Genomic DNA, 47,898 nt, shown 5'->3' with positions numbered 1-47,898 from the left:
TCCAGACGACCTGGATAGGATCATCGATGTACAAAAGTCCTTGCTCAGCGACGGCGGGCCGTATGATCTGGAATTCCGGGTCAAGCGGCCGGATGGCAGCCTGCGTTGGGTGCTGGCACGCGGCCGGACCCTGTTAGACGAGGTAGGCGGGCCCTGTGGTACTGCCGGGGTGTATCTTGATATAACCGCGCGCAAGGAAGGCGAACAGGCGCTCGCACGTCGCGATGCTCAGGCCGCTGCCAATGAGCGGCAGTTGCGGACAATCCTCAATACAATGCCGCAGATTGTCTGGTCGACCCAAGCGGACGGACGCCACGATTTTTATAACAGCCGCTGGTATGAGTTCACCGGTGTCTCTGAGATGGGCGGGTTGGGCCATGACTGGGTGCAGCTGTTCCACCCTGACGACCAGGAAAAAGCGAGGCAGATCTGGGCGCACAGCCTGCAGACCGGTTCGCCGTATGAGATCGAGATGCGCCTGCGGCGGCATGACGGCGTTTATCGCTGGATCCTGGCCCGGGCGCTGCCAATACGCGACGCCGAGGGCCAGATCGAACGCTGGTTTGGTACCTCGACAGACATTGATGATCTGAAGCTTGCCGAAGAGCAGCTCGACATGATCAATCGTGAGTTGTCGCACCGGATCCGCAACATCTTTGCCGTGGTGAACAGCTTGCTGATGCTGTCGTCGCGCGGCGATACCGCGCATCGGGCATTTGCCGATGCGGCGCGGGCGCGGATCGATGCGCTGTCCCGCGCACACGACTATATCCGCCCCGACGCCGCCGGCGCCAACGTCGATCCTTCACGGATCACGATGCACGGACTGCTCCACAGCCTGTTGTCGCCCTATGCGACGCCGCCGGGAGAAGGGGGCAGCGGCACCGACTGCATCGTTATTGCTGGCGACGACTTCCCGATCGGGGCCTCCGCAGCGACGTCACTGGCGCTGGTGGTGCATGAACTCGCGACCAATGCCATGAAACATGGGTGTCTTTCGTCCGATGGCGGCGTCTTGCGCATCACCACCCATGTCGAAGACAATGTGGCATCGATCGAATGGAGCGAGTGCGGCGGGCCTCCGGTGCGCGGCACACCGGTGCATCAGGGCTTTGGCACGACCTTGTCCGAGAGGGCGCTGAAGGTGCCGCTGGCCGCCAAGCTACAACGGACATGGCATGAAACCGGATTGATCGCCACGATCAGCGCGTCGGTCGATCGATTGGCACTATAGCAAAATTATGGGCGGCCTTCCGTTGGGAAGGCCGCCCTCTCACGCCCGCTCCCGGGGGCTGGGGACAGGCGGAGGTTCGATGCGGCCGGGTCAACCTCGGCCGAATTTTTTACGGACGATCGCGAACTGCATCGGCGGTCGCGTCGCCACGATCTTCGATGCGATCGGCCGTTGCCTCGGCCTGATTGCGGACCTGATCGGCCTCTGCTTCGACCGCATCGGCACGCGCATCAGTGGCGCCCGGCGCATTGTCGATGACGTCAGCCTGATTTTCGAGAGCATCAGCCTGATTTTCGCCAGCGTCACGCACGGAATCGGCGCGCATTTCGGCATTGTCCTCGACATTGTCAGCGGCCTGTTCATTCGGCGACTTGTTGCAGCCTGCCACCAGAAGCAGGAGGCTGGCGCCCAGCACCGAAGCTGTCACTGAAGTTCGCATTTGATATCCCTTCATTGCTCGTCCGCGTTCACCGCGGCAACGCCACGAAAACTGGCGGTGAACGATAAAGTTCCCATGAGGGCGGGGATTTGCGGAGGCCCGGATAGAAATGCTGGCACCGTATCAACGGTGGTGATCCCTACGGGAATCGAACCCGTGTTTTCGCCGTGAAAGGGCGACGTCCTAGACCGCTAGACGAAGGGACCGCAAGCCGGAAGCGGCTGGCTAGAGGTACCCGGCTGTCGCGTCAAGGCCTGTCTTCGCCGGGCACCTGAAGCGTGTTTGGTTAATGAATGAACATTTAACAAATGATTGCTTGAGAAACATCCAAAGTGGTTGCATTGGGGTCTTTGGATAGTTTCCCAGGAGTTCAACATGCCTTCGGTCGCAAGCAATTTGTTAATGTGCTTTTGCGCTGGCACCATGGGTGCGGTCTCCGTGCCCGTGGCCAAGAAAGCCATGAAATCAAAGCCGGCCATACATCGGGCCGTCTCCAAGCCTCGGCCGCAAGCGGCCGCCGCGGACGCCCCGTGCACGCCAGTCGTGCTGGCGACTGCGGCCATGCCGACGACGCCGGTCTCGATGCTCGAGACGATGCCGCTGCCTGATTTTACCGGATTCTCCAACGGCGGGGGCAGTGGCTTCCGCTCGATTGCAGCGGGCGGGCAGGGCAGCATCATGCCGTTCCGGGGCGGGCCGACCCCGGGGCCGGGCGCGCCGGCTGGTCCGGGAGATGGCGGCGGGGTGATCATCATTCCGCCGACGGAAGGCGTCGGCGACGTCGTGCCGGAACCGGGCACCTGGACCCTGATGATCGGCGGTTTCGGTGTTCTCGGCATGGCGATGCGTAACCGTCGCCAGTCTGGTCAGACCGACGTCAGCTGACGGTCAGCAGAAGGCAGCGTCCTCGATTTCCAGCTGCGCCTGCGGCTGGCTGCCCCAGTCATCGCGGGTGAGGCGGCCCGCCACGTGAAAGAACCGCTGGCCGGCGCCTGACAGGGCGGCGCCCAGCGGTGTTTCGGCCTGCCGAAAGGCGATGGCCTTGATCCGCGCGCCGTCGGCCCCGGCCAGGATTATCCGCAGATGGTTTTCCCCGACCACGCGCGTCTCCACGGCCCGCCACGGCCCCGACGCGAGGCGCGGCGCCGGCCAGCCCTGGCCATAGGGCCCCGCCACCTCCAGCGCCTCGTGCAGACGCAGATCGAGCGCGCGCGGGGCCAGCGCCGCGTCGCAGGACAGGCGGCGTACCGCCGTCGCCGCGCCGACATCGACGAGCAGCCGGGCGGCGAGAAAGCTTGAAAGCTCGGAGATGCGCTCGGCATCGAGCGTCACGCCTGCTGCCATGGCGTGGCCGCCGCCGGCCATCAGCAGGCCATGGTCGGCCGCCGCCAGAACGGCGGCGCCGAGATCGACGCCAGCCAGGCTGCGCCCCGAGCCCTTGGCAATGCCGTCCTCGCCGATGGCGATGACCAGCGCCGGACGGTGCAGCCGCTCCTTCAGCCTTGCCGCAACAATGCCGATCACGCCGGGGTGCCAGCCGGCCCCGGCGACCACGGTAATCGGCGAATCCTCCTGCTTGTGTGCCAGCGCCAGCGCCGCTTCGGTGACCTCCGCCTCGATCGCCTTGCGGTCGTCGTTCAGCCGGTTGAGCTCCTGGGCGATCTGCGCGGCCTCGGCCGGATCGTCGGTGGTAAGCAGCCGCACGCCGAGATCGGCCGCGCCGACACGGCCGCCGGCATTGACCCGCGGCCCGAGCGCAAAGCCGAGATCACGCGCCAGCGGCGGCCGTGTCACGCCGGCCACGTCCAGCAGCGCCGCCAAGCCGATATTGCGGCGCTGGCGCATCACCTTCAGCCCCTGCGCGACATAGGCGCGGTTAAGGCCGGTCAGCGGCGCCACATCGGCGACGGTGCCCAGCGCCACGAGGTCGAGCAGGCGGGTCAGCACCGGTTCGGGCCGCGACGCGAAATGGCCGGCGCTGCGCAAAGCCCGATTAAGGCTCACCGCCAGCAGGAACGCCAGTCCGACGGCAGCCAGATGGCCATGCGCGGCCGCCGGCCCGGTTTCGTCGAGGCGGTTGGGGTTGATCAGTGCCAGCGCCTCGGGGAGGGCCGTCGCCGCCTTGTGGTGGTCGACGACGATGACATCGAGACCGGCCTGGCGGGCGGCGGCGAGCGCGGCAAAGCCCTGCGTGCCGCAGTCGACGGTGATCACCAGCTCGGCGCCACGACCCTTCAGCGCCACCAGCGCCTCGGCCGAGGGCCCGTAGCCTTCCAGCAGCCGATCCGGGATATAATAGCCGGCGGGAACGCCCGCCCATTTCAGGTAGTTTATGAGAACTGCAGCGGACGTCGCGCCATCGACATCATAATCACCATAGACGACAATCCGCTCCTGCCGCGCGATTGCCTGCACGATCCGCGCTGTGGCGGCGTCCATGTCGGTGAAGCAGGAGGGGTCGGGCAGCCAGTCGCGGAGCGTTGGGGTCTTCAGCCGATCGAAATCTTCGGGCTGGGCGCCACGGGCGCGGAACAGCTGGTGCAGCAGGTCGTCGGGGCTATGGCCGTCCAGCCCGTCGCCGGGCATCAGGTCGCCGCGCCAGCGCCAGGACTGGCCGGAAAGAGAGTGATCGACGCCGAATACAGTCCCTGCGGACATGCCGCTCAGCGCCGGTCCCGCCGCTCGGTGGCCACGCGGCGGATAGTGCCGGAGGAGGCCCGCATCACCACGCTTTCGGTGGTGATGATGCCGCCACGCCGACGCTTGACGCCTTCGAGCAGCGAGCCGTCGGTGACGCCGGTAGCGGCGAAGATCACGTCGCCCTGCGCCAGATCCTCGAGCTTGTAGATCCGGTCGAGGTCGGTGATGCCCCAGCGATGGGCACGGCCGCGCTCGTCATCGTTGCGGAAGATCAGCCGGCCCTGCAACTGGCCACCGACGCAGCGCAGTGCCGCCGCCGCCAGCACGCCCTCGGGCGCGCCGCCGGAGCCCATGTAGATGTCGATGCCGGTATCGGGATCGGCGGTGGCGATGACGCCGGCGACATCGCCGTCCGGAATCAGCTGGATGCCGCAGCCGAGCGCCCGCAGTTCGGCGATCAGCGCCTGGTGGCGCGGCCGGTCCAGCACGCAGACGATCAGGTCGCCCGGCGCGCAGCCCTTGGCGGCGGCGACGGCGTTGACATTCTCGGTGGGCGTGCGGGCGAGGTCGATGGTGCCTTCCGGATAGTCCGGGCCGATAGCGATCTTGTCCATATAGACGTCGGGGGCGTTGAGCAGCCCGCCTTCCTCGGCGATGGCAAGCACGGCCAGCGCATTCGGCCCGGCCTTGGCGGTGATGGTGGTGCCTTCCAGCGGATCGAGCGCGATGTCGATCTTCGGACCGTTGCCGCGACCGACCTTCTCGCCAATGAACAGCATGGGCGCTTCGTCGCGCTCGCCTTCGCCGATCACCACGGTGCCTTCAAAATCCAACTCGTTCAGCGCATCGCGCATGGCCTCGACGGCGGCGGCATCGGCGGCCTTCTCGTCGCCGCGCCCGATGAGCCGCGAGGCAGCGATGGCGGCGGCCTCGGTCACCCGGACCATTTCGAGCACAAGGACCCGGTCGAGAACCGAGCTGCGGGCAGTTTTCAGATCAGGCATGGAAGGCTTCCAATCATTGAGCCCCAAGGCGTCTAGGCGCTTTGCGGGGTGGTGAAAAGGGTCAGAGATCGAGGATATGCATCATCACCGGGGCGCCGTTGACGGAGGGCGAGGCCGCCATCTGGGCGAGGCTGGCCAGCAACGCCGCCTCCTCGGTCAAATGGGTGACCATCACCACGATCGCCGAGGCATCGGCCTGTGAGGGCCGCTGGATCAGGCTTTCGATCGACACGCCATGGTCGCGCAGCGCCGCGGCCAGTTCGGCGAGCACGCCGGGCCGGTCGGCGACGGTCAGGCGCAGATAATAGCGCCCTTGGCGGCTGTCGCGGTCGGCCGGGGCCAGCGTTGCCCAGTCGGCGATCGGCATGCCGAAGGGCAGGGCGGTGTTGCCGCGGGCGATGTCGATGAGGTCGGCGACCACGGCACTGGCCGTCGGCCCCTCGCCGGCGCCACGCCCTTCGAGGAACAACCGCCCGACCGGATCGGCCTCGATCACCACGCCGTTGAGCGCGCCGGCGGTCGCGGCCAGCGGATGGCCGAGCGCTAGCAGCGCCGGGTGGACGCGCTGGAAAAGCTTGCCGTCGACCATCTCGGCCAGCCCGACCAGCTTGATCCGGAAGCCCAGCGCCGCGGCATGGTCGATATCGACCTTGTCGATGGCGCGGATGCCCTGGGTAGCGACCGCGTCGAAAGCCGGGGCGGTGCCGAAGGCCAGTGCCGCCAGGATCGCCAGCTTGTGGGCGGTGTCGATGCCGTCGATGTCGAAGCTCGGGTCGGCCTCGGCATAGCCGGCGGCCTGGGCGGCGGCGAGCACTGTGGCGAAATCCAGCCCCTCGGCCTCCATCCGCGTCAGGATGTAATTGCAGGTGCCGTTGAGCAGCCCATAGACCCGGCTGACCCGGTTTGCGGCGGCACCCTCGCTGAGCGCCTTGATTACCGGGATGCCGCCGGCCACGGCCGCCTCGTAACGCAGGGCCACGTCCCCGGTCTCGGCCAGTCCGGCCAGTTCCTTGCCATGATGGGCGATCATCGCCTTGTTGGCGGTGACCAGCGCCTTGCCACCGCCGAGCGTGCGCCGCGCCAGCGTCAGCGCCGGGCCGTCCGACCCGCCGATCAGCTCGACCACAACATCGACATCGTCCCGCCCGGCAAGCTCGGTGGCATCGTCCACCCAGTCGATCCCGGAGAGGTCTACACCGCGGTCACGGCCGCGGTCCCGCGCCGATACCGCCGTCACCACCAGCCCGCGCCCGGCCCGCCGGCCGATCAGATCGGCATTGTCGGCCAGCAGCCGAATGACGCCCGCGCCGACGGTCCCGAGCCCGGCAAGTCCGATACGAAGCGGTAAGGTCATGCGGTCAGCCCGTTCCCTTTGCGGGCGTGTTGACGCCCATCGATTGCAGATATTTTCGCACATTGCGCGCTGCCTGGCGCAGCCGCTGCTCGTTCTCGACCAGTGCGATGCGGACGAAGCCTTCGCCATCCTCGCCATAGCCGACGCCGGGCGCCACGGCGACGCCGGCATGGGTCAGCAGCTGCTTCGAGAATTCGAGGCTGCCGAGATGGGCCAGCGCCGGCGGCAGCGGTGCCCAGGCGAACATGCTGGCGCGCGGCGGCGGGATTTCCCAGCCGGCGCGGCCGAAGCTCTCCACCAGCACGTCGCGGCGGCGATGATAGAGCTTGCGGTTATTCTCGATGATGTCCTGCGGGCCGTTGAGCGCGGCCACCGCCGCCGCCTGGATCGGCGTGAAGGCGCCGTAATCCAGATAGGATTTCACCCGTGTCAGCGCCTGGATCAGAGTCTTGTTGCCGACCGCGAAGCCGATGCGCCAGCCGGCCATCGAATAGGTCTTGGACATCGAGGTGAACTCGATCGCCACGTCGCGGGCGCCGGGCACCTGAAGGATCGACGGGGTGGGGCAGCCATCGAAATATATTTCCGAATAGGCGAGGTCGGACAGCACATAGATGCCGTGCTGCTTGGCGAAGGCGACGACGCGCTCGTAGAAGGCGAGGTCGACGGTCTCGGCGGTCGGATTTGACGGATAGCCCATCACCAGCACCGAGGGCTTGGGCACGGTGAACCGCACCGCCCGCTCCAGCGCCTCGAAATAGCGCTCGTCCGGCGTCGTCGGCACGCTGCGAATGGTGGCGCCGGCGATGATGAAGCCGAAGGTGTGGATCGGATAGCTGGGGTTGGGCGCCAGCACGACGTCGCCGGGCGCGGTGATCGCCTGGGCGAGGTTGGCTAGCCCCTCCTTGGAGCCAAGCGTCACGACGACTTCCGACTCGGGATCGACCTCGACGCCGAAGCGGCGGGCATAATAGGCGGCCTGGGCCTTGCGCAGGCCGAGGATGCCGCGCGAGGCGGAATAGCCATGGGCATCGGGCTTGGCGGCAACCTCGGCCAACTTGGCGATGACATGCGGCGGTGGCGGCAGGTCCGGATTGCCCATGCCAAGATCGATGATGTCATCCCCGCGGGCACGGGCTGCCGCACGCATGCTGTTGACCTCAGCGATGACATAGGGCGGCAGGCGTTTGATGCGATAGAAATCTTCGGTCATGGTCAGGGGTCTCGGGGGGTGGGGGGCACCGTGGCTGATAACGACTGGCTGGCCGTGTTGCAAAGGAAAGGGCGGGCAAATCGCCCGGCAGGCCTCCAGAATTTTGCAGCCGGCCCGCCCGTCACGGCGGCGCCGGTAAAGTGCCGGTGGAAGGCGGGCGCGGCCCATCCTGCTCTTACCTTGCCCAAAAAACCTGCATAAGGTGGGGCAACAGGTGATCGGCCCGCCGTTTTCGGGGCCATGGGTTGAACACCCGCAAACTGTCACCCCGCAAGCTGTCACTGGGTCGAAGGAGGAAGAGCGCATGGCAAAGTCACCGGCCGAAGAGCACGGGACCGAAGAGCGTGGCCTCGATACCGAGGCGCTCGAACGCTTCCAGAAATGGACCGAGCTGACCGGGCGCGGCCAGCAGATGATGCTGGAATTCTGGACCCGCGAGGCCGATGTCCTGCCGATGCCCGATCCGCTCGGCCTGCTCGGCACCTGGCAGCGGGCGATGGGCGCCTGGATGAGCGACCCGGCCAAGCTGATGGACCTGCAGTCCCGCTACCTGACAGATGCCATGGCGATGTGGCAGAGCTTTCTCGTCCCCGGCAAGGCCGCCAGCCCGGTCGCCGAGACGCGTGACAAGCGCTTCGCCGGCGACGCCTGGCGCGAGACCCCGGCCTTCGATTTCCTGCGCCAGAGCTATTTGCTCGCCTCCACCTACATGCTCGAGGCCAGCAACCAGCTCGACGGGCTGGAGCCGCGCGAGCAGGCGCGGGCGAAGTTCCTCGTCAAGCAGTTCGTCGATGCGATGAGCCCGTCCAACTTCGCCCTCACCAACCCGGAGGTGATGACGGCGACCATCGCCACCGGCGGCGCCAATCTGATGAAGGGCCTCGAGCATCTGCTCGAAGACCTGAAGCAGGGCCGGATGAAGATGACCGATGAGAGCGCCTTCGAAGTCGGCCGCAACGTCGCGGCGACGCCGGGCCGGGTCGTCTTCGAGAACCGGCTGTTCCAGCTGATCCAGTACGCCCCGACCACCGACAAGGTCCATAGCGTGCCGCTGCTGGTGTTCCCGCCGTGGATCAACAAATTCTACATCCTCGATCTGACCCCCGAAAAGAGCTTCATCCGCTGGGCGGTCGAGCAGGGGCTGACGGTATTCGTTGCCTCATGGAAGAGTGCCGACGAGACGCTCGCCGATGTGACGCTCGACCATTATGTCGGCGAAGGCATGATGACCGCCATCGACGAGGTTCGCCGCATCTGCAAGGCGGATGCCGTCCACACCATCGGCTATTGCGTCGCCGGCACCACGCTCGCCGCCGCGCTGGCGGTGATGGAAGCCCGCGGCGAGGCCGGCAAGGTCGCCAGCGCCACCTTCTTCACCGCCCAGGTCGACATGAGCGAGTGCGGCGACCTCGGCGTTTTCATCGACGACGCGGTGCTGGAAACCCTGGCCCGGCTGACCGCCGAAAAGCCTTGGCTCGACGGCCGCAATATGGCGCTGACCTTCAACATGCTGCGCTCGAACGACCTGATCTGGAATTACGTCGTCAACAACTATCTGATGGGGAAAGACTATTTCCCCTTTGACCTGCTCTACTGGAATTCCGACGCCACCAACGTCCCGGCGCTCTGGCACCGCCAGTATCTGGAGGATATCTACCGCGACAATCTGCTGGTGAAGCCCGGCGGCATCACGTGCCTCGGCGTGCCGATCGACCTGTCGAAGGTATCGACCCCCTCCTACATCCAGGGCGGCAAGGAAGATCACATTGCCCCGGCGCCATCGGCCTACAAGCTGACCCGGCATTTCAAGGGCGACAAGCGCTACGTCCTCGCCGGCTCCGGCCATATCGCCGGCGTCGTCAACCCGCCGGCGGCGAAGAAGTACAATTACTGGACCAACGATTCGCTTCCGGAGACGTTCGAGGGCTTCGTCAGCGGCGCCACCGAGCACAAGGGCAGCTGGTGGCCGGACTGGATGGCCTGGCTGGCCGACCGTTCCGGCCCCAAGGTCGTCGCCCGCAAACCCGCCAAGGGCATCGAGCCGGCGCCCGGCCGCTATGTGAAGGAGCGGATTTAGCGGCCCTCGCTCAGCGGCGCGGCATGCCCGGCATCTGCGGCGGCGGCCGGCGGTCGCGGTCGCGGCGCGGCATTTGCGCCTGATAGGCCAGCAGGCAATGTTCGGAGCAATAAGGGAATCCAGTCTGCACCGGCTTGCCGCAGAAATGAAAATCCGGCTCGCCCGGGTGCCCGATCGGCCATTTGCAGATCCGCTCGTTCAGGTCGAGCAGCGTCGTCCGCGCCGCCTTGCCGGTGCGAACCGGGCGCTTGGCGGCGGCCTTGGCCGACGCGGCCGCAACAGGCGTCGGCGCGGCAGCGGGTGCGGGACCGGGGGCAGGGGCCGGGGCGGCCACGACGGGCTCGGCCTGGCTCGCGGGCTCCTCGCCGGCCTTTACCGGGGACGGCCGCGACTCGAGCCCGAGCCGATGCGCCTTGCCGATCACCGCATTGCGGGTGACGCCTTCGCCCAGCTTCTCGGCGATCTGGCTGGCGGTCATGCCGCTTTCCCAGCCCGACTTGAGGATGGCGATGCGTTCGTCGGTCCATGCCATGGCAGGATGAGTCCTTATGTTGACAGCGCGTCTTGCGGGGCGCGCCTTGCCGAGCGGGCGATGAGAAGGCTATGGCCACGGCATGACCAGCACAGACCCCATCACAACCGTGCAGCTTCGTCATCCCGAACCCGGGGTGGCGGTCATTGCCTCGGTCAATTGGCAGGGCCTGAACACCCTGTATCTGAAGGAGGTGCGCCGATTTTTCAAGGTGCAGTTGCAAACCATCTGGGCGCCGGCGATCACCACCCTGCTGTTCCTGGCCGTTTTCGCCGTCTCGCTGGGCCGCACGCGCACCGAGGTTCTGGGGGTTCCGTTCGCCGATTTCCTCGGCCCCGGGCTGATCGTCATGGGGATGATCCAGAATTCCTTCGCTAATTCCTCGTCCTCGCTCCTCACCGGCAAGATGCAGGGCAGCATCATCGACCTGCTGATGCCGCCGCTTTCTTCGGGCGAACTGCTGGTCGCCTTCGTCGCCGGCGCCGTGACCCGCGCCTGGCTGGTCGGTCTCGCTGTATGGCTGGTGATGCTGATTGCGCCCGGCGTCGACGTGCCGGTCCGCAACATCTTCGCGATCCTGTATTTCGGCACCGCCGGCGCCGTCATGCTGGCGCTGCTCGGCGTGCTGACCGGCATCTGGGCCGACAAGTTCGATCATGCCGCTGCCGTGACCAACTTCATCGTCCAGCCGCTGACCTTGCTTTCTGGCACCTTCTACACCGTCGACCGGCTCAGCCCCACCATGGCCTCGATCAGCCACTTCAACCCCTTCTTCTATATCATCGACGGCTTTCGCTCGGGCTTCATCGGTACCGCCAATGGCAATGTCATGCTCGGCGCCGGCCTGCTGCTGGTCCTCAACATCCTGCTCTGGTTCGTCTGCTACCAGGTGCTGCGCTCGGGGTGGCGACTGAAGGCATGATGTCGCGGCGGATCGCTCGGTGGAGACCGGGCTTGATCCGCGCACCAATACTGTTCAACTTGCCACCAACCGTTCTTTTCGTACGGTGACAGGCGTGCAACATTCTTTTTTGCATCGTCTGATAAACATGCGGGGGATCGCATCGGCGCGCGCGTAGAGAGTTGAGCAATAATATGTCACGTCTGTTCTCTCTTGCCGCCAGCATGCTGGCGCTGTCCCTCGCCGGGTGCGGCGAAGACGAGGCTGCGGCCGGTCGTGGCGGCCGCCCGCCGGCAATGGTCGATGCCGTCAGCGCCGAGGCGACCAGCTTTGCGCCCCGCCTTGTCGCGCAGGGGTCGGTGGCGCCGCTCCAGACCGTCGCCGTCCGCCCACGCGCCGAGGGCGAGATCACCGCGATCCTGTTCCAGGAGGGTGACACCGTCCGCGCCGGCCAGCTGCTGTTCCGCCTCGATGACCGTACCGCCCAGGCCCAGCTCGCCCAGGCCCAGGCCCAGCTCGCCACCGCCCGCGCCAACGCCGCCCAGGCCCGCAACGAGCTCAAGCGCGCCGAACAGCTGGTCGACAAGGGCTTCGTCACTGGCTCCGTGCTCGATCAGCGCCGCGCCATGGCCCAGAGCGCCGATGCCTCTATCAGCAGCGCCGAGGCCGCCATCCAGAACGCCCGCGCCCAGCTCAGTTTCCTGAACATCCACGCCCCGGTCAGCGGCCGCACCGGCGAGCTGAACTTCCGCCGCGGCGCCAATGTCCGGCCCGCCGACACACTGCCGCTGGTCACCATCAACCAGCTGTCGCCAATCTCGGTGCGTTTCCTGGTGCCGCCGCAGGATATCGGCCAGGTCCGTTCGGCGATGATCTCCGGCAAGCTGCCGGTGGATGCCCGGGCACAGGGCGCGGCGCCGGGCAGCCCGCCGCTCGCCACCGGATCGCTGGTCTTCCTCGACAATAATGTCGATCCGGGGACAGGCTCGATCGCTGCCAAGGCCGAATTCCTCAATCCCGATGCCCGGCTCTGGCCTGGTGCGCTGGTCACCGTGGTCATGCCGATGGGCATGCCGGCGGACCGCATCACGCTCCCTGAATCTGCCGTGCAGGTGGGCCGCGACACGCCCTATGTCTGGACGATCGATGCCAAGGGCAATGTCACGATGCGCGACGTCACCATCGCCGGCCGGGCCGAGGGCCGCGTCTATCTAGCGACCGGCATCAGCGCCGGCGACCGGGTGGTCACCGACGCGCTGTCTCGGCTTAAGCCCGGCGACAAGGTGCGCGTCAAGGGTGACGGCCCCGGCCGCGCACCGCCCCGCACCGCCGCCCGCGCGGCAGCGGTCGACGCCGCCGGCTGATGGGCTTCGCCCGCTTCTTCGTCGAGCGGCCGGTGGCGACGGTGCTGCTCACCTTTGCAATCATCTTTGCCGGCTTTTTCGGCTATCGCCAGCTGCCCGTCTCGGCGCTGCCGGAAGTCGACATGCCGACGATCCAGATCAGCGCCAATCTGCCCGGCGCCAACCCGGCAACCATGGCCTCGTCGGTCGCCACGCCGATCGAGCGCCGTCTGGCGACGATCTCCGGGATCGACCAGATCACCTCCAGCTCGCAGACCGGCCAGACCCAGATCACGGTGCAGTTCGCGCTCGACCGGAACATCGACAGTGCCGCGCTCGATGTCCAGGCCGTGCTCTCGGCCGTCACCCGCTCGCTGCCACGTGAAATGCCGACCCCGCCCACCTTCCAGAAGGTAAATCCGGCCGACCAGCCGGTGCTGGTCATCTCGTTCCGCGATGTCACCCGCCCCGCAACCGAGCTGCAGACACTACTCGATACGCTGGTGGTGCCCCGCATCTCGACGCTGCCCGGCGCCGGCAATGTCAACACCTGGGGCGACCGCCGCTTTGCGATCCGGATTCAATTCGATCCGGAAGCGCTGGCCAGCCGCAACCTGACGCCGGAAGATGTCCGCGCCGCGGTCGCCGCCGCCAACAGCAATGTCGCCGTCGGCGTCATCAACGCCGGGGAACGCAACTATATCCTCAATGCCACCGGCAATATCGAGAAGCCCGAGGAATTCGCCAACATCGTCATCGCCTCGCGCGGCGGGCTGCCGGTCCGCGTCGGCGACGTTGCCGAGGTCATCAGCAGCTTCGAACGGCTGCGCGGCGGTGCCAAGTTCAACGGCGAGCCATCGCTCACCCTGGTCATTGCCCGCCAGCCCGGCGGCAATGTCGTCGAACTCGTCGACAGGATTATCGCCGATCTTCCTGATATCGTCGCGTCGCTGCCACCTTCGGTGGAATACACGATCATCCTCGACCGGTCGGAATCGGTGCGCCACTCCGTGGCCGATGCGCAATATACCCTGATCGGCACCGCGCTGCTGGTCATCCTGGTCATCTATCTGGTGCTCGGCGATGCCCGCGCCACGGCGATTCCGGCCGTGGTGCTGCCGGTGGCCGCCGTCGGCACCTTCGCCGGCATGTATATGTTCAACTTCAATCTCGACAATCTGTCGCTGCTGGCGCTGACACTGGCCACCGGCTTCGTCGTCGACGATGCGATCGTGGTCCTCGAGAATATCGTCCGCCATGTCGAGGACGGCGAGGAACCGCGGAGCGCCGCTGTCACCGGCGCCAACCAGATTACCTTCACCGTCATCTCGATCTCGGTATCGTTGGTCGCGGTGTTCATCCCGCTGCTGTTCATGGGCGGCGTTATCGGCCGGCTGTTCTTCGAGTTCGCGGTTACCATGACCATCGCCATCGCGGTCTCGGCCATCCTGTCGCTGACCCTGATTCCGATGATCGCCGCGCGCGTGCTCAAGCCCGGTCACCAGGAGCCTAACAGCCGCGTCGCCCGCGTCTCGACGAAATATTTCAACAAGCTGACCGCCGCCTATATGCGCGGCTTCGATCACACGCTCAAGCATCGCAAGCTCGTCGGCGCCCTCACCGTGCTGTCGATCGGCGTCGCGATCTGGGGCTTCACCGTCGTGCCCAAGGGCTTTTTCCCGACTGAGGATACGGGCTCGCTGTTCATAAGCACAGAAGCGCCGGCCGATTCCGGCTATGACCAAATGATGGCCAAGCAGGACCGGCTGGCCGCGGCCGTCGCCAAGGACCCTGCGGTGCTTCGGGTCAATTCGATCATGGGGGGCGACAACAGTTACCGCGCCCGCATGCAGGTGCCGTTGAAGCCGGCCGGCGAGCGCGACCCGATCGATGTCGTCCAGGCCCGCATCCGCAAGCTGGCCAACAGCGAGCCCGGCTTCGCCGCCTATGTCAACGTGCCCCAGAACCTCCAACTCGGGGGGCGCGGCTCCACATCCAACTTCCAATACACCTTGTCGGCCATCAACAAGGAAGAGCTGTATGAATTTGCGCCCAAGCTCGAGCAGGCGCTGCGCGGCGAGCCGGGGTTCGTGGATGTCAGCTCGGATTACCAGACCGGGGTCCGCGAAGTGATGGTCGATATCGACCGCGACGCCGCCAGCCGCCTCGGCGTGCCGGTGCAGGCGATCCGCGAAACCTTGTTCTCGGCCTATGGCAACCGCCAGATTTCGACCATCTACACCGATGTCGACAATTACCAGGTGATCATGGAGATCGCCAATGCCGAACAGCTGACCCCCGATGGCATCGGCCGCCTGACGGTGCGCGCCGCCGCCCAGGACAGTCAGCCGGCGCGGCTGGTGCCGCTGTCGGCGGTCACCAATGTCCGCATCCAGGGCGCTCCGCTGGTCATCGCGCATCAGAGCCAGTTGCCCTCGGTCACCCTCGGCTTCAATCTCGCCAAGGGCTTCGCCCTGTCGCAGGTCAAGCCGGTACTCGACCGGCTGGGCGCCGAGCTCGGTCAGCCGGCCACCATTTCCGGCAGCTTCGGCGGCAACGCCCAGCAGTTCGAAAGCTCCACCGGCTCGATGCCGCTGCTGTTCCTGGCAGCCGTTATCGTCATCTACATCGTGCTCGGCGTCCTTTATGAGAGCTTTGCCCACCCGCTGACCATCCTGTCCGGCCTGCCGGCCGCCGGCATCGGCGCGGTCGCCTTCCTCTGGCTGCTCGACATGCCGCTCGATGTCATCGGCATCATTGGCGTCGTGCTGCTGATCGGCATCGTAAAGAAAAACGCCATCATGATGATCGATTTCGCGCTGGCCGGCCAAAGGCAGAATGGCTGGACCCCGGCCCATGCCATCCGAGAAGCGGCGCACAAGCGTTTCCGGCCTATCATGATGACCACCTTCGCCGCCATGGCCGGCGCCCTGCCGCTGGCGCTCGGCATCGGTGCCGGCGCCGAGTTGCGCCAGCCGCTCGGCGTCGCCGTGCTCGGCGGGCTGATGCTGAGCCAGGTGCTGACGCTGTTCATCACACCGGTCGTGTATCTCGGCATCGAATCGATGCTGGCGCGCTGGCGCGTCCGCCGCGGCGCCGCCGAAGTCCGCGAGTTGGCGCCGACCGATCCGCACACCGCAGACGCCGCCGCGCCGGGCCGGTACGCCGCCGAATAACCCGGCCTAGGTGGAAATGCTAATAAATCGATAGCGCCTAAGCCGGCAACGCCACCAGCCGCCGCTCGATATCGGCCCATAGCTCGGCGATGGCCTTTGCTGCCGGCGATGTCGGCTTGCTCGCGAGCAGAGGCTTCTGCGTCGTCGCCATCGCCTCGACAGCAGCAGCATAGGGGATGACATGACGCTCCGGATTTGCAGCGCAGGTCTCGACATGCAGCTTCTTGCGCCGGTCGACCATCGAGAACACCGGCAACACCGCCGGCCCGTTACGATGCTCGCGCCCCAGATGGTCGATCAGCTGCGCATAAGCGCGCTCGGACAGGGGCGAAGGTATCAGCGGCACCACCAGCAGATCGACAGCCCGGAACAGCTGGTCTGCCAGCTCGGTCAGGCCGGGCGGGCAGTCGAGGATCACGCGGTCATAGTTGTCGTCGAGCGATTTCAGTAGCTTCTTGAGCTTCTTTGCCTTGTCCTCGAGCAGCTGTCCTTCAAGATGCCGCAACGACCCGTCGGCTGCCAGAACATCCAGGTTGGAAAATTCGCTCGACTGGATCAGTGGCAGTAATGCCCCATCCGCCATGCCCTTGCGCGCCGACCGCACGCCGCTCGGCCCCAGCCGCATCGTATAGGTCGCCGCCCCCTGCGCATCGAGATCCCAGAGCAAGGTCCGCCTCGCCGACAATGTCGCCGCAGCATGCGCAAGGTTGACCGCCAAAGCGGATTTCCCGACCCCGCCCTTGACGCTGAAGACGGCGATACTGCGCAAGGCTCAGGCCGCGAGCGCCATCGCCAATCGATTGCGAATAGCGACCAAAGCCTCGCGCGCCGCCGGCGACAGCGTCACGTCACCTGTTGGCAGGTCCGAAACCGGGGCAGGGCCCTCCGCCGGCTTGCGCTGAGCCAGCGCCTGCTGTGCCCCGCGGATCGTCAGCCCCTCGTCATGCAGCATAGCCCGAATCGTCTCGAGCAGCGCCATGTCCGCCGGCCGGTAATAGCGCCGCCCACCACCGCGCTTGAGCGGCTGCAGCTGCGGGAAACGTGTTTCCCAGAAGCGAAGGACATGCTGGGGCACCCCCAGCGCCTCGGCCGCCTCGCCGATCGTCCGGAATGCACTTTGTGATTTCTCGCTGCGCACGGCCATGGTCGTCAGCTATTGATGGCCTGGCGGAGCAATTGGCTCGGCCGGAAGGTCAGCACGGTTCGCGGTTCGATCGGCACTTCTACCCCCGTTTTGGGATTGCGCCCGATTCTCAAACCCTTGGAGCGAAGAACGAAACTGCCGAACGAAGAAATCTTGACGTTTTCACCGGCCACCAGCGCCTCGGTCACCGTATCGAGCACCTGCTCGACCAGCGTTGACGATTCCGCTCGGGACAGGCCGATCTCGCGATGCACGGCTTCGGAAAGCTCCGCCCGGGTCAGACTACCCGGCATGATTGACGTCTCTGCCATCGATTGACGCTCCCCGCGCGCGGTTGATGCTGGGCCCTTGGCCTCACCAGCGGACGGCGGCTGCCCCCCAGGTGAAACCGCCACCCATTGCCTCCAATAACAGCAAATCCCCGGCTTTGATACGCCCGTCAGCGACCGCCGCGTCAAGCGCCAGCGGCACCGACGCCGCCGAGGTATTGGCATGTTGCTGAACGGTCACGATCACCTGCTCGGGCGCCAGGTCAAGCTTGCGCGCCGTGGCCTCGAGGATGCGCAGATTGGCCTGATGCGGCACCACCCAGGTCACATCGGCCGCCGTCAGCCCGGCCGCCTCCAGCGTTTCGTGCATCACGGCGGCGAGGTTGGTGACCGCATGGCGGAACACTTCCTTGCCCTTCATCCGAAGCTTGCCGGTGGTGCCCGTGCTCCCCGGCCCGCCATCGACATAGAGCAGCTCGTTATAGCGGCCGTCGGCATGCAGCCGTGTCGCCAGGATGCCCCTGTCCGAAGACAGGCCATTGCTCTGTTCGGCCTCCAGCACCACGGCTCCGGCGCCGTCACCGAACAGCACGCAGGTGGTCCGGTCCTCCCAGTCGAGGATCCGCGAGAAGGTCTCGGCGCCGATCACCAACGCGCGGCGATGCCCGCCGGTGCGCATCAGGCTGTCGGCCACTGTCAGCGCATAGAGGAACCCCGAGCACACCGCTGCGACGTCGAACGCCACGCAGTCGATGATCCCCAGCTTCATCTGCACCACGGTGGCGACCGAAGGAAAGGTCTGGTCCGGAGTCGCCGTGGCGACGACGATCAGGCTGATGTCGCCCGCCGCCACGCCGGCGCTGGCCAGCGCTCGCTTCGCCGCTGCCGTCGCTAGATCGGACGTGAATTCGCCGTCGGCGGCGATATGGCGCTGGCGGATGCCGGTCCGCTCGACGATCCATTCGTCCGAACTGTCGACCGTCGGCGCCAGCTCGCTGTTGGGAACGATCCGTGCCGGCAGATAGCTGCCGGTGCCGACGATGCGAGTCCGCATCACGACGCGGCCACCGCAGCCTGCGGCCGATGCGCGGTAAAATCCGCCAGATCGTGCGAAATCCGGTCGCCGACGTTGTCGACTACCAAATCATGCGCCACGCCGATGGCATTGGCGATGCCCTGGATGTTCGCCGAGCCATGACTCTTGACGACAATGCCGTTCAGGCCAAGGAAAACCGCGCCATTATGGGCGTTGGGGTCAAGATGCGCCTTCAGCGCCCGCAGCGCTCCGCGGGACAGCAGGAAGCCGAGCTGGCTCAGCCACGACGAGCGGAACGCATTGGCGAGCAGTCCGGTCACCAGCCGCGCCGTGCCCTCGGCAGTCTTCAACGCGATATTGCCGGAAAAACCGTCGGTGACGATCACATCGATATCCCCCTTGCCGATCTTGTCACCCTCGACAAAGCCCTCGAACTGCATCGGCAAGTCGGCGACCCCGCGCAGCAGCGCCGCCGCCTCCTTGATCTCCTCGGTGCCCTTCAGCTCTTCCTCGCCGATGTTGAGCAGCCCGACGCGCGGCCGGTCGAGCCCGAGCACGGTACGGGCAAAGGCCGCGCCCATGATCGAGAACTGCACCAGGTTTTCCGCGTCGCACTCGGTATTGGCACCCAGGTCGAGCACCACGCAGTCGTTCTTGAGGGTGGGCAGCAGCGCCGCCAGTGCCGGCCGGTCGATCCCGGCCATGGTGCGGAGCGAAAACAGGGACAGTGCCATCAGCGCGCCGGTGTTGCCGGCCGACACCGCGGCATGAGCGTCACCGGACTTCACCGACTGGATCGCCATGCCCATGGAGGAGGTGCGCGAGCGGCGCAGCGCCTGGCTCGGCTTGTCGGTGCCGAGCACGACATCATCGGTATGGACGGTCTCGGAGCGCCCGGCGAGCCTTGGCATCCGGGCCAGCGCCTCGGCAATGCGCGGGGCCGGGCCGTGAAGGCGGAAACGGAGCCGTGGATAGCGTTCCGAAGCCATGTCAGCGGCCGTCAGCACGGCGTCCAGCCCGGCATCGCCGCCCATCACATCAAGGGCGACAACGGGGGCGCTGATGGTCTTCGTGATCATGCGGACGCGCGGGCGCCGTCCGCTGCTCAGGCCTGGACTTCGACGACTTCGCGGCCGTTATAGAAGCCGCATGCCCCGCAGAGATTGTGCGGCAGCTTCAGTTCGCCGCAATTCGGGCATTCCTGAGACACCACCGGCGACAGCGCATGATGGCTGCGACGCATGTTGCGGCGGGAAGGAGAAGTCTTGCGCTTTGGAACGGCCATGAGGCACCTGTCTGAAGGATCGAACGACTGCTTGCCGGAGGACGCTTTTGGCCCAAACAAGCGGGCCGGGGCAAGCCGGTGAGCGAAGGAGCGCGGTATAGGGATTTTTGGCCCGCGCGCAAGTCCAAAGGCTGGTTTTGCCGGAAAGGACGGTTAAGGAAGAGCGGTGCTTACCTTGCTCGACATCCGGAATGTGGTGCTGATCGAGACGCTGCGGCTGAAGCCGGGCGCCGGCCTCGGCGTGCTGACCGGCGAGACCGGCGCCGGCAAGTCGATCCTGCTCGATGCGCTGGGGCTGGCGCTGGGCGGCCGCGGCGATGCGGGGCTGGTCCGCGCCGGCGCCGATGCCGCCCGCGTCACCGCGATGTTCGATGTGCCGGCCGGCCATCCAGCCCGCAGCCTGCTGGCCGAGAACGACATCGAGGTCGAAGCCGGCGGGCCGATCCTGCTGCGCCGCCAGGTCAAGCCCGACGGCGGCAGCCGCGCCTATATCAACGATCAGCCGGTCAGCGTCACACTGCTGCGCGAGGCCGGCAGCCTGCTCGTCGAGGTCCATGGCCAGAATGACGAACGCGGCCTGCTCGCCGCCCAGGGCCACCGCGCGCTGCTCGATGCCTATGGCGGCCTCGCCCCCCCGCGCGACGCCGTACGCGCCGCTCATGCCGCCTGGCGCGCTGCCGAGGCGGCCGAGGCCGAGGCCCGGGAGGCGCTGGAGGCCGACCGCAAGGACCGGGAATGGCTCGACCATGCCATCACCGAGCTGCGCGCGCTGGCCGCCGAGCCCGGCGAGGAAGACAGCCTCGCCGACCTGCGCACGACGATGCAGAAGGGTGCCCGCCTCGCCGACGATCTCGCCACCGCCGCCACGCTGATCGCCGAGGGCAGCGAGAAGCTCAGCCAGGCCGCGCGCCGGCTCGACCGGATGGGCGGCGAACATCCGCTGCTCGACGAGGCGCTGGCCGCGCTCGACCGGGCGCTGCTCGAAGCCAGCGAGGCCGACAGCGGCCTCAGCGCGGCAACGGCGGCGCTGGAGGCCGACCCCGCCCGTCTGGAGGCTACCGAGACCCGGCTGTTCGCGCTGCGCGCCATGGCCCGCAAGCACCGTTGCGAGGCCGACCAGCTGCCGGCGCTGCTCGGCCAGCTGGAGGCCAGGGCCGCCGCGCTGGTCGCCGGCGAGGACGGGCTGGCGGCGCGCACCGAAGCCGTCCGCGTCGCCGCGCGGGCCTATGCCGGGGCCGCCGAGGCGCTCGGCACGGCCCGGCGGGCGGCAGCAGCACGGCTCGATGCGGCAGTGATGGCCGAGCTGGAGCCGCTCAGGCTTGGCGCCGCCCGCTTCCGCACCGCCATCGCCGACCTGCCCGAGGACCAATGGGGGCCGGAGGGCCGCGAACGCGTGGCCTTCGAGATCTCGACCAACCCGGGCGCCGATTTCGGCCCGCTGATCAAGATCGCCAGCGGCGGCGAGCTGTCGCGCTTCGTACTGGCGCTGAAGGTGGCGCTGGCCGGCGAGGGCGTCGCCGGCACGCTGATCTTCGACGAGATCGATCGCGGGGTCGGCGGCGCGGTGGCCTCGGCTATCGGCGAGCGCCTGTACCGACTTGCCGAGCGTACGCAGCTGCTCGTCGTCACCCACAGCCCGCAGGTGGCGGCGCGCGGCCGCCAGCAGATGCGGATCAGCAAGGCCAGCGACGCCAGTGGCACCCGCACTGAAGTGGTGATGCTCGATGCCGAAGGCCGGCTCGAGGAGATCGCCCGGATGCTGTCAGGCGCCGAGGTCACTGACGAAGCGCGCGCCCAGGCCGCCCGGCTGCTGGCGTGAACCGCTGGCGCACCGGCCTGCGCTGGCTGCTCGCGCTGATCTATGCCGGCGTCGGCATCGTCCATCTGCGCAACCCCGAGGGCTTTCTGCCGATCATGCCGGACTGGGTGCCCTGGCCGCGCGAGGTGATCCTGCTGACCGGGTGCTGGGAGCTGGCCGGTGCGCTGCTGCTGGCCTGGCCGTCGCCGCGTCTCAACCGTATCGGCGGCCTCGCCATGGCCGCCTATGCTGTTGCCGTCTTTCCGGCCAACATCAAGCATGCGCTCGATAGCGTTGAAATTGCGGGCCAGACGCTTGGATGGAGCTATCACGCGCCGCGGCTGGCGTTCCAGCCGGTGTTCGTCTGGTGGGCGCTATGGGCGACCCATATCATCGACTGGCCATGGTCGCAGGGCAGGGGCCGCCCCGCGCCCTAGCGTCCCCGGCGCGCTCGAAATCCCGGCCGGCGCACCATGTCGGGACTGCGCTGGATGCCGGCGCGCAGCTCGGCGCGCTTCTCGTGGATGGAGGCGATGACCGGGCCCATCGGCACGCCCAGATCGACGAGCACGGCTTCGGCCAGCTGCAACGAGGATTCAACCGTTTCCGGAACGGCGTCGGTGGCGCCCGATCGGTACAGGCTGGAGGCATGGTCGGCATCCCGCGCCCGGGCGACGACGCACAGGTTCGGATGGCGTTCGCGGATGTCACGTACCAGCACATCGAGCGTCTGCACGGCATCGATCGTCAGCACCACGGCGCTGGCGCTGCCGATCCCCAGCGCTTCGAGCAGGTCGGGCCGCCGGCAATCACCATAAACCACCGGCTTTCCGGCTCGCTTCAGACGGATGACGGTGTCGGGATCCGAATCGACGGCGAGATAAGGCTTGCCATGCGCTTCCAGCATCGCCCCCACCAGCCGCCCGACCCGGCCATAGCCGATGATGATGGTGCCGCCCTCGGGCACTGCGGCGATACTGTCCTCCAGCGCTGTCTCGTCGGCGCTCCGATCGGTGCCGAGGCGGCTTTCGATATGCTGGCCGAGCAAACCCAGCAGCGGCACCAGCGCCAGCGAAAAGCCGATCACCAGCAGCGCATAATCGGCCACGGCGCCGGCTATCAGCCCCACCCCGGTGGCGGCGCCGAACAGGATCAGGCTGGTCTCGGACGGGCCGGCCAATAACAGCCCGACATGGCTGGCGACGCCACGGCTGCGCCCGGTCCGCCGCATCATCGCATAGATCAGCCCACCCTTGAGCGTGCAGATCGCCACCACGCCACCGATCACCAGCAGCGGCTCGCGCGCCACGCCCGGCAGGTCGAGCCGCATGCCGACCCAGATCAGGAAAACGCCGAGCAGCAGACCCTGGAACGGCATGATCGTCGCCTCGATCTGACGGCGATATTCGGTCTCGGCCAGCATGATTCCCGCCGTCAGCGTGCCGATGGCCGGGGACAGGCCGGCGGCATGGGCAATGGCGCCGCTGGCGATCAGGATCACCAGCGCGGCAGCCAGAAACAGCTCGGGCCGCCGCGTCCGCGCCGCCTGCAGCAGCAGCGGCGGCAGCAGCAGTCGCGACCCGAGAATGATCACGCCGAGCGCCAGCGCCGACACCGCCAGGCTGGCGAAGAAGCCGCCTTCAGTGGCGGTCGCCGCAAAGCCCAGAAGGATCGGGGCGATGGCAATGTCCTGGAACAGCAGGATGCCGAACGCCGTGCGCCCGGCCTGGGTGCCCAGCTTGCCGCTGCTGCTCAGCAGTTGCAGCCCCACGGCGGTCGAGGACAGCGACAGTGTCAGCGCCAGCGCGATCAGCGCGCCGATGCTCAGCCCGAACGGCGCCAGCAGCGCCGCCGCCGCCACCGCGCAGCCGATGAGCTGGACCGGCCCGAGCTTGAAGACGATGTGCCGCATCGTCCGGACGCGCTCGGCCGACAATTCCAGCCCGAGCGCAAACAGCAGCAGCGCCACGCCCATTTCCGCCAGCGGAAACAGCGCCTCGGCGTTGGAAATGGTCAACGGCGCCAGCAGCGGCAAGGTGTCGGTGACCGCGCCGATGCCATAGGGGCCGACGAGAATGCCAACCAGAATGAAGCCGATCACCGGTGAAATGCGAAGGGCGGCAAAGGCTGGAATTACCAGCCCCGCCGCCCCGATCACCACCGCCATGTCCCGGAAATCGACCGACTCCAGCGGCAGCGCTATCGCCATTTCAGCGTCGGCCGACGCGCATCAGCTGCCCGACGCAATCGCCGCATCGAGATTGACGCGGATCGCCTCGAAGAACTGCTCGGTGGTCATCCACGCCTGATCCGGCCCGATCAGCAGCGCCAGATCCTTGGTCATCGCGCCCTGTTCCACGGTCTCGACGCAAACCCGCTCGAGCGTCTCGGCGAAGCGGGTGACCTCGGGGGTGTTGTCGAGCTTGCCGCGATGCTTCAACCCGCCGGTCCAGGCAAAGATCGAGGCGATCGGATTGGTGCTGGTCGGCTTGCCTTCCTGATGCATCCGGTAATGGCGGGTGACGGTGCCATGCGCGGCCTCGGCTTCCACCGTGTCGCCATCGGGCGTCATCAGGATCGAGGTCATCAGCCCCAGCGAGCCAAAACCCTGGGCAACCATGTCCGACTGGACGTCGCCATCGTAATTCTTGCAGGCCCAGATGAACTTGCCCGACCATTTCAGCGCTGACGCGACGAGATCGTCGATCAAGCGATGTTCGTAAACAATGCCCGCCTTGCGGTACTGGGCCTTGAAATCCGCGTCGTAAACCTCCTGAAAAAGGTCCTTGAAGCGCCCGTCATAGGCCTTGAGGATGGTGTTCTTGGTCGAAAGATACACCGGCCAGCCCCGATTCAACCCGTAATTGAGGCAGGCGCGGGCAAAATCGCGGATCGAATCGTCAAGATTGTACATCCCCATCGCCACGCCGGCGGACGGGAATTCGAAGACTTCATGCTCGATTTCCTCGTCGCCGGTCTGCGACACCCACTTCATCGTCAGCTTGCCGGGGCCGGGGACACGGAAATCGGTGGCGCGATACTGGTCGCCGAAGGCATGGCGGCCGATGACGATCGGGTCGGTCCAGCCCGGCACCAGGCGCGGTACCGACTTGATGACGATCGGCTCGCGGAAGACGACCCCGCCGAGGATGTTGCGGATCGTGCCGTTCGGCGACTTCCACATCCGCTTGAGGCCGAATTCCTTCACCCGGTCTTCGTCGGGGGTGATCGTCGCGCACTTCACGCCGACGCCGAATTCCTTGATCGCATAGGCCGAGTCGACGGTGATCTTGTCGTTGGTCTCGTCGCGGCTTTCGATGCTGAGATCGTAATAACGCAGGTCAACATCGAGATAGGGCAGGATCAGCTGCTCCCGGATCCATTGCCAGATGATGCGGGTCATCTCATCGCCGTCGAGCTCGACGACGGGGTTCACGACCTTGATCCGGCCTTTGGGAAGCGCTGCCATTATGTCCTCACTCATGCTCTCGAGGCCCCCCGTCTAGGGGCCAGCGGCCTAAAGGGTCAAGGATGCTGGTGCGACAATTTTGCCAGCCGCGATGCCAGTGCCTCCAACCCGTCAAGCGGCTCGACAAGGCGGGCAAGGTCCGGCGGGCCGAAGCCCTGGGCGGCAACATGCCGAAGAAGCGCCACCAGCGGCGCCCAATAGTCGCGGGCGCCGAGCAGCCATATCGGCTTGTCGTGAAGCCCCAGCTCGCGCCAGGTCAGGCTCTCGAACAGTTCGTCGAGCGTGCCGATCGATCCCGGCAGCGCGACAATGGCATCGGCGAAGCTGTGCATCAGCGCCTTGCGCTCGTGCAGCGTCTCGACGACGTGCATCTGCGTCAGCTCGGCCTGGGCGATCTCGCTGGTCATCAGCGCGCGCGGAATGACCCCGATGACCTGGCCACCAGCGGCCAGCGCCGCACGGGCGGCGATGCCCATCAGCCCGACCGCGCCGCCGCCATAGACGAGCGTCACCCCGGCCTCGGCGACCAGCGTGCCCAGCGCGGCGGCCAGCGCCGCCTGCGCCGGATCATGGCCAGGGCGTGACCCACAGAATAACAGCAGCGATGTGATCATGCCGAAGCCTAGCCCCTCGGTTTGATCCTGTCAGCCCGTCCTCGTCAGACCGCACCGTGATTGCCACTGTCCGATGCTGCGTCTAGACATGCCCGATGAGTGACCAACCCGAACCCTGGGTCTCCCCCGACCCGTTGCCCCCGGTACAGCCGGCGCGAGACGAAGCGGTCCCCAACGATATCCCGATGCTGGGCGGCCAGGAGAGTGCGGCTGCTGCCGGTTCCGGTCCGCTGCCGTTGGTGCCCGGTGAATCGGCCCGGTACAAGTTTCCGTCCTTGCATCCGGAAGGCCGCAAGTTCGTCGGCATCGTCGCCGCCGCAGTGCTGCTCGCCGGACCGGTATTCGGGCTGACGACGCTGGCCTGGCTTCTGGCCGGGCTGATGATCTGGGTTGCCGCCTTCTTCCGCGATCCGGTGCGGGTCACCCCGGTGTCTCCCGATGTGCTGGTCTCGCCCGCCGACGGGCTGGTCAGCCTGATCGTCAATTGCGTGCCGCCGCGCCAGCTGAGCGGCCCTGGCGGCCTCGGTGACGGGCCGGTGACGCGGGTCTCGGTGTTCATGAGCGTGTTCGACGTCCATGTGAACCGCACGCCGATCGCCGGCCGGCTGAGCCGCATCGTCTATGTGCCGGGCAAGTTTCTCAATGCCGATCTCGACAAGGCCAGCGACGAGAATGAGCGCCAGTATTTCGTTGTCGAGGCCGACAATGGCGAGCGGGTAGCCTTCACCCAGATCGCCGGGCTGGTCGCTCGCCGCATCCTGCGCTTCGTGGAAGAAGGCGCGCGGGTGAAATCGGGTGAGCGCATCGGGCTGATCCGCTTCGGCAGCCGCGTCGATGTCTACCTGCCCGCCGGCTTTGTGCCCGAGGTGATGATCGGCCAGCGGGCGACCGCCGGTGAAACCATTCTTGCCCGCCGACGGACAGGCGCAATGCCGGCTGGCGTGTCGCAATGACCGAGCCTGCCGCGCCGCGCCGGCGTGGCATCCCGCTTCGTGCGCTGGTGCCCAATGCGGTTACCGTGCTGGCGCTGTGCTTCGGCCTGACTGCGGTGCGCTTCGGCATTGCCGGTGAATGGGAGAAGGCGGTAGCGGCGATCGTCGTCGCCGGTGTTCTCGATGGCATCGACGGGCGCATCGCCCGGCTGCTGAAAGGCACCAGCCGCTTCGGCGCCGAGCTCGATTCGCTGTCCGACAACACGGCCTTCGGCGTGGCGCCGGCGCTGATCATCTATCTCTGGGCGCTCCAGCATCTGCCGGGGCGGCTGGGCTGGGTGGTGGCGCTGGCCCATGCCGTCACCTGCGCGCTTCGTCTCGCCCGGTTCAATGCCAGCATCGACAGCGATGACCAGCCGCACAAGCGCGCCGGCTTCCTCACCGGCATTCCCGCGCCGGTGGCGGCCGGGCTGACGCTATCCCCGATGTTCATCACCTTCTGGCTGGAACCCGCCTTCCTGCAGGACCTTCAACTGCGCGCCATTCTGGTCGCTGTCGTGGTGATCGCCGTCGCCGTGCTGATGGTATCGAATGTCGCCACTTACAGCTGGGGCTCCGTACGCATCCGCCCCGGCGCGCGGCTGCCCTTGCTGGCGGCCGTCGGATTATTTGCCGGCAGCCTGTTCTCGGCGCCGTGGATGACGCTGAGCCTGATCTGCCTGGCCTATGCGGCGACCTTGCCCTTTGCCTGGCGCAGCTACGCCCGGCTGAAACGGCGGGCATCCGCCGCCTCCTGATCGCGTGCCGGCACCGCCCTGCCGAGCAGTGCGCGCAGCAAATCCGGCCAGCGCAGGCCGATCATGCCGAACAGCAAGCCGAGCATGGCCGTCAGCACCAGCAACATGAAGATCGAATAGAGCAGTCCCATATCCGTGTTCCCTTATTGTTCCTTCCATATGTTCCCGCCCTGTTCCTATTGTCAAGCCTCTGATTGGGTCTAGTCTCGGACAAAACAACCTAGGGGAGAGCGCCATGTTCGGCACGATGCAGGACTGGCCGTTGCTGGTCTGGCGGCTGATCGACCATGCGGCGGCCTGGCACCCGCGCCGCGAGATCGTCAGCCTGACCTGCGAGGGCGATGAGCACCGTAGCGACTGGCTGACGGTGCGCGACCGCGCCCGGCAGGTGGCGGCGGCGCTGCGGGGGCTCGGCATCCAGCCCGGCGAGCGGCTGGCGACGCTGGCCTGGAACAGTTATCGCCATATCGAGTGCTGGTATGGCATCTCGGGGATGGGTGCGGTGGCGCATACGATCAACCCGCGGCTGTTCGAGGACCAGATCGTCTACATCGCCAACCATGCCGAAGACCGGGTGCTGTTCCTTGACCTGACGTTCCTGCCGCTGGTCGAACGGCTGGCGCCGCGGCTGCAGACGGTCGAGACCTATGTGCTGCTGACCGACCGGGCGCATATGCCCGCAGCTTCGGGCCTTGATCTGCTCTGCTATGAGGAGATGATCGCCGGCCAGCCGGTCGACCAGCCCTGGGCCGACCTGCCCGAAACCGCGCCGGCCGGGCTCTGCTACACCAGCGGCACCACCGGCAACCCCAAGGGCGTGCAGTACAGCCATCGCTCCAATGTGCTGCACGCGATGGCCGCCTGCATGACCGACACCTTCGGCCTGTCGGCGACCAGCGTCGTCATGCCGATCGTGCCGATGTATCACGCCAATGCCTGGAGCGTGCCCTATACGGCGGCGGCGGCCGGCGCGAAGCTGGTAATGGCCGGGCCGCATTTCGATCCGCCGACGCTGCAGCGGCTGATCATTCAGGAGAAGGTCGACCTGGCGCTGGCGGTGCCGACGATCTGGCTCGGCATGCTCCAGCATCTGGAGACGGCCGGCGGCGGTCTCGGGGCGCTGACCCGCACCGCGATCGGCGGTTCGGCAGTGCCACGCAGCATGATCGAGCAGTTCGACCGGCTGTACGGCGTCCGGGTCGTTCAGCTGTGGGGGATGACCGAGATGTCGCCTCTGGGCACCACCGGCGCTGCCACGCCTGAAACTCGTGCAATGGGTTATAGCGAAGAGCTAAACTATCGTGTGAAGCAGGGCAGGGGGATGTTCGGCGTCGAGATGCGGATTGTCGACGACGCCGGCGCCCTGCTTCCCCATGACGGTGAACGTTTCGGCCGGCTGATGGTGCGCGGTCCCTGGGTCGTCGGCAGCTACTTCAAGGGCGATGGCGGCGATATCCTCGACGGCGAGGGCTGGTTCGATACCGGCGACGTCGCCACCATCGACCGGCTCGGCTTCATGCAGCTTGTCGACCGCTCCAAGGATGTCATCAAGTCCGGCGGCGAGTGGATATCCTCGATCGCGCTGGAAAATGCCGCCGTCGGCGCACCCGGCGTCGCCGAGGCGGCGGTGATTGGCGTGCCGCATCCGCGCTGGGGCGAGCGGCCGCTGCTGCTGGTCCGCGCCAGGGACGGCGCGACCGTGACCCGCAAGGCGGTGCTGGACTTTCTCGACGGCAAGGTGGCACGGTGGTGGTTGCCCGACGATGTGCTGGTGGTCGACACCCTGCCGCATACCGCGACCGGCAAACTGCTGAAGACCGAGCTGAGGGAGCGCTACAGGGACCATGTGCTACCAACGCCTTGAAAGGGCGCCATGACATTTCGTGTTGTAGCCGTGGCCGGGCTGCTGCTGCTCGGCGCCTGTGCCAGTCGCCCGCAGCCATTGCCCTTTGCCGATGTGGCCCTGGTGCGGGCGGCGATCATCAGCGATGTCGACGACAATGGTGCGCCTCTCGATGATCCGCCGCCGGTGCGCCAGGTCGGCACCCGCCATGACGTGCTGCTGCTCTCTGGCGGGGGCTCGCTCGGCGCGTTCGGCGCCGGTGTGCTGGCCGGGTGGACCGAGAGCGGCAAGCGGCCGGTGTTCGACGTGGTCACCGGCGTGTCCACCGGCGCGCTGATGGCGACGCTGGCGTTTCTCGGCCCCCGGCATGATGCGACGCTGGTGCGCGCCTACACCGGGATAACCAACCGGGATGTCTACAAGAAGCGCGGGATCATCGGCTTTGCGCGGACCGCTTCGGTCTATGACCGGGCACCGTTGGAGACGATGATCGCCGAGATTGTCGACGAGGCGATGCTCGCCGAGGTTGCCGCCGAACATGCCAAGGGGCGACGACTCTATGTGGCGACGACCAACCTCGATGCCGGGGTCAGCACGGTCTGGGACATGGGGCGGATCGCGCGGTCGTCATCGCCGGACAAGGTCAGGCTCTACCGCGACGTGCTGGCCGCGTCGGCGGCGATCCCGGGGGTGTTCTCGCCGGTGTATATCGATCAGGGGGTGGTGCCGACGACGATGCATGTCGATGGCGGGCTCAAGACCTCGATGCTGTTCCGCAGCTTCATGCTCGATCCCAAGGGCCGCAACGAGAATGTCTGGGCGATCGTCAACGGCCATGTCAGCTATGCCGGGAGCAGCGTGCCGAGCGGCACCAACAGCGCCGGCATCATGGGCCGGTCGATCATCGAGATGATGCGCAGCATCTCCTATCGCAGTGTCGAGCGGACCTATGTGATGACCCGCAATGCCGGCGCGCGGTTCAACCTCGCCTATCTTCCCGACGAGGAACCGGAGGTCAATGCCATCGAGTTCGACCCGGCGGCGATGAAGCGACTGTTCGAGTCCGGGGCGACTCTCGGACGGGCTGGGCGGTGGCGCGACGAGCCGCCGCGCATCGAGCCGCTGGAGCGGATCGGGCCGCAGCGGGTCGGCGCGCCTTAGAGACTTAGCGTTCCCTGAGCCGAGGCATCAACTCCACGAAGTTGCAGGGGCGGTGGCGGCTGTCGAGCTGGTCCTTGAGGATGCCGTCCCAGCCGTCCTTCACCGCGCCGGTCGAGCCCGGCAGGCAGAAGATATAGGTGCCGCCCGCCACGCCGGCGCAGGCGCGGGACTGGATGGTGGACGTGCCGATCGTCTGAAAGCTCAGCCAGCGGAACAGCTCACCGAAGCCGGGAATGTCCTTCTCGGCAACCTGTGCCAGCGCCTCGGGGGTGACATCCCGGCCGGTGACGCCGGTGCCGCCCGTGGTGATGATGCAGTCGATCTCGGGATCGGCGACCCAGCCCCTAAGGCGCGCGACCAGCGTCGGCACGTCGTCCTTGTCGATGGCGCGGGCGGCAAGGCGGTGGCCGGCCGCCTCGATCCGCGCCACCAGCGTGTCCCCTGAGCGGTCGCTGGCGGCGTCCCGGCTGTCCGAGATGGTCAGCACGGCGATGGCGACGGGCTGGAAGGCGAGGCTGTCGTCGATGGGCATGGCGCAGACTGGGCCGATCAGCGGCTGGTGTCGAGGGCGGCGGTGACGGTGTTTTCCTGCGGCTCGGGCTGGCTGGGCAGGATCTGGATCACCGGCGGCGCCCGCTTGACGGCCTTGGCGCCGGGCATGCCCGGGAATTTCGGCCATAGCCCGCGGACCAGCGCGTCAATGCTTTCGGGCTGGATGCCGTCGCGGAGCTGGTACATCCAGTAGTTGCGCATCACCACCTCGACATAATGGCGGGTCTCGCGGAACGGGATCGAGGCGATGAACAGCAGCGGGTCGCCGCGATCGTCGAGGCTGGTGTTCCAGCGCTGGACGCTGCCCGGCCCGGCATTATAGGCGGCGACCACCTTGGGCAGCAGGCCTTCGGTGTAGCTCATGTCGCGCAGTGCCTCGAGATAGGTCTGGCCGACCTCGATATTGAACGCCGGATCGCCGAGATCGCCGACGACCGTGGCGGCGCCGGCGCTGTTCATCTCGGCAGCGACCTGACGGGCGGTGCCGGGCATCAGCTGCATGATCCCCTTGGCGCCGGCGCGCGAAGTGGCGGTGGTGATGAAGTTCGATTCCTGCAGGGCATGGGCGAAGACCAGCCCCTTGTCGACGCGCCAGCCGCGCGCCGGCTCCCATTCCGGCGCCGGGAAGCGGGCGGACAGCGGCGGCTCGATGCCGACCGGCGGCCGCACCGACAGCTGGTACTGGGTTGCCGGCAGGCCAAGCCGAGCGGCGAGGCGGAGCAGGGCGGAATAATTGGCCGCCGGCGCGGTCTGGGCGAGATGCTTGAGCTCGCGATCGGCGAGGCCGATCTGGCCGATCTCGACGAGGGCGGCGGCGCGCTTGGCACCCTTGAAGTTGTTGAGGTGGTTCCAGTCAGCGGTAATGAAGTCCGGCTCCACCCAGTCCTGCACCGGAGCGAGGCCGAGCGCGCGGCGCGCCAGCAAGCCGTAGAAACTGTCCGGCACGCGTGCCGCCGTCTCCAGCCGCTCGGGCACCAGATCCGGACGGCCGGCGGCGAGATAGGCGCGGCTGGCCCAATAGGCCCCGGCGGCAACAAGGTCCTGGTTACGGTCGTCCCCGGCCAGCCGGCTGGCGATCAGGTCGAAGGCGCGGGCGGCATCGTCATATTGCCCCTGACGCCAGGCGGCGAGGCCGGCGGTCCAGGCGCCGAGCGCCGCCCAGGGGCCCATGCCGCGCGCCGCTTCCAGCCCCATCCGCCGCGCCGCGACATTGTCGGTCTGGCCGTAATAGCTCCACGCCACCTTGTGCGCCCATTCGGTGCGCGCGCCGGTGGACAGACCGGCTTCGGCGCTGCGCCAGCCGGCTTCCGCTTCGGCATTGCGGTCGGCGGCAAGGAGTGGCTTGAGGGTTGCCGCAGCACCGGCGTCGCCGGGACCGGTCTCCGAGCGCGGGCTGAGCGGCGGGTTGAAGCTGGCATAGCGCATAGGCCGCAGGCTGGGCAGCAGCGGCAGCGCCTCGCTGCCACGCAGGCGCTGGGCAACCTTCACCACGCCGGCGGCCTGCGGCAGGTCGGCATTGGCGGACAGCCAGGCCGCGAGGTCGGCGCGGGTGAGCCGGCCGGCGCCGCGTGCCGCGATCAGCTGGCCGCGCGCGGTTTCATGGAGCAGGCCGGGGGCAAGCGCGTTGAGCGCGGTTTCGGCGCGAGAGGTGCGACCGGCTTCGATGTCGAGGAAGATGCGCTGGTAGGCGAGGCGCTGAGCGGCGTTCAGCTGGCTCGGCACGGCGCGCTGGCGGGCGGTGATGCCGGTCCGGTCGGCGGTGACGGTGAGCAGCGTGTCGCCGGGCGCGGTGACGACGGCCTGGGGTGTCGCCTGGCCGTATACGGGCGCAGCCATCAGCGCGGTCAGGAGCAGAAGATATCTCATGCCATCCTCGATGCCAGATTCTGAAGGTGCGCCCAGGCCTCGGCCTTGAGCCGGGGCGCGCGCAGCAGCCGGGCGGGAGAGAGCGTCGCCAGCACCGGCACCTCGCCCAGGCTCGTCCAGCTTCCGAGCGCGCCGCTGTCGGCGACCATCACCTCGGCAAGATGCTGCCCCAGCGCCAGCACCCGCCGCGGCCGGGCAAGGGTGATGGCGGCACGGGCAAAGGGAGCGAAATCGGCGAGTTCCTCGGACCGCGCCGCACGGCCGCCGGTGGTCGGCCAGGGCAGGGCATGGACACGGGCGACCTCGGCAATATCGAGCCCGATCGCCGCCAGCATCGCCTTGACCAGCACCGCCGTGTCGCTCCCAGCGTCGGCGGCCATTTCGTCGAGGACCAGCAAGGGCGCGTCCTCCGGGCCTTCGAACAGGCAGGGTCGGGCGCCAGCCGACGGCCGCAGCGGATGGGCAAAGGCGGCGACTTCGGCATGCAGCGCCTCCAGCGTCTGCGCCGACACCAGCGCTGATAACGAGGCGGGCATTGACACCGGCATTTCGCGAGGCGGCGGGGCGGCGACGGGCGTCGCAATGCCGGCCAGCCAGTTCCTCGGCGTGTCGCTGATCGCCGTGTCGACACCCGCGTCCATCAGCCATTCCAGCGCCGCACGCGCCGCGACGGGCGACATCGTGAGCGCCGGCGAGAGCATGTCGGGCGTCGTCTGGGGCATCATTGCCTGCCTTCATGCGTCTTACAGCCCTCTGGTCAACCCGTGACAGGGCCCCTATCTGGCCAATCATGGCAAAGCCGCGATATGTCGTGGCCAAACGTTACAAAAGGCGATTGCATGTCGACACGCGAATCCATGCCCTATGATCTTGTTATTGTCGGCGGCGGCCCGGCCGGCCTTGCCGCGGCGATCCGTGCCAAGCAGCAGGCGGCCGTGATGGGCGTCGAGATATCGGTCTGCATCCTGGAAAAGGGGTCCGAGATCGGCGCCCATATCCTGTCGGGCGCGGTCGTCGATCCGCGCGCGCTCGACGAGCTGCTGCCGGAATGGCGGACGATGGATTCGCCGATGACCGTGCCGGTCACCGAAAACCATCACTGGATCCTGACCGAGGACAAGTGCCGCGAATTCCCGCACGGCCTGCTGCCGCCGTTCATGAACAACAAGGGCTGCTACACAGTCAGCCTGGGCAATCTGTGTCGCTGGCTGGCCGGTCAAGCGGAAGCGCTCGGCGTCGAGATTTTCCCCGGCTTCGCGGCGGCCGAAGTGCTGTTCAACGAGGATGGCTCGGTCAAGGGCGTCGCCACCGGGGACATGGGCGTGGCGCGCGACGGCAGCCACAAGCCCAGCTACCAGCCCGGCCTCGAGCTGCATGCCAAATACACCTTCTTCGCCGAGGGCGTGCGCGGCCATCTCTCCAAGCAGCTGATCAGCCGCTTCGCCCTCGACAGCGACTCCGACCCGCAGATTTTCGGCATCGGCCTGAAGGAGCTCTGGGACATCGACCCCGCCAAGCATGTGCCCGGCAAGGTCATCCATACCCAGGGCTGGCCGCTGGACGAGGCCAATGGCGGCGGTTTTCTCTACCATCAGGCCAATGGCCAGGTGGCACTCGGCTTCTCGGTCTGGCTCAACTATGCCAATCCCTATCTGTCGCCGTTCGATGAATTCCAGCGCTGGAAGACCCATCCGGCGATCAAGGCGATCCTCGAGGGCGGCCGCCGCGTCTCCTATGGCGCCCGCGCGATCAATGACGGCGGCTGGCAATCGGTGCCGAAGCTGGCCTTCCCCGGCGGCGCGCTGATCGGCTGCGCGGCCGGCTTCGTCAATGTGCCGCGGATCAAGGGCAGCCACACGGCGATGAAGTCCGGCATGATGGCGGCCGATGCCGCCGTCGACGCCATCGCCAGCCAGCGCGGCCATGATGAGCTGGCCGCCTATCAGGACGCCTACAAGAAGAGCTGGGTGTATGACGAGCTGAGGATGGTCCGCAACACGCTGCCGGCGGTAGAGAAGTTCGGGAATTTCATCGGCACCGGCATCGCCGGCATCACCATGTGGATGGAATATCTGGGCTATGGGCTGCCCTTCACGATGAAAAACCATCCCGACTGGAAGTCCTTGCGGAAAAAGCGCGATTCGAAGCCGATAGCCTATCCCAAGCCCGACGGCGTCTACAGCTTCGACAAATTGTCGAGCGTCTTCATCTCCAACACCAATCATGAGGAAGACCAGCCGGTCCACCTCAAGCTCAAGGACCCGGAGGTGCCGATCCGGGTCAACCTGCCACTCTACGACGAGCCGGCCCAGCGCTACTGCCCGGCCGGCGTCTATGAGGTTGTCGGCGAGGAGACCGGCGAGCCGCGCTTCCAGATCAACGCCCAGAACTGCGTCCACTGCAAGACCTGCGATATCAAGGACCCGTCGCAGAACATCGTCTGGGTGGTTCCGGAAGGGGGCGGCGGGCCGAACTATCCGAATATGTAGGCCCGAGGCGGGGTGGCGTCCTGCCCCCCTCGACAGGAGGCGTTGCAATCGCCACCTTGTCGGCATGCGTATTCCTGTTGCCGCCTCCCTCCTTCTCCTCGCTGCCTGGCAGGCGCCGGCGCAGGCGCGCGCCTCCACGCCCACGATCTCGCCGCTGCACGGCTATGTGCTCGGGCGCGCGGCTTTCGCCAATGACGCGCTGACCGAGGCGGCGCAGTTCTTCGATGCCGTCCATGCCCAGCAGCCGGAGGCGCCCGAATTGGCCCGCCGCGCCTTCGAGCTGGCGGTAGCGGCCGGGGACAAGAAACGCGCGCTGGCGCTCGCCGGCACGCTGCAGGCGAACGGACAGGCCAATGCCGAAGTTGCGGTGCTGCTGCTGACCGATGCGGTGCTGCGCAAGGACTGGAACGCCGCCGCCGCTGCGCGTACCGGCCTGTCCAGCGCCGGCTATGCCGCCGTCGTCGGGCCGATCGTCGATGCCTGGATCGCCCATGGCCGCGACGACACCGATGGCGCGCTGGCCATCCTCGATCCCGCGCAATTTACCGGCTTCGCACGTTCCTATGTCACCGAGCAGCGCGCCCATATGCTTGCAGCCGCCGGGCGCTGGAAGGAAGCGGCAGAGGCCTATTCGCTGCTTCGCGCCGGCACCGCCTCGGGCATCAGCTTCCTGCGCCAGGGCGAGGCCGATGCAGTGGCCCAGTCGGGCGACAAGGTACGGGCGCTGGCGCTGCTCGACGGTGACGAGCCGCCGACTGTTGCGGCGCGCGAGCGGCTGAAGGCCGGCAAGCGCATCGGCGCGCTGGCGCCCGATGCCCGGCGCGGCCTCGGCTGGATGGCGGCACGGCTCGCCGCCGACCTCTCCCGCGAGCGGCCGGTGCCGCTGGCGCTGCTGTTCGCCCGCACCGCCACATTCCTGGCGCCTGACATCGCCGCCAGCTGGCTGATCTGCGGGGACGTGCTGGCGCGCAGCAACAGCCGCGAGGCGGCGCTGGCCGCCTATGCGATGGTGCCCGAAAAGGATGCACTCGCCCAGACCGCGCGGATCCGCCGCGCCGAAGTGCTGGAAGCAATGGGGCGCGGCACCGAGGCCGGCGCCATGCTCGCCGAAGCCGCCACCGCACCCGATGCCGGCGCCGATGCCTGGGTCCGGCTCGGCGACTGGCACCGCCGCGCCGAGCGCTTCGATGCGGCGATCGAGGCCTATTCGCGCGCTATCGCCGCCACCCCGGACGAGGGTTCGGGCGGGGGGGCGGGTGCCTGGGGCCTGTGGTTCCTGCGCGGCAGCATGAAGGAGCGAGCGCAGGACTGGCCGGGCGCCGAAGCCGATCTCCGCAAGGCGCTGCTACTGTCCGAGGACGAGCCGGTGGTGCTCAACTATCTCGGCTATTCGCTGCTCGATCGCGGCCTCAAGCTGTCCGAAGCCGCGACGCTGATCAAAAAGGCGGCGACGCTGCGCCCCGATGATGGCGGCATCGTCGATTCGCTCGGCTGGAGCCAGTATCGCCAGGGGCGCTATGACGAAGCGGCGACCACGCTCGAGCGTGCCTCGACGCTGGAACCGACCGACCCGACCGTCACCGACCATCTCGGCGACGCCTATTGGAAGATTGGGCGGCGCATCGAGGCGCGGTTCCGCTGGCGCGCCGCGCTGGCGATGGAGCCGAGCGAAGCGCAGAAGAAACAACTGACCGCCAAGCTCGATTACGGCCTCGACGCGGCGCTGGCGATGGCGAACTGACGCCTCTGACTTGACCGAAAGCGGCGAGCCGGCAAAGCCACGTGCATGACCGAGACCGAAGACGCCCCCGCCAAGCTCAACCTGGCGCTGCACCTCCGCCACCGGCGCGCCGATGGCTATCATGAGCTTGAGTCGATCTTCGCGTTCACCCAGTTCGGCGACACCCTGACCGGCGCACCGGCCGATGCGCTGAGCCTGGAAATGTCAGGCGACTATGCCGGGCCGGCGGGGCAGGGGGGCGACAATCTGGTGCTGCGCGCCGCCCGCGCGCTGGCCGAGGCCGCGGGGATCGATCGCGGTGCGCGGCTGCATCTGGAGAAACGCATTCCGGTGGCCGCCGGACTAGGCGGCGGCTCGGCAGACGCCGCCGCCGCATTGCGCCTGCTCAACCGGCTTTGGGGCCTCGACTGGCCGCAGGACCGGCTTGTGGCGCTGGCGGCGAAAATCGGCTCCGACGTGCCGGCCTGTGTGGTGTCCCGAAGCGTGCTCGGCAGCGGGCGCGGCGAGGTGCTGCGGCCCTGGTCCGGTGACGTCGGCGGCCGACCGGTGCTTCTGGTCAATCCCCGGGTCTCGCTCGCCACCGGCCCGGTATTTGCGGCCTGGGACCGGCAGGACCGGGGACCGCTCGATGCGGAAGCCCCGTTGACCCAATTGCGCAACGACATGACCGCCGCCGCCTGCGGGCTGGCGCCGGTGATCGCCGAGGTACTCGAAGCGCTCGCCGCGACAGTGCCGTTGCTGGCCCGCATGTCAGGCTCCGGTGCGACCTGTTTTGCGCTGTACGAAAGCGGTGCTGCCTGCACGGCGGCCGAGACGCTGATCGCCGCTCGGGGCTGGTGGCACAGCGCCACCGTCCTGCGCTGAGTCGCAGATCCCCGTATTGACCGCAGCTCGATCTAAGCTTGACTCAGTTAAGGCGACGACCTAGATCGTGCAGTAGTTCTGAGTTGGGCTCAATCCGCACTATTGCGGTGAACAATCAGGGATAGGGCGATGGTTCTTCGCATATTCGTGGCGTTTGCCACGGCCGCAATCATGGTCGCACCGGCCCTCGCCGCTGACACGACCAGCTGCGCAAGCGCGCCGGGCGTGTTGCGCCAGGCCGCTGCCACGGCTGATGCCGCCAAGGCAGACAAGGCGCTTCGGCTCGTCGCGGTGGGCGAAAAACTCTGCGCTGCCGGTGGCCGCGGGGAAGCGGCCAAGAAGTTCACGGCGGCGGCGCGGGCGCTCGATACCGATCTTGCAACGATCCCCGCGAACGCCCCCAGCGCGCAATAACAGCACAAAGGGCTGGCCTCGTCGGGGCACTCCCCCCCCGTCCCGACAGGCCTTGCGGCCGGTGCCCCCCCCCCGGCACCGGCCGCAACTATTTCAGGCTTCACCCCCACCCCCTGTTAGCACTATGGTCGCGCCCCCATGACCCGGGACGCCGACTTGTTTGATCATCCACATCTGAAGCTTGTCCAGGATGGCCCGGTCGCGCGCCTGTTGATTGACCGCCCCGACCGCCGCAACGCCATGGACCAGTCGATGTGGGAGGCATTTCCACATGCTGTCACCGCGGCCATGACCGAGCCTGCGGTCCGGCTGCTGATCGTCTCCGGCGCTGTCCCCGGCATGTTCTGCGCCGGCGCCGACATCGCCGAATTCGCCCGGCAATCCGCCGATCCAGCCTGGCGGGCCGCCAACGCCGCCGCCATCCGGGCCACCCAGATCACCCTCGCCCGGGCGCCGAAGCCGACGCTGGCGATCATCGACGGCGACGCCGTCGGCGGCGGCATGGGCATCGCCCTGGCCTGCGACCTGCGCATCGCCTCGCCACGAGCACGGATGGGGATCACGCCGGCAAAGCTCGGCCTGGTCTATCCGCTCCACGACACCCGGCTGCTGATGGAGCTTGTCGGTCCGGCCCAGGCCCGCCGCTTGCTGTACACAGGCCAGCTCGTCGATGCCGCCGAGGCGCTGCGGATCGGCCTTGTCCAGCAGGTCGCCGATGATCTTGATGCCGAGGTTGCGGCCTTTGCCGCCAGCGTAGCCGCCGCGGCCCCGTCCAGCCAGCGCGCCATCAAGGCCATCGTCCAGCGGATCATCGAAGGCGCGCATGACGACGACGCCGAGAGCCAGGCCGGGTTCGATGCCGCCTTCACCACCGCCGACTTTGCCGAGGGGGTGTCCGCGTTCCTGGCCAAGCGCAAGCCCGTCTTCGGCGCATGACGCTGCCGCGCCAGATCAAGGGCACCGCGCCGGTGCTGATCATCGCCGACCACGCCAGCAACCGCGTGCCGGAGGGGGTCGATCTCGGCATCGATCCGGCGCTGCTCGAAGACCATATCGGGATCGACATCGGTACCGCCGCGCTGGCAGAGGCGCTGGCCGAAGCGCTGGAAGCACCGGCGATCATCGCCACGGTGTCACGGCTGGTCATCGACATGAACCGCGAGCCGGGCGAGCTAAGCCTGATCCCGAGCGCGTCGGACGGCCATGTCATTCCGGGCAATCTCGCGCTGTCCGAAACCGAGCACGTGCTGCGTCGAACCGCGATCCATACCCCTTATCACGCCGCGATCGACGCGGCGGTCGAGACGCACCGGCCGGAGCTGCTGCTGAGCCTGCACAGCTTCACGCCGCAGCTGGCCACCGCGCCGGACGAGCAACGGCCCTGGCCGATCGGCATACTCTACAATCAGGACAGCCGCGCCGCGCGGATCGCCTTGCCGCTGCTCGCGGCGCGCGGGCTGCACGTCGGCGACAACCAGCCCTATTCGGGCGAAACCCTCAACTACACGATGGACCGCCACGCCGAGGCGCGGGGCCTGCCCTATTTCTGCATCGAGATCCGCAACGATGGCCTGCGGACGCGAGAGGACATCGCCCACTGGTGCCGGATCATCGCCGATACCACGCATCAATTGCTCCGCGCGCTTCGTCAATCTTGACCCGCCCGGCTCAAACGCGCATCGACGGTCGCGAACAGAGGAGCCTTTCGTGAGCCGTTTCGACAAGTCCAAGCTGCCCAGCCGCCATGTTTCGGTCGGCCCCGAGCGGGCGCCGCATCGCAGCTATTATTATGCCATGGGGCTCTCCGAGGAAGAAATCAGCCGCCCGTTCGTCGGCATCGTTTCGGCCGGCAATGATTCCGCGCCCTGCAACACCACCCTCGATGCCCAGGCCGATGTCTGCCGGCAAGGTGTGCACGAGGCCGGTGGCCTGCCGCGCCGCTTCAACACCATCACCGTCACCGATGGCATCGCCATGGGCCATCAGGGCATGAAGGCCAGCCTGGTCAGCCGCGAGGTTATTGCCGATTCGGTTGAACTTTCAGTCAGAGGCCATTGTTATGACGCGCTTGTCGGCTTTGCCGGCTGTGACAAGTCGCTGCCAGGCATGATGATGTCGATGCTCCGGCTCAACGTGCCGTCGATCTTCGTCTATGGCGGCTCGATCCTGCCGGGTCGCTTCGAGGACAAGGACGTAACCGTCGTCGACGTGTTCGAGGCCGTCGGTGGCTTCTCGGCCGGCTCGTGTCCGCTGGCGCGCCTGACCGCGCTGGAGAAGGTCGCCTGCCCGGGCCATGGCGCCTGCGGTGGCCAGTTCACCGCCAACACCATGGCATGTGTCGGCGAGGCAATCGGCCTTTCGCTGCCCAACAGCAACATGGCGCCGGCGCCCTATGGCAGCCGCGCCGATATCGCCATTGCCGCCGGCCGGCAGGTGATGAACCTGATCGAGAAGAACATCAGGCCGCGTGACATCTGCACCCGCGAAGCCTTTGAAAATGCGGCACGCATCGTCGCGGCGACCGGTGGCAGCACCAATGGCGCGCTGCACCTGCCGGCGATGGCGCATGAGGCCGGCATCGCCTTCGACCTGTTCGACGTCGCCGAGATCTTCAAGAGCACGCCCTATATCGCCGACCTCAAGCCGGGCGGGAAATATGTCGCCAAGGACCTGCATGATGCGGGCGGTGTCTATATGGTGCTGCGCACCCTGTTCGATGCCGGCTTCATCCATGGCAATTGCATGACCGTCACCGGCAAGACGCTGGGCGAGAATATCGAGGAGATCAGCTGGCGCGATGACCAGAAGGTCATCTATCCGGTCAGCGCGCCGCTGTCGCCGACCGGCGGCGTTGTCGGGCTGAAGGGCTCGCTCGCCCCGGACGGGGCGATCGTCAAGGTCGCCGGCATGGCGCGGCTGCAGTTCAGCGGCCCGGCCCAGGTCTTCGATTGCGAAGAAGATTGCTTTGCCGCCGTCGAGGCGCGCAAGATCGAGAAGGGCAGTGTCGTCATCATCCGCTATGAAGGGCCCAAGGGCGGCCCCGGCATGCGCGAGATGCTCAGCACCACCGCGGCGCTCTATGGCCAGGGCCTTGGCGAGCATGTGGCGCTGATCACCGACGGGCGCTTCTCGGGCGCAACGCGCGGCTTCTGCATCGGCCATGTCGGCCCGGAAGCGGCCGATGGCGGGCCGATTGCCCTAGTCGAGGATGGCGACATGATCCATATCGACGCGGCGGCCGGCACCATCGATCTCGATGTCGCCGGGGATGTTCTGGCAGCGCGCCGCGCGGCCTGGCAGCCGCGGGCCACCGACTATGGCTCGGGCGCGATCTGGCGCTATGCCCAGAACGTCGGGCCGGCGCGCACCGGCGCCGTCACCCATCCGGGTGGCGCGTCAGAAACCCATGTCTTTGCCGATATCTGACCGCTCAGCGCGGCAGGCTGGCCAGTTCGCCCTGTGCCCTGGCCTGCCGCCGGGCGTAAAGGGCATCGGCAGGGGCCGGCTTGATCGCCGCCCACAGCGGCTCGCCGCGCGCGTCTCGCGGCACCTCGGCATAGGTGCCGCGCAGCTCGCTGCGTTCAACATAGAGGGGGGAGGCCGCGCAGCCAGACAGAAGGCCGGCAAGGATCAGGGGAGTGAGGCGCTTCATGGCCGCTCTTTTGGCAGGACCGGCATTTCTGCGCAAGGTGGTTGAAATGCTCAGCCTGCCGCCCCCAGCGCCGCTGCCCACCCCCGAGGAGATGCGCGCGGCGGAAGGCACCGCCATCGCCGCCGGCACGCCGGCACTGCGGCTGATGGAGCGCGCCGCGAGCGCAGCAACGCTTGCGATCATGGCTTTCGCCCCGAAGCGCCATGCGCTCGTTCTTGTCGGGCCGGGCAACAACGGCGGCGACGGCTATGGCGTCGCCGTGGCCCTGGCGGCGGCAGGGGTCTCGGTCGAGGTCGCCGCGCTGGCGCCGCCGCGCGGTGAGCCGGCGCAGACCATGGCCGCACGCTGGACCGGCCCCGTCGTCACGCTCGAGGCGGCGCGCCAGGCCCCGCTGGTCATCGATGCGCTGTTCGGCACCGGATTGGCGCGCGCCATGCCGGCTGCCGCCACCGAGGCGCTGGCCAGGCTGGCGCCGCACGCCATGGTGGTGGCGCTCGACATCGTCAGCAATATCGATGCCGCCACCGGCGCCGCGCTCGGACCCGTTCAGCCGGCAGCGATGACCGTGGCTTTCGGCGCCGCCAAGCCGGGCCATCTGCTGGCCGACGGCGCCCGGGTCACTGGCCGCCTCGTCACCGCCGACATCGGCATTGCCATCCCGGCGACACGGCTCGGCCGGGTGCTGCGGCCAGGGCGCGCGCCATTGGCGGCGGACCTGCACAAGTACCGGCGTGGCCATGTCCTGGTCGTGGAGGGCGAGGGCAGCGGCGCGGCACGACTGGCGGCGCTGGCCGCGCTCCGGTCCGGGGCCGGGCTGGTAACGCTGACCGGCCCGGATTCCCGGCTGCCGGCTGATGCTATAATGCACCGGACCGACGACGAAGGCAGCGCGCTGCTCGATGATCCGCGCTGCGGCGCCGTCGTCTGCGGCCCGGGTCTTGCCGATACGCGGCGCGGGCGGGGCTGGCTCGAACGATTGCTGGCCGGCAACGTGCCGGTGGTGCTCGATGCCGGCGCTCTGGCGCTGGCCACACCTGCGATGCTTGCCGCCGCCACCGCCCCGTTGGTGCTGACGCCGCACGAAGGCGAATTCGAGACCTTGTTCGGCTCGCTAGGTCCGGACCGGCTGGCCGCCGTCCGCGCTGCCGCAGCCGCGTCAGGCGCCGTGGTTCTGCTCAAGGGGCCGCAGACCCTCATCGCCGCGCCCGATGGGCGGGTGCTGATCAACGACCACGCCAGCGCCTGGCTCGCCACCGCCGGCTCGGGCGATGTGCTCGCCGGCCTCATCGCCAGCCTGATCGCCCAGGGCCAGCCCGGTCTGGAGGCCGCCGCCACGGCCGCCTGGCTGCACGGTGACGCCGGCCGGCGCGGCGGGCCGGGACTGATTGCCGACGACCTGCCGGGGCTGGTCGCCGCGGCCATTGCCGCGCTGTGAGCGCGCTGCAGACCATCGTCCGCCTCGCGGCACGGGGCGACGGGATCACCGCCGATGGCCGCTATGTGATGGGCGCCGCCGTCGGCGACCAGATCCGCTTCGATGGCGAGCAGGCCACGATCCTGCCCGGCCCGAACCATGTGGTCCCGGTCTGCCGGCACGTGCCGGAATGCGGGGGCTGCCAGCTCCAGCATGTCACCGACGCCGATTATGCCGCCTTCGTCATCGATCGGCTAGCACGCGTGCTGGGGCCGCTGATGCCCGAAGACGTCGCCCCGGTGGCGCTGTCGCCGCCGCGCAGCCGTCGCCGCGCCAGCCTGCGCGCTGTACGGCGCGGCGGCAAGCTGCTGCTCGGCTTCAACAGCGAAGGCAGCCACCGGATCATCGATCTCCAGCAGTGCGAGGTGTTGCGCCCCAAGCTGTTCGCGTTGATCGGGCCGTTGCGGGCGCTGCTGCACAAGGCGGTCGCCGAAGGGCAGGGGGCCGGGATAACCCTCACCGACAGCGAAGCCGGGGTCGATGTGCTGCTCGCCAACGTCCGCGCCGAGCGGCTCGACGAAATCGAACGGCTGACCGACTTCGCAGCCGCCCATGATCTCGCCCGCCTCAGCGTCGAAGGACCGGACGGCGTGCAGACGCTGGTCGAGGCGCGGCTGCCGTGCCTGACGATGGGCGGCGTGCGGGTCGGCCTGCCGCCGGCGCCCTTCCTGCAACCGACAGAAGAAGGCGAGGCCGCGCTGGTCGCCGCCGTGGCAGAGGCCGTCGGCGGGGCAGGGCAGGTGGCTGACCTGTTCTGCGGGCTGGGCACCTTCGCCCTGCCGCTCAGCCGCCGAGCCCGAGTCCAGGCGCTCGACGCCGCCGGCCCGGCCATTGCCGCGCTGGCAGCGGCCGCTCGGCTCGGCGGTCGGCCGCTCGCCGCCGTGCACCGCGACCTGTTCCGCCGGCCGCTGACGCCGGCCGAGCTGGCGCCGTTCGACGCGCTGGTGTTCGATCCGCCGCGCGCGGGGGCCGAGGCCCAGTCGCGGGCGCTGGCGCAATCGTCGGTGCCGGTGGTGGTGGCGGTGTCGTGCAACCCCAGCACCTTCGGCCGCGACGCCCGGATCCTCGCGGAAGGCGGCTATCGGCTCGACCGGCTGTGGCCGGTGGCCCAGTTCCGCTGGTCGAGCCATGTCGAGGTCGTGGCCCGGTTCAGTCGCCAGGGGCATTCGTCGCCCTGAGAAGCGAATTCAGGCCATGGCGGGGGGCGACTTCGGACTTTTCCTGTGCCATGGAATCGCCAACGACCCATTCCAGTTCGGTCTGTTTGAAGAAGGACTATCGATGCTGAAGTCACATCTCCTGGGCCTCGCCGCCGTTCTCGCCGTGGCGGCCTCGCCAGCGCTGGCGCAGAAGCTGCCGGCCGCCACCATGCTGGTCGCCGATGTCGACCGCGTCGTTGCCGAAAGCACGGCCGGCGTCGCCGCTGCCCAGCAGCTGCAGACCCGCTCCAACACGCTGCGCCAGCGGCTGCAGACCCTGCAGACCCAGCTGCAGACCGAGGCCCAGGCCATCCAGACCGGCCAGGCCAATAATTCTCTTGCCGGTCCGGCACTCGAGGCGCGCGTCAAGGCGTTCCAGGGTCGACAGCAGGCGGCCCAGCAGGAACTGGAAAAGGGCCAGGAAGATATCCAGCGCGCCCAGAACTACGTCAGCCAGCAGATCGGCCAGGCGCTCCAGCCGATTCTCGCCACCATGCTGCGCGAGCGCGGCGCCAGCCTGATCGTGCCGGCCAGTGCCGTGCTCCAGCATTCGGCCGGGCTCGACGCCACCGCCGACCTGCTGGCCCGCCTCAATGCCGCGCTGCCCAGCGTCTCGACCACCCCGCCGGCGGCGCCCGCCGCCCCGGCCGCCCCACGCTGAGGCCATGAAAAAGGGGGCGGCCCCGCGGCCGCCCCCTCTCGATTGTCCCGAAGGCTCAGGCGAACAGCTTGGCCCAGCCGCGCTTCGGACGATCCTTCCAATGGCCGCGATGATAGGCGTCCGACGCCAGCAGCGGCATCACCGATCCGGCCTCGGCGAACACCATCTGCTCGATCCCGGTATTGACCTTGCCCCAGCTCGCCGCTTCCTGGAGCGTCGAGGACGAGCAGGCGCCGTCGCGCACATCGGCAACGGTGATCTGCACCGCATATTTGTGCACTTCGACATCGTCATGGCCGAGGATTTCGGCGCAGACGACCGTGTCCTGGATGAAGTTCTTCGGCACGCCGCCACCGATCATCAGCAGGCCGGTGGTGCCCGCCTTGATCTTGATGTCGGTCAGCTCGCGGAAATCGGCGATTGCATCGAGCACCATATAGGGCTTGTCGGCCTTCACCGAATCGACCTGGTGCTTGACCAGCCCAAACCCCGCCGAGCTGTCGACGAAGGCCGGGCAGAAGATCGGCACATCATGCTCATAGGCCAGCTTGACCAGGCTGTTGTCCTTCTTGCCGTGCTCGACCAGATACTTGCCCATCTCGCGGATGAATGCGCGGCTCGAATAGGCCTTGGGCTCCAGCGTCTCGGCAATCTCGAAGATCGTATGGTCGACGTGCTGGAGCTCTTCCTCGTCGATATAGGTGTCGTAGATGCGGTCGATCAGCAGCGAGCGCAGCGTATCGTCATCGGGCACTTCCAGCGCCTGATAATGCTTGTGGCCGAGCCCCTCGAAGAAATCCATGTCGACGATGGTCGCCCCGGTGGCGACGACGACATCGACCATGTTGTTGCGGATCAGCTCCGCATACAGGTCCATGCAGCCGCCCGCCGAGGTCGAGCCCGCGATGACCAGCACGACCGTGCAGTCCTTGTCGGCCAGCATGTCGTTATAGATCTTGGTCGCGCGGCCGAGATCGCGGCTGGTGAAGCTCATGTCGGCCATCGCATCGACGATCGGGCGCGCGTCGAAGCTGGTGATGTCGATATGCTTGACCTGCTTCGAAAGCAGTTCCGCCTTGCGTGTGTCGTTGGTCTGGGCGGGATCGGTAACGGTCATGGAGAGTCTCCCATTTCAACAATGGCCCGGCGGCTGATGCCGCCGCCCGCGGCCGGGGGAGTCCGGCGCCGAACGGGTGGATGAGGCCGGGCACCGGGCCCGGCCTCGTCAAAGACAACCGGTCAGGACGTCTGATGCAGACGGATAACCCGGCTCGGCGACTCTTCGGTGACACCATAGGCCGAGTCCATCGGCTCGTCAGCCACGATCACCGTTTCCCCGGCGGTGAAGCCGTTGAAGCCGGTGCGCATTGCCGAGCCATAGGCACCGAGCATGCCGATCTCGATCATGTCGCCGGGCTGGACATCGGCGGGCAGCATGAACGGCCCGCGCATGAAGTCCATGTCGTCGCAGGTCGGGCCATAGAAGCTGAACGCAATGTCGCGCGCCGGGCTCGCGGTGTCGCGGACCAGCGCCACCGGGAACCGCCAGCCGATGTGCGCGGCATCGAACAGCGCGCCATAGGCACCGTCGTTGATGTACAGCACATCGTCCTTGCGGGCCTCGACCCGGACCAGCACGCTCGAATATTCCGCGCTCAGCGCCCGGCCCGGCTCGCACCAGAGCTCGGCCGAATAGGAAATCGGCAGCGACTCATAGGCGCGGTGGATGACCTCGAAATAGGCCTCCAGCGCACCGGGCTCCATATCCGGGTAGATCGACGGAAAGCCGCCGCCGACATCGACGACATCGACCGTAACACCGGCGCCGACGATCGCGGCACGGACCTGCGCCAGCGCATCGGCATAGGCCTGCGGGCTCATCGCCTGGCTGCCGACATGGAAGCAGATGCCCAGCGCATCGGCCGCCTGCCGCGTTGCCATCAGCAACGGTGCCGCCTCGTCGGCCGCGACGCCGAACTTGGACGCCAGGCTGAGCTTGGAATGCGATGACGACACACGCAGCCGGACGCACAGCGTCAGGTCCGTGGCGCCATCGGTGGCCGCAACGATCTTCTCGAGCTCACCCAGCGTGTCGAGCGAGAACACCCGGACACCGTGAACATGATAGGCCTCGGCAATGGCTTCGGCGCCCTTCACCGGATGCATGAAGCACAGCGTGGCCTCGGGCAGCAGCCCGCGCACCAGCCGCACCTCGGCAATCGAGGCGACATCGAAATGCGTGATTCCGCTGTCCCACAGCGTCCGGATCAGATCCGGCGAGGGATTGGCCTTGACCGCATACATCGACGTGCCGGGAAACGTTTCTGCAAAGAAACGCGCGGCGCGACGGGCGGCGTGAGGACGGATCAGAGTAACAGGCTGCGTCGGTCGCAGGGCCTGAACTACCCCCAGCGCGTTATGGTGCTTATGCAATTCAAGGGACCTCCGGGGTGAGCAAAGTTGCCGGAGAAGGCCGGCACCAAAGCTGCCTTGCGGTGGAAGTCCCATGGGGCAGCGAGCGGCGCATATGGGGTCATGCGACCGGCGTGTAAAGCGATTTTTTATGACAGCATCCACTTGCAGTTTTCGCTCATGGCCCCAATGGCTTGCCTGATGGTTTCAGACGCCTTTCCAGAGCCGCTTGTTCATGCCGAAATCGAGGCGGCCGCAGAGCGTTTGCGCGGCCATGTCGTCCATACGCCATTGCTGCGATCGGACCGGCTCG

General features: G+C 67.5%; 44 protein-coding genes and 1 tRNA gene. 22 read left to right on the top strand and 23 right to left on the bottom strand.

The features are described from left to right. Positions 1 to 1,234: PAS domain-containing protein (locus ACTIFJ_RS04665; RefSeq protein WP_439532927.1), on the top strand; the 1,234-nt coding region annotated here is incomplete at its 5' end. Positions 1,235 to 1,343: 109 nt separating this feature from the next. Here ACTIFJ_RS04665 and ACTIFJ_RS04660 read toward each other — a convergent pair. Together ACTIFJ_RS04660 and ACTIFJ_RS04655 are read right to left on the bottom strand one after the other, a co-directional pair. After that, the gene (locus ACTIFJ_RS04660) at positions 1,344 to 1,688 is read right to left on the bottom strand and encodes a hypothetical protein (protein WP_439532926.1); all 345 of its coding nucleotides are present in this window, start codon (positions 1,686 to 1,688) and stop codon (positions 1,344 to 1,346) included. Between the two features lie 115 nt (positions 1,689 to 1,803). Continuing rightward, a tRNA-Glu gene (locus tag ACTIFJ_RS04655) sits at positions 1,804 to 1,879 on the bottom strand. A gap of 337 nt (positions 1,880 to 2,216) precedes the next feature. Between ACTIFJ_RS04655 and ACTIFJ_RS04650 the strand changes: the two genes are divergently transcribed. Next, the gene (locus tag ACTIFJ_RS04650; protein WP_439532925.1) at positions 2,217 to 2,558 is read left to right on the top strand and encodes a PEPxxWA-CTERM sorting domain-containing protein; all 342 of its coding nucleotides are present in this window, start codon (positions 2,217 to 2,219) and stop codon (positions 2,556 to 2,558) included. A gap of 3 nt (positions 2,559 to 2,561) precedes the next feature. Here ACTIFJ_RS04650 and recJ read toward each other — a convergent pair whose 3' ends face one another. From recJ to ACTIFJ_RS04630, 4 genes are all read right to left on the bottom strand, one after another. Continuing rightward, positions 2,562 to 4,331 (bottom strand): single-stranded-DNA-specific exonuclease RecJ, encoded by a 1,770-nt coding sequence (gene recJ / locus ACTIFJ_RS04645; RefSeq protein ID WP_439532924.1) that lies wholly within the window; start codon positions 4,329 to 4,331, stop codon positions 2,562 to 2,564. A 5-nt stretch (positions 4,332 to 4,336) separates the two neighbouring features. Further along, entirely contained in the window at positions 4,337 to 5,317 is a 981-nt protein-coding gene (gene glpX / locus ACTIFJ_RS04640) for a class II fructose-bisphosphatase (RefSeq protein ID WP_439532923.1), read from the bottom strand. A 61-nt stretch (positions 5,318 to 5,378) separates the two neighbouring features. Then, positions 5,379 to 6,671: a homoserine dehydrogenase gene (locus ACTIFJ_RS04635; RefSeq protein WP_439532922.1), complete on the bottom strand. Its 1,293-nt coding sequence runs from the start codon at positions 6,669 to 6,671 to the stop codon at positions 5,379 to 5,381. Between the two features lie 4 nt (positions 6,672 to 6,675). Then, positions 6,676 to 7,884, bottom strand: a complete 1,209-nt coding sequence (locus ACTIFJ_RS04630) for an LL-diaminopimelate aminotransferase (protein WP_439532921.1) — start codon at positions 7,882 to 7,884, stop codon at positions 6,676 to 6,678. A 304-nt stretch (positions 7,885 to 8,188) separates the two neighbouring features. Here ACTIFJ_RS04630 and ACTIFJ_RS04625 point away from each other — a divergent pair, with 304 nt between their 5' ends. Continuing rightward, complete coding sequence (locus ACTIFJ_RS04625; protein ID WP_439532920.1) at positions 8,189 to 9,961, top strand: PHA/PHB synthase family protein; 1,773 nt, start codon at positions 8,189 to 8,191, stop codon at positions 9,959 to 9,961. 10 nt (positions 9,962 to 9,971) lie between these two features. On the opposite strand, the gene ACTIFJ_RS04620 is transcribed toward ACTIFJ_RS04625, so the two are convergent. Continuing rightward, positions 9,972 to 10,493, bottom strand: coding sequence for a GcrA family cell cycle regulator (locus tag ACTIFJ_RS04620; protein ID WP_439532919.1), 522 nt, complete (start codon positions 10,491 to 10,493; stop codon positions 9,972 to 9,974). Between the two features lie 82 nt (positions 10,494 to 10,575). On the opposite strand from ACTIFJ_RS04620, the gene ACTIFJ_RS04615 reads away from it, so the two are divergent. The 3 genes from ACTIFJ_RS04615 to ACTIFJ_RS04605 all read left to right on the top strand — a co-directional run bounded on the left by ACTIFJ_RS04615 (position 10,576) and on the right by ACTIFJ_RS04605 (position 15,913). Then, complete coding sequence (locus ACTIFJ_RS04615; RefSeq protein ID WP_439532918.1) at positions 10,576 to 11,415, top strand: ABC transporter permease; 840 nt, start codon at positions 10,576 to 10,578, stop codon at positions 11,413 to 11,415. Positions 11,416 to 11,618: 203 nt separating this feature from the next. Then, positions 11,619 to 12,758: an efflux RND transporter periplasmic adaptor subunit gene (locus ACTIFJ_RS04610; protein WP_439532917.1), complete on the top strand. Its 1,140-nt coding sequence runs from the start codon at positions 11,619 to 11,621 to the stop codon at positions 12,756 to 12,758. Then, on the top strand, positions 12,758 to 15,913 hold the full coding sequence (locus ACTIFJ_RS04605; RefSeq protein WP_439532916.1) for an efflux RND transporter permease subunit: 3,156 nt from the start codon (positions 12,758 to 12,760) through the stop codon (positions 15,911 to 15,913). The genes ACTIFJ_RS04610 and ACTIFJ_RS04605 overlap by 1 nt, the downstream gene beginning before the upstream one ends. A gap of 37 nt (positions 15,914 to 15,950) precedes the next feature. On the opposite strand, the gene ACTIFJ_RS04600 is transcribed toward ACTIFJ_RS04605, so the two are convergent. Genes ACTIFJ_RS04600 through rpmF form a run of 6 tightly spaced genes read right to left on the bottom strand, consistent with a single transcriptional unit; the run spans position 15,951 to position 19,647 of the window. Continuing rightward, entirely contained in the window at positions 15,951 to 16,682 is a 732-nt protein-coding gene (locus ACTIFJ_RS04600; protein WP_439532915.1) for a ParA family protein, read from the bottom strand. A 3-nt stretch (positions 16,683 to 16,685) separates the two neighbouring features. Next, positions 16,686 to 17,057, bottom strand: coding sequence for a MerR family transcriptional regulator (locus tag ACTIFJ_RS04595; RefSeq protein WP_439532914.1), 372 nt, complete (start codon positions 17,055 to 17,057; stop codon positions 16,686 to 16,688). 5 nt (positions 17,058 to 17,062) lie between these two features. Continuing rightward, complete coding sequence (locus ACTIFJ_RS04590; protein WP_439532913.1) at positions 17,063 to 17,452, bottom strand: integration host factor subunit alpha; 390 nt, start codon at positions 17,450 to 17,452, stop codon at positions 17,063 to 17,065. After that, entirely contained in the window at positions 17,412 to 18,380 is a 969-nt protein-coding gene (locus tag ACTIFJ_RS04585; RefSeq protein WP_439532912.1) for a beta-ketoacyl-ACP synthase III, read from the bottom strand. The genes ACTIFJ_RS04590 and ACTIFJ_RS04585 overlap by 41 nt, the downstream gene beginning before the upstream one ends. Then, positions 18,380 to 19,441 (bottom strand): phosphate acyltransferase PlsX, encoded by a 1,062-nt coding sequence (gene plsX, locus ACTIFJ_RS04580; RefSeq protein ID WP_439532911.1) that lies wholly within the window; start codon positions 19,439 to 19,441, stop codon positions 18,380 to 18,382. The genes ACTIFJ_RS04585 and plsX overlap by 1 nt, the downstream gene beginning before the upstream one ends. A gap of 26 nt (positions 19,442 to 19,467) precedes the next feature. Then, entirely contained in the window at positions 19,468 to 19,647 is a 180-nt protein-coding gene (gene rpmF / locus ACTIFJ_RS04575; RefSeq protein WP_439532910.1) for a 50S ribosomal protein L32, read from the bottom strand. Between the two features lie 166 nt (positions 19,648 to 19,813). Here rpmF and recN point away from each other — a divergent pair, with 166 nt between their 5' ends. Both recN and ACTIFJ_RS04565 read left to right on the top strand, forming a co-directional pair. Then, positions 19,814 to 21,466 carry a DNA repair protein RecN gene (recN, locus tag ACTIFJ_RS04570; protein WP_439532909.1) on the top strand — a complete coding sequence of 551 codons (1,653 nt, stop codon included), beginning with the start codon at positions 19,814 to 19,816 and terminating at the stop codon, positions 21,464 to 21,466. Next, positions 21,463 to 21,882, top strand: coding sequence for a DoxX family protein (locus ACTIFJ_RS04565; RefSeq protein WP_439532908.1), 420 nt, complete (start codon positions 21,463 to 21,465; stop codon positions 21,880 to 21,882). The genes recN and ACTIFJ_RS04565 overlap by 4 nt, the downstream gene beginning before the upstream one ends. Here ACTIFJ_RS04565 and ACTIFJ_RS04560 read toward each other — a convergent pair. The 3 genes from ACTIFJ_RS04560 to ACTIFJ_RS04550 are packed head-to-tail and all read right to left on the bottom strand — an operon-like array spanning position 21,879 to position 25,528. Further along, entirely contained in the window at positions 21,879 to 23,654 is a 1,776-nt protein-coding gene (locus ACTIFJ_RS04560; protein WP_439532907.1) for a cation:proton antiporter domain-containing protein, read from the bottom strand. The genes ACTIFJ_RS04565 and ACTIFJ_RS04560 overlap by 4 nt on opposite strands. Before the next feature lie 21 nt (positions 23,655 to 23,675). Then, positions 23,676 to 24,914, bottom strand: coding sequence for an NADP-dependent isocitrate dehydrogenase (locus tag ACTIFJ_RS04555; protein ID WP_439532906.1), 1,239 nt, complete (start codon positions 24,912 to 24,914; stop codon positions 23,676 to 23,678). A gap of 56 nt (positions 24,915 to 24,970) precedes the next feature. Next, entirely contained in the window at positions 24,971 to 25,528 is a 558-nt protein-coding gene (locus ACTIFJ_RS04550; RefSeq protein ID WP_439532905.1) for a TIGR00730 family Rossman fold protein, read from the bottom strand. Between the two features lie 185 nt (positions 25,529 to 25,713). Between ACTIFJ_RS04550 and ACTIFJ_RS04545 the strand changes: the two genes are divergently transcribed. Beyond that, a complete protein-coding gene (locus ACTIFJ_RS04545; RefSeq protein WP_439532928.1) occupies positions 25,714 to 26,481 on the top strand; it encodes a phosphatidylserine decarboxylase in 768 nt (255 codons plus the stop codon). Continuing rightward, on the top strand, positions 26,478 to 27,257 hold the full coding sequence (locus tag ACTIFJ_RS04540) for a CDP-alcohol phosphatidyltransferase family protein (protein ID WP_439532904.1): 780 nt from the start codon (positions 26,478 to 26,480) through the stop codon (positions 27,255 to 27,257). The genes ACTIFJ_RS04545 and ACTIFJ_RS04540 overlap by 4 nt, the downstream gene beginning before the upstream one ends. On the opposite strand, the gene ACTIFJ_RS04535 is transcribed toward ACTIFJ_RS04540, so the two are convergent. Continuing rightward, the gene (locus ACTIFJ_RS04535) at positions 27,218 to 27,388 is read right to left on the bottom strand and encodes a hypothetical protein (RefSeq protein ID WP_439532903.1); all 171 of its coding nucleotides are present in this window, start codon (positions 27,386 to 27,388) and stop codon (positions 27,218 to 27,220) included. The genes ACTIFJ_RS04540 and ACTIFJ_RS04535 overlap by 40 nt on opposite strands. Positions 27,389 to 27,492: 104 nt before the next feature. Between ACTIFJ_RS04535 and ACTIFJ_RS04530 the strand changes: the two genes are divergently transcribed. After that, positions 27,493 to 29,121, top strand: coding sequence for a long-chain fatty acid--CoA ligase (locus tag ACTIFJ_RS04530; protein ID WP_439532902.1), 1,629 nt, complete (start codon positions 27,493 to 27,495; stop codon positions 29,119 to 29,121). 9 nt (positions 29,122 to 29,130) lie between these two features. After that, a complete protein-coding gene (locus tag ACTIFJ_RS04525; protein ID WP_439532901.1) occupies positions 29,131 to 30,261 on the top strand; it encodes a patatin-like phospholipase family protein in 1,131 nt (376 codons plus the stop codon). Positions 30,262 to 30,265: 4 nt separating this feature from the next. Here ACTIFJ_RS04525 and moaB read toward each other — a convergent pair whose 3' ends face one another. Genes moaB through ACTIFJ_RS04510 form a run of 3 tightly spaced genes read right to left on the bottom strand, consistent with a single transcriptional unit; the run spans position 30,266 to position 33,404 of the window. Then, on the bottom strand, positions 30,266 to 30,793 hold the full coding sequence (gene moaB / locus ACTIFJ_RS04520; RefSeq protein WP_439532900.1) for a molybdenum cofactor biosynthesis protein B: 528 nt from the start codon (positions 30,791 to 30,793) through the stop codon (positions 30,266 to 30,268). A 17-nt stretch (positions 30,794 to 30,810) separates the two neighbouring features. Then, positions 30,811 to 32,649 carry a lytic transglycosylase domain-containing protein gene (locus ACTIFJ_RS04515; RefSeq protein ID WP_439532899.1) on the bottom strand — a complete coding sequence of 613 codons (1,839 nt, stop codon included), beginning with the start codon at positions 32,647 to 32,649 and terminating at the stop codon, positions 30,811 to 30,813. A 26-nt stretch (positions 32,650 to 32,675) separates the two neighbouring features. Next, on the bottom strand, positions 32,676 to 33,404 hold the full coding sequence (locus ACTIFJ_RS04510) for a uracil-DNA glycosylase family protein (protein WP_439532898.1): 729 nt from the start codon (positions 33,402 to 33,404) through the stop codon (positions 32,676 to 32,678). Between the two features lie 114 nt (positions 33,405 to 33,518). Between ACTIFJ_RS04510 and ACTIFJ_RS04505 the strand changes: the two genes are divergently transcribed. From ACTIFJ_RS04505 to ilvD, 7 genes are all read left to right on the top strand, one after another. Further along, positions 33,519 to 35,168, top strand: coding sequence for an electron transfer flavoprotein-ubiquinone oxidoreductase (locus tag ACTIFJ_RS04505; RefSeq protein ID WP_439532897.1), 1,650 nt, complete (start codon positions 33,519 to 33,521; stop codon positions 35,166 to 35,168). Between the two features lie 64 nt (positions 35,169 to 35,232). Further along, positions 35,233 to 36,909 carry a tetratricopeptide repeat protein gene (locus ACTIFJ_RS04500; RefSeq protein WP_439532896.1) on the top strand — a complete coding sequence of 559 codons (1,677 nt, stop codon included), beginning with the start codon at positions 35,233 to 35,235 and terminating at the stop codon, positions 36,907 to 36,909. Positions 36,910 to 36,954: 45 nt separating this feature from the next. Continuing rightward, a complete protein-coding gene (locus ACTIFJ_RS04495) occupies positions 36,955 to 37,773 on the top strand; it encodes a 4-(cytidine 5'-diphospho)-2-C-methyl-D-erythritol kinase (protein ID WP_439532895.1) in 819 nt (272 codons plus the stop codon). 171 nt (positions 37,774 to 37,944) lie between these two features. Next, a complete protein-coding gene (locus ACTIFJ_RS04490; protein WP_439532894.1) occupies positions 37,945 to 38,187 on the top strand; it encodes a hypothetical protein in 243 nt (80 codons plus the stop codon). Positions 38,188 to 38,325: 138 nt separating this feature from the next. Then, the gene (locus tag ACTIFJ_RS04485; protein ID WP_439532893.1) at positions 38,326 to 39,123 is read left to right on the top strand and encodes an enoyl-CoA hydratase-related protein; all 798 of its coding nucleotides are present in this window, start codon (positions 38,326 to 38,328) and stop codon (positions 39,121 to 39,123) included. Further along, the gene (locus ACTIFJ_RS04480; protein ID WP_439532892.1) at positions 39,120 to 39,845 is read left to right on the top strand and encodes an N-formylglutamate amidohydrolase; all 726 of its coding nucleotides are present in this window, start codon (positions 39,120 to 39,122) and stop codon (positions 39,843 to 39,845) included. The genes ACTIFJ_RS04485 and ACTIFJ_RS04480 overlap by 4 nt, the downstream gene beginning before the upstream one ends. A 49-nt stretch (positions 39,846 to 39,894) precedes the next feature. Then, on the top strand, positions 39,895 to 41,613 hold the full coding sequence (gene ilvD / locus ACTIFJ_RS04475) for a dihydroxy-acid dehydratase (protein WP_439532891.1): 1,719 nt from the start codon (positions 39,895 to 39,897) through the stop codon (positions 41,611 to 41,613). A 4-nt stretch (positions 41,614 to 41,617) separates the two neighbouring features. On the opposite strand, the gene ACTIFJ_RS04470 is transcribed toward ilvD, so the two are convergent. Continuing rightward, on the bottom strand, positions 41,618 to 41,839 hold the full coding sequence (locus ACTIFJ_RS04470; protein ID WP_439532890.1) for a hypothetical protein: 222 nt from the start codon (positions 41,837 to 41,839) through the stop codon (positions 41,618 to 41,620). Here ACTIFJ_RS04470 and ACTIFJ_RS04465 point away from each other — a divergent pair. From ACTIFJ_RS04465 to ACTIFJ_RS04455, 3 genes are all read left to right on the top strand, one after another. After that, entirely contained in the window at positions 41,838 to 43,274 is a 1,437-nt protein-coding gene (locus ACTIFJ_RS04465) for an NAD(P)H-hydrate dehydratase (RefSeq protein WP_439532889.1), read from the top strand. The two genes, ACTIFJ_RS04470 and ACTIFJ_RS04465, sit on opposite strands and share 2 nt — an antisense overlap. Beyond that, positions 43,271 to 44,491, top strand: coding sequence for a class I SAM-dependent RNA methyltransferase (locus ACTIFJ_RS04460; RefSeq protein WP_439532888.1), 1,221 nt, complete (start codon positions 43,271 to 43,273; stop codon positions 44,489 to 44,491). Before ACTIFJ_RS04465 ends, ACTIFJ_RS04460 begins: the two co-directional genes overlap by 4 nt. A gap of 103 nt (positions 44,492 to 44,594) precedes the next feature. Then, positions 44,595 to 45,173, top strand: coding sequence for an OmpH family outer membrane protein (locus tag ACTIFJ_RS04455; protein WP_439532887.1), 579 nt, complete (start codon positions 44,595 to 44,597; stop codon positions 45,171 to 45,173). A 55-nt stretch (positions 45,174 to 45,228) separates the two neighbouring features. On the opposite strand, the gene ACTIFJ_RS04450 is transcribed toward ACTIFJ_RS04455, so the two are convergent. Together ACTIFJ_RS04450 and ACTIFJ_RS04445 are read right to left on the bottom strand one after the other, a co-directional pair. Further along, positions 45,229 to 46,290: a 1,9-bis(guanidino)-5-aza-nonane synthase gene (locus ACTIFJ_RS04450; RefSeq protein ID WP_439532886.1), complete on the bottom strand. Its 1,062-nt coding sequence runs from the start codon at positions 46,288 to 46,290 to the stop codon at positions 45,229 to 45,231. Positions 46,291 to 46,412: 122 nt separating this feature from the next. Then, positions 46,413 to 47,606: a type III PLP-dependent enzyme gene (locus ACTIFJ_RS04445; protein ID WP_439532885.1), complete on the bottom strand. Its 1,194-nt coding sequence runs from the start codon at positions 47,604 to 47,606 to the stop codon at positions 46,413 to 46,415. Between the last annotated feature and the right edge of the window lie 292 nt (positions 47,607 to 47,898).

The organism is Polymorphobacter sp. (assembly GCF_051860865.1).
GTDB lineage: Bacteria > Pseudomonadota > Alphaproteobacteria > Sphingomonadales > Sphingomonadaceae > Sandarakinorhabdus.
This window is presented reverse-complemented; position numbering and strand designations above follow the sequence as displayed.

Coding starts and splice junctions, on each gene's coding strand:
- ACTIFJ_RS04660 (WP_439532926.1), bottom strand. CDS start 1,688: ATGAAGGGATATCAAATGCGAACTTCAGTGACAGCTTCGGTGCTGGGC.
- recJ (WP_439532924.1), bottom strand. CDS start 4,331: ATGTCCGCAGGGACTGTATTCGGCGTCGATCACTCTCTTTCCGGCCAG.
- glpX (WP_439532923.1), bottom strand. CDS start 5,317: ATGCCTGATCTGAAAACTGCCCGCAGCTCGGTTCTCGACCGGGTCCTT.
- ACTIFJ_RS04635 (WP_439532922.1), bottom strand. CDS start 6,671: ATGACCTTACCGCTTCGTATCGGACTTGCCGGGCTCGGGACCGTCGGC.
- ACTIFJ_RS04630 (WP_439532921.1), bottom strand. CDS start 7,884: ATGACCGAAGATTTCTATCGCATCAAACGCCTGCCGCCCTATGTCATC.
- ACTIFJ_RS04625 (WP_439532920.1), top strand. CDS start 8,189: ATGGCAAAGTCACCGGCCGAAGAGCACGGGACCGAAGAGCGTGGCCTC.
- ACTIFJ_RS04620 (WP_439532919.1), bottom strand. CDS start 10,493: ATGGCATGGACCGACGAACGCATCGCCATCCTCAAGTCGGGCTGGGAA.
- ACTIFJ_RS04615 (WP_439532918.1), top strand. CDS start 10,576: ATGACCAGCACAGACCCCATCACAACCGTGCAGCTTCGTCATCCCGAA.
- ACTIFJ_RS04610 (WP_439532917.1), top strand. CDS start 11,619: ATGCTGGCGCTGTCCCTCGCCGGGTGCGGCGAAGACGAGGCTGCGGCC.
- ACTIFJ_RS04605 (WP_439532916.1), top strand. CDS start 12,758: ATGGGCTTCGCCCGCTTCTTCGTCGAGCGGCCGGTGGCGACGGTGCTG.
- ACTIFJ_RS04595 (WP_439532914.1), bottom strand. CDS start 17,057: ATGGCCGTGCGCAGCGAGAAATCACAAAGTGCATTCCGGACGATCGGC.
- ACTIFJ_RS04585 (WP_439532912.1), bottom strand. CDS start 18,380: ATGCGGACTCGCATCGTCGGCACCGGCAGCTATCTGCCGGCACGGATC.
- plsX (WP_439532911.1), bottom strand. CDS start 19,441: ATGATCACGAAGACCATCAGCGCCCCCGTTGTCGCCCTTGATGTGATG.
- rpmF (WP_439532910.1), bottom strand. CDS start 19,647: ATGGCCGTTCCAAAGCGCAAGACTTCTCCTTCCCGCCGCAACATGCGT.
- ACTIFJ_RS04560 (WP_439532907.1), bottom strand. CDS start 23,654: ATGGCGATAGCGCTGCCGCTGGAGTCGGTCGATTTCCGGGACATGGCG.
- ACTIFJ_RS04555 (WP_439532906.1), bottom strand. CDS start 24,914: ATGGCAGCGCTTCCCAAAGGCCGGATCAAGGTCGTGAACCCCGTCGTC.
- ACTIFJ_RS04550 (WP_439532905.1), bottom strand. CDS start 25,528: ATGATCACATCGCTGCTGTTATTCTGTGGGTCACGCCCTGGCCATGAT.
- ACTIFJ_RS04545 (WP_439532928.1), top strand. CDS start 25,714: ATGCTGGGCGGCCAGGAGAGTGCGGCTGCTGCCGGTTCCGGTCCGCTG.
- ACTIFJ_RS04540 (WP_439532904.1), top strand. CDS start 26,478: ATGACCGAGCCTGCCGCGCCGCGCCGGCGTGGCATCCCGCTTCGTGCG.
- ACTIFJ_RS04535 (WP_439532903.1), bottom strand. CDS start 27,388: ATGGGACTGCTCTATTCGATCTTCATGTTGCTGGTGCTGACGGCCATG.
- ACTIFJ_RS04530 (WP_439532902.1), top strand. CDS start 27,493: ATGTTCGGCACGATGCAGGACTGGCCGTTGCTGGTCTGGCGGCTGATC.
- ACTIFJ_RS04525 (WP_439532901.1), top strand. CDS start 29,131: ATGACATTTCGTGTTGTAGCCGTGGCCGGGCTGCTGCTGCTCGGCGCC.
- moaB (WP_439532900.1), bottom strand. CDS start 30,793: ATGCCCATCGACGACAGCCTCGCCTTCCAGCCCGTCGCCATCGCCGTG.
- ACTIFJ_RS04515 (WP_439532899.1), bottom strand. CDS start 32,649: ATGGCTGCGCCCGTATACGGCCAGGCGACACCCCAGGCCGTCGTCACC.
- ACTIFJ_RS04510 (WP_439532898.1), bottom strand. CDS start 33,404: ATGATGCCCCAGACGACGCCCGACATGCTCTCGCCGGCGCTCACGATG.
- ACTIFJ_RS04505 (WP_439532897.1), top strand. CDS start 33,519: ATGTCGACACGCGAATCCATGCCCTATGATCTTGTTATTGTCGGCGGC.
- ACTIFJ_RS04500 (WP_439532896.1), top strand. CDS start 35,233: ATGCGTATTCCTGTTGCCGCCTCCCTCCTTCTCCTCGCTGCCTGGCAG.
- ACTIFJ_RS04495 (WP_439532895.1), top strand. CDS start 36,955: ATGACCGAGACCGAAGACGCCCCCGCCAAGCTCAACCTGGCGCTGCAC.
- ACTIFJ_RS04490 (WP_439532894.1), top strand. CDS start 37,945: ATGGTCGCACCGGCCCTCGCCGCTGACACGACCAGCTGCGCAAGCGCG.
- ACTIFJ_RS04485 (WP_439532893.1), top strand. CDS start 38,326: ATGACCCGGGACGCCGACTTGTTTGATCATCCACATCTGAAGCTTGTC.
- ACTIFJ_RS04480 (WP_439532892.1), top strand. CDS start 39,120: ATGACGCTGCCGCGCCAGATCAAGGGCACCGCGCCGGTGCTGATCATC.
- ACTIFJ_RS04465 (WP_439532889.1), top strand. CDS start 41,838: ATGGCCGCTCTTTTGGCAGGACCGGCATTTCTGCGCAAGGTGGTTGAA.
- ACTIFJ_RS04470 (WP_439532890.1), bottom strand. CDS start 41,839: ATGAAGCGCCTCACTCCCCTGATCCTTGCCGGCCTTCTGTCTGGCTGC.
- ACTIFJ_RS04455 (WP_439532887.1), top strand. CDS start 44,595: ATGCTGAAGTCACATCTCCTGGGCCTCGCCGCCGTTCTCGCCGTGGCG.
- ACTIFJ_RS04450 (WP_439532886.1), bottom strand. CDS start 46,290: ATGACCGTTACCGATCCCGCCCAGACCAACGACACACGCAAGGCGGAA.